At 31.8% G+C, this 57,671-nt stretch carries 50 protein-coding genes and 3 tRNA genes (1 of these 53 running past the window's edge); 28 read left to right on the forward strand and 25 right to left on the reverse strand.

All coding sequences use genetic code 11. The features are described 5' to 3' along the window. The first annotated feature begins 163 nt into the window (after nucleotides 1-163). From thrS to HM985_RS15005, 5 genes are all read left to right on the forward strand, one after another. Complete coding sequence (thrS, locus tag HM985_RS14985) at nucleotides 164-2,104, forward strand: threonine--tRNA ligase (protein WP_179377035.1); 1,941 nt, start codon at nucleotides 164-166, stop codon at nucleotides 2,102-2,104. A gap of 34 nt (nucleotides 2,105-2,138) precedes the next feature. Continuing rightward, complete coding sequence (gene infC / locus HM985_RS14990; protein WP_179377146.1) at nucleotides 2,139-2,687, forward strand: translation initiation factor IF-3; 549 nt, start codon at nucleotides 2,139-2,141, stop codon at nucleotides 2,685-2,687. A gap of 119 nt (nucleotides 2,688-2,806) precedes the next feature. Next, complete coding sequence (gene rpmI / locus HM985_RS14995) at nucleotides 2,807-3,004, forward strand: 50S ribosomal protein L35 (protein WP_179377036.1); 198 nt, start codon at nucleotides 2,807-2,809, stop codon at nucleotides 3,002-3,004. A 102-nt stretch (nucleotides 3,005-3,106) separates the two neighbouring features. Next, nucleotides 3,107-3,451 carry a 50S ribosomal protein L20 gene (gene rplT, locus HM985_RS15000; RefSeq protein WP_179377037.1) on the forward strand — a complete coding sequence of 115 codons (345 nt, stop codon included), beginning with the start codon at nucleotides 3,107-3,109 and terminating at the stop codon, nucleotides 3,449-3,451. 104 nt (nucleotides 3,452-3,555) lie between these two features. Continuing rightward, on the forward strand, nucleotides 3,556-4,353 hold the full coding sequence (locus tag HM985_RS15005) for an HAD family hydrolase (RefSeq protein ID WP_179377038.1): 798 nt from the start codon (nucleotides 3,556-3,558) through the stop codon (nucleotides 4,351-4,353). Here the strand turns inward: HM985_RS15005 and HM985_RS15010 are convergent. The 10 genes from HM985_RS15010 to tgt form a co-directional block, all read right to left on the reverse strand. Further along, on the reverse strand, nucleotides 4,333-4,755 hold the full coding sequence (locus tag HM985_RS15010; RefSeq protein WP_179377039.1) for a secondary thiamine-phosphate synthase enzyme YjbQ: 423 nt from the start codon (nucleotides 4,753-4,755) through the stop codon (nucleotides 4,333-4,335). The two genes, HM985_RS15005 and HM985_RS15010, sit on opposite strands and share 21 nt — an antisense overlap. A gap of 1,240 nt (nucleotides 4,756-5,995) precedes the next feature. Continuing rightward, complete coding sequence (locus HM985_RS15015; RefSeq protein WP_179377040.1) at nucleotides 5,996-6,664, reverse strand: LytR/AlgR family response regulator transcription factor; 669 nt, start codon at nucleotides 6,662-6,664, stop codon at nucleotides 5,996-5,998. Then, nucleotides 6,657-8,357 (reverse strand): tetratricopeptide repeat-containing sensor histidine kinase, encoded by a 1,701-nt coding sequence (locus tag HM985_RS15020; RefSeq protein WP_179377041.1) that lies wholly within the window; start codon nucleotides 8,355-8,357, stop codon nucleotides 6,657-6,659. Before HM985_RS15020 ends, HM985_RS15015 begins: the two co-directional genes overlap by 8 nt. Nucleotide 8,358: 1 nt before the next feature. Next, nucleotides 8,359-9,543, reverse strand: a complete 1,185-nt coding sequence (locus HM985_RS15025) for an asparagine synthetase B (RefSeq protein ID WP_394351851.1) — start codon at nucleotides 9,541-9,543, stop codon at nucleotides 8,359-8,361. 220 nt (nucleotides 9,544-9,763) lie between these two features. After that, a complete protein-coding gene (locus HM985_RS15030; protein WP_179377042.1) occupies nucleotides 9,764-10,798 on the reverse strand; it encodes an AI-2E family transporter in 1,035 nt (344 codons plus the stop codon). A gap of 71 nt (nucleotides 10,799-10,869) precedes the next feature. Continuing rightward, a complete protein-coding gene (dnaB, locus tag HM985_RS15035) occupies nucleotides 10,870-12,402 on the reverse strand; it encodes a replicative DNA helicase (protein WP_179377043.1) in 1,533 nt (510 codons plus the stop codon). Nucleotides 12,403-12,571: 169 nt separating this feature from the next. Then, entirely contained in the window at nucleotides 12,572-13,525 is a 954-nt protein-coding gene (locus HM985_RS15040) for an acetyl-CoA carboxylase carboxyltransferase subunit alpha (RefSeq protein WP_179377044.1), read from the reverse strand. Between the two features lie 59 nt (nucleotides 13,526-13,584). Continuing rightward, nucleotides 13,585-14,493, reverse strand: coding sequence for a DMT family transporter (locus HM985_RS15045; RefSeq protein ID WP_179377045.1), 909 nt, complete (start codon nucleotides 14,491-14,493; stop codon nucleotides 13,585-13,587). After that, complete coding sequence (locus tag HM985_RS15050; protein ID WP_246285044.1) at nucleotides 14,480-15,502, reverse strand: LptF/LptG family permease; 1,023 nt, start codon at nucleotides 15,500-15,502, stop codon at nucleotides 14,480-14,482. The genes HM985_RS15045 and HM985_RS15050 overlap by 14 nt, the downstream gene beginning before the upstream one ends. Before the next feature lie 104 nt (nucleotides 15,503-15,606). Further along, nucleotides 15,607-16,737 (reverse strand): tRNA guanosine(34) transglycosylase Tgt, encoded by a 1,131-nt coding sequence (tgt, locus tag HM985_RS15055; RefSeq protein WP_179377047.1) that lies wholly within the window; start codon nucleotides 16,735-16,737, stop codon nucleotides 15,607-15,609. Between the two features lie 250 nt (nucleotides 16,738-16,987). Between tgt and HM985_RS15060 the strand changes: the two genes are divergently transcribed. The 3 genes from HM985_RS15060 to HM985_RS15070 all read left to right on the forward strand — a co-directional run bounded on the left by HM985_RS15060 (nucleotide 16,988) and on the right by HM985_RS15070 (nucleotide 19,570). Further along, nucleotides 16,988-17,833 carry a transketolase gene (locus HM985_RS15060; protein ID WP_179316800.1) on the forward strand — a complete coding sequence of 282 codons (846 nt, stop codon included), beginning with the start codon at nucleotides 16,988-16,990 and terminating at the stop codon, nucleotides 17,831-17,833. 125 nt (nucleotides 17,834-17,958) lie between these two features. Beyond that, nucleotides 17,959-18,912, forward strand: a complete 954-nt coding sequence (locus HM985_RS15065; protein ID WP_179316802.1) for a transketolase family protein — start codon at nucleotides 17,959-17,961, stop codon at nucleotides 18,910-18,912. A gap of 58 nt (nucleotides 18,913-18,970) precedes the next feature. Continuing rightward, complete coding sequence (locus tag HM985_RS15070) at nucleotides 18,971-19,570, forward strand: outer membrane beta-barrel protein (protein ID WP_179377048.1); 600 nt, start codon at nucleotides 18,971-18,973, stop codon at nucleotides 19,568-19,570. A 77-nt stretch (nucleotides 19,571-19,647) separates the two neighbouring features. Here the strand turns inward: HM985_RS15070 and HM985_RS15075 are convergent, their stop codons facing one another. Beyond that, nucleotides 19,648-20,700: an FKBP-type peptidyl-prolyl cis-trans isomerase gene (locus HM985_RS15075; protein WP_179377049.1), complete on the reverse strand. Its 1,053-nt coding sequence runs from the start codon at nucleotides 20,698-20,700 to the stop codon at nucleotides 19,648-19,650. 135 nt (nucleotides 20,701-20,835) lie between these two features. Here HM985_RS15075 and HM985_RS15080 point away from each other — a divergent pair, with 135 nt between their 5' ends. The 3 genes from HM985_RS15080 to HM985_RS15090 all read left to right on the forward strand — a co-directional run bounded on the left by HM985_RS15080 (nucleotide 20,836) and on the right by HM985_RS15090 (nucleotide 22,360). Further along, nucleotides 20,836-21,210 carry an RNA-binding S4 domain-containing protein gene (locus tag HM985_RS15080; protein ID WP_179377050.1) on the forward strand — a complete coding sequence of 125 codons (375 nt, stop codon included), beginning with the start codon at nucleotides 20,836-20,838 and terminating at the stop codon, nucleotides 21,208-21,210. Between the two features lie 68 nt (nucleotides 21,211-21,278). Further along, nucleotides 21,279-21,857 carry a methyltransferase domain-containing protein gene (locus HM985_RS15085; RefSeq protein ID WP_394351850.1) on the forward strand — a complete coding sequence of 193 codons (579 nt, stop codon included), beginning with the start codon at nucleotides 21,279-21,281 and terminating at the stop codon, nucleotides 21,855-21,857. After that, nucleotides 21,857-22,360 (forward strand): phosphoribosyltransferase family protein, encoded by a 504-nt coding sequence (locus tag HM985_RS15090; protein ID WP_179377052.1) that lies wholly within the window; start codon nucleotides 21,857-21,859, stop codon nucleotides 22,358-22,360. Before HM985_RS15085 ends, HM985_RS15090 begins: the two co-directional genes overlap by 1 nt. Here the strand turns inward: HM985_RS15090 and HM985_RS15095 are convergent. After that, complete coding sequence (locus tag HM985_RS15095) at nucleotides 22,352-22,873, reverse strand: shikimate kinase (protein ID WP_179377053.1); 522 nt, start codon at nucleotides 22,871-22,873, stop codon at nucleotides 22,352-22,354. The genes HM985_RS15090 and HM985_RS15095 overlap by 9 nt on opposite strands. Nucleotides 22,874-23,000: 127 nt before the next feature. Between HM985_RS15095 and HM985_RS15100 the strand changes: the two genes are divergently transcribed. The 7 genes from HM985_RS15100 (at nucleotide 23,001) to HM985_RS15130 (ending at nucleotide 27,326) form a co-directional block, all read left to right on the forward strand. Beyond that, a tRNA-Lys gene (locus tag HM985_RS15100) sits at nucleotides 23,001-23,073 on the forward strand. Between the two features lie 149 nt (nucleotides 23,074-23,222). Then, nucleotides 23,223-23,295 (forward strand) — tRNA-Lys (locus HM985_RS15105). 60 nt (nucleotides 23,296-23,355) lie between these two features. Beyond that, nucleotides 23,356-23,439, forward strand: a tRNA-Leu gene (locus HM985_RS15110). A gap of 198 nt (nucleotides 23,440-23,637) precedes the next feature. Further along, nucleotides 23,638-24,537 carry a MerR family transcriptional regulator gene (locus HM985_RS15115; RefSeq protein ID WP_179377054.1) on the forward strand — a complete coding sequence of 300 codons (900 nt, stop codon included), beginning with the start codon at nucleotides 23,638-23,640 and terminating at the stop codon, nucleotides 24,535-24,537. A gap of 1 nt (nucleotide 24,538) precedes the next feature. Beyond that, nucleotides 24,539-25,999 (forward strand): phytoene desaturase family protein, encoded by a 1,461-nt coding sequence (locus HM985_RS15120; protein WP_179377055.1) that lies wholly within the window; start codon nucleotides 24,539-24,541, stop codon nucleotides 25,997-25,999. Between the two features lie 22 nt (nucleotides 26,000-26,021). After that, nucleotides 26,022-26,861 (forward strand): phytoene/squalene synthase family protein, encoded by an 840-nt coding sequence (locus tag HM985_RS15125; protein WP_179377056.1) that lies wholly within the window; start codon nucleotides 26,022-26,024, stop codon nucleotides 26,859-26,861. An 18-nt stretch (nucleotides 26,862-26,879) separates the two neighbouring features. Next, nucleotides 26,880-27,326 carry a sterol desaturase family protein gene (locus HM985_RS15130; protein WP_179377057.1) on the forward strand — a complete coding sequence of 149 codons (447 nt, stop codon included), beginning with the start codon at nucleotides 26,880-26,882 and terminating at the stop codon, nucleotides 27,324-27,326. Nucleotides 27,327-27,335: 9 nt separating this feature from the next. Here HM985_RS15130 and HM985_RS15135 read toward each other — a convergent pair whose 3' ends face one another. The 7 genes from HM985_RS15135 to HM985_RS15165 all read right to left on the reverse strand — a co-directional run bounded on the left by HM985_RS15135 (nucleotide 27,336) and on the right by HM985_RS15165 (nucleotide 39,081). Then, on the reverse strand, nucleotides 27,336-27,905 hold the full coding sequence (locus tag HM985_RS15135; RefSeq protein WP_179377058.1) for a TlpA family protein disulfide reductase: 570 nt from the start codon (nucleotides 27,903-27,905) through the stop codon (nucleotides 27,336-27,338). 355 nt (nucleotides 27,906-28,260) lie between these two features. Further along, nucleotides 28,261-30,528 (reverse strand): aconitate hydratase, encoded by a 2,268-nt coding sequence (locus HM985_RS15140; RefSeq protein WP_179377059.1) that lies wholly within the window; start codon nucleotides 30,526-30,528, stop codon nucleotides 28,261-28,263. A gap of 213 nt (nucleotides 30,529-30,741) precedes the next feature. Beyond that, nucleotides 30,742-33,516 carry a bifunctional aconitate hydratase 2/2-methylisocitrate dehydratase gene (locus HM985_RS15145; protein ID WP_179377060.1) on the reverse strand — a complete coding sequence of 925 codons (2,775 nt, stop codon included), beginning with the start codon at nucleotides 33,514-33,516 and terminating at the stop codon, nucleotides 30,742-30,744. 397 nt (nucleotides 33,517-33,913) lie between these two features. After that, the gene (locus tag HM985_RS15150) at nucleotides 33,914-34,867 is read right to left on the reverse strand and encodes an AAA family ATPase (protein ID WP_179377061.1); all 954 of its coding nucleotides are present in this window, start codon (nucleotides 34,865-34,867) and stop codon (nucleotides 33,914-33,916) included. Nucleotides 34,868-34,873: 6 nt separating this feature from the next. Beyond that, on the reverse strand, nucleotides 34,874-36,328 hold the full coding sequence (locus tag HM985_RS15155; RefSeq protein WP_179377062.1) for a peptidylprolyl isomerase: 1,455 nt from the start codon (nucleotides 36,326-36,328) through the stop codon (nucleotides 34,874-34,876). Beyond that, nucleotides 36,276-37,127 carry a peptidyl-prolyl cis-trans isomerase gene (locus HM985_RS15160; protein WP_179377063.1) on the reverse strand — a complete coding sequence of 284 codons (852 nt, stop codon included), beginning with the start codon at nucleotides 37,125-37,127 and terminating at the stop codon, nucleotides 36,276-36,278. Before HM985_RS15160 ends, HM985_RS15155 begins: the two co-directional genes overlap by 53 nt. Nucleotides 37,128-37,137: 10 nt before the next feature. Further along, a complete protein-coding gene (locus HM985_RS15165; RefSeq protein WP_179377064.1) occupies nucleotides 37,138-39,081 on the reverse strand; it encodes a peptidylprolyl isomerase in 1,944 nt (647 codons plus the stop codon). A 259-nt stretch (nucleotides 39,082-39,340) separates the two neighbouring features. Between HM985_RS15165 and HM985_RS15170 the strand changes: the two genes are divergently transcribed. Together HM985_RS15170 and HM985_RS15175 are read left to right on the forward strand one after the other, a co-directional pair. After that, a complete protein-coding gene (locus HM985_RS15170; protein ID WP_179377065.1) occupies nucleotides 39,341-39,799 on the forward strand; it encodes an SRPBCC family protein in 459 nt (152 codons plus the stop codon). A gap of 15 nt (nucleotides 39,800-39,814) precedes the next feature. Continuing rightward, nucleotides 39,815-40,054: a hypothetical protein gene (locus HM985_RS15175; protein WP_179377066.1), complete on the forward strand. Its 240-nt coding sequence runs from the start codon at nucleotides 39,815-39,817 to the stop codon at nucleotides 40,052-40,054. Between the two features lie 49 nt (nucleotides 40,055-40,103). On the opposite strand, the gene HM985_RS15180 is transcribed toward HM985_RS15175, so the two are convergent. Genes HM985_RS15180 through HM985_RS15190 form a run of 3 tightly spaced genes read right to left on the reverse strand, consistent with a single transcriptional unit; the run spans nucleotide 40,104 to nucleotide 44,131 of the window. Beyond that, the gene (locus tag HM985_RS15180; protein WP_246285041.1) at nucleotides 40,104-41,255 is read right to left on the reverse strand and encodes a lycopene cyclase family protein; all 1,152 of its coding nucleotides are present in this window, start codon (nucleotides 41,253-41,255) and stop codon (nucleotides 40,104-40,106) included. 12 nt (nucleotides 41,256-41,267) lie between these two features. Further along, complete coding sequence (locus HM985_RS15185) at nucleotides 41,268-42,152, reverse strand: patatin-like phospholipase family protein (RefSeq protein WP_173587002.1); 885 nt, start codon at nucleotides 42,150-42,152, stop codon at nucleotides 41,268-41,270. Then, a complete protein-coding gene (locus HM985_RS15190; protein WP_179377068.1) occupies nucleotides 42,152-44,131 on the reverse strand; it encodes a M1 family metallopeptidase in 1,980 nt (659 codons plus the stop codon). Before HM985_RS15190 ends, HM985_RS15185 begins: the two co-directional genes overlap by 1 nt. Before the next feature lie 349 nt (nucleotides 44,132-44,480). Between HM985_RS15190 and HM985_RS15195 the strand changes: the two genes are divergently transcribed. The 6 genes from HM985_RS15195 (at nucleotide 44,481) to recG (ending at nucleotide 52,162) form a co-directional block, all read left to right on the forward strand. After that, nucleotides 44,481-45,083, forward strand: a complete 603-nt coding sequence (locus HM985_RS15195; RefSeq protein ID WP_179377069.1) for an acyltransferase — start codon at nucleotides 44,481-44,483, stop codon at nucleotides 45,081-45,083. Between the two features lie 93 nt (nucleotides 45,084-45,176). Next, nucleotides 45,177-45,425 carry an acyl carrier protein gene (locus HM985_RS15200; protein WP_179377070.1) on the forward strand — a complete coding sequence of 83 codons (249 nt, stop codon included), beginning with the start codon at nucleotides 45,177-45,179 and terminating at the stop codon, nucleotides 45,423-45,425. Nucleotides 45,426-45,450: 25 nt separating this feature from the next. After that, nucleotides 45,451-47,448 carry an asparagine synthase (glutamine-hydrolyzing) gene (gene asnB, locus HM985_RS15205; RefSeq protein WP_179377071.1) on the forward strand — a complete coding sequence of 666 codons (1,998 nt, stop codon included), beginning with the start codon at nucleotides 45,451-45,453 and terminating at the stop codon, nucleotides 47,446-47,448. A gap of 2 nt (nucleotides 47,449-47,450) precedes the next feature. Further along, complete coding sequence (gene nadE, locus HM985_RS15210) at nucleotides 47,451-48,431, forward strand: NAD(+) synthase (protein ID WP_179377072.1); 981 nt, start codon at nucleotides 47,451-47,453, stop codon at nucleotides 48,429-48,431. An 11-nt stretch (nucleotides 48,432-48,442) separates the two neighbouring features. Continuing rightward, nucleotides 48,443-49,903, forward strand: coding sequence for a class I adenylate-forming enzyme family protein (locus tag HM985_RS15215; RefSeq protein ID WP_179377073.1), 1,461 nt, complete (start codon nucleotides 48,443-48,445; stop codon nucleotides 49,901-49,903). A gap of 156 nt (nucleotides 49,904-50,059) precedes the next feature. After that, nucleotides 50,060-52,162 (forward strand): ATP-dependent DNA helicase RecG, encoded by a 2,103-nt coding sequence (gene recG / locus HM985_RS15220; protein ID WP_179377074.1) that lies wholly within the window; start codon nucleotides 50,060-50,062, stop codon nucleotides 52,160-52,162. A gap of 103 nt (nucleotides 52,163-52,265) precedes the next feature. Here recG and HM985_RS15225 read toward each other — a convergent pair whose 3' ends face one another. Continuing rightward, nucleotides 52,266-52,898, reverse strand: coding sequence for an SDR family oxidoreductase (locus HM985_RS15225; protein WP_179377075.1), 633 nt, complete (start codon nucleotides 52,896-52,898; stop codon nucleotides 52,266-52,268). Nucleotides 52,899-52,919: 21 nt separating this feature from the next. Next, nucleotides 52,920-53,075, reverse strand: a complete 156-nt coding sequence (locus HM985_RS15230; protein ID WP_179377076.1) for a YqaE/Pmp3 family membrane protein — start codon at nucleotides 53,073-53,075, stop codon at nucleotides 52,920-52,922. 186 nt (nucleotides 53,076-53,261) lie between these two features. Here HM985_RS15230 and HM985_RS15235 point away from each other — a divergent pair, with 186 nt between their 5' ends. Continuing rightward, nucleotides 53,262-53,972 (forward strand): membrane or secreted protein, encoded by a 711-nt coding sequence (locus HM985_RS15235; RefSeq protein ID WP_179377077.1) that lies wholly within the window; start codon nucleotides 53,262-53,264, stop codon nucleotides 53,970-53,972. 17 nt (nucleotides 53,973-53,989) lie between these two features. On the opposite strand, the gene HM985_RS15240 is transcribed toward HM985_RS15235, so the two are convergent. Beyond that, nucleotides 53,990-55,234: a peroxiredoxin family protein gene (locus HM985_RS15240; protein WP_179377078.1), complete on the reverse strand. Its 1,245-nt coding sequence runs from the start codon at nucleotides 55,232-55,234 to the stop codon at nucleotides 53,990-53,992. Between the two features lie 306 nt (nucleotides 55,235-55,540). Between HM985_RS15240 and pheT the strand changes: the two genes are divergently transcribed. Next, on the forward strand, nucleotides 55,541-57,671 hold the 5' portion of the coding sequence (gene pheT / locus HM985_RS15245; protein ID WP_179377079.1) for a phenylalanine--tRNA ligase subunit beta. 296 nt of this gene lie beyond the right edge of the window; only the first 2,131 of its 2,427 coding nucleotides appear in the window; it begins with the start codon at nucleotides 55,541-55,543; the stop codon falls past the right edge of the window.

A 57,671-nucleotide genomic window follows, 5' to 3' on the forward strand; every position in this document is an offset into this window, starting at 1 on the left:
ATGCATCTTCTAAAAAAAGATATAGCGGATGACGCGACGTTTTTGCTCCTTAATAGCAAAAGCGAAATGCCTAGAAATAACTTATGATATATTTATAGAAACTTCACTTTGTCTATTCCTTATATAGGTATATCTTTGTGGGCTAAAATTTATACTATATATAATGATACAAATTACTCTACCAGATGGTTCCGTTAGGTCTTTCGAAAAAGATGTGACTCCTTATGAAGTGGCTGTAGACATTAGTGCAGGATTTGCCCGTAATGTTATTTCAGCAAAATTCAATGACACCGTTATTGAAACCACCACTCCATTAACCACAGATGGTAGTCTTACTTTATATACTTTTAAGGATGATGCTGGTAAAAAAGCATTTTGGCATTCTTCTGCCCATGTTTTAGCACAAGCATTAGAAGAACTTTATCCTGGCGTGAAGCTATGGGTTGGTCCTGCTATTGATAATGGTTTTTATTATGATGTTGATTTAGGTGAAGGAACTATATCTGAAAAGGACTTTAAAGCTATTGAAACTAAAATGATCGAAATAGCTAGAGGTAAGCACGATTTTAAAATGCGTGATGTTTCTAAGGCAGATGCTCTGGCTTATTATAAAGGTAAGAACGACTACAAGGTTGATTTAATTGAAAACTTAGAAGATGGCACTATTAGTTTCTGTGATCATTCTACTTTTTCGGACTTATGCCGTGGTGGACATATACCTAATACAGGTATTATAAAAGCTGTTAAGATTTTGAGTGTTGCTGGTGCTTATTATAAAGGTGACGAAAACAACAAGCAATTAACAAGGGTTTATGGAATTTCGTTTCCTAAACAAAAAGAATTGACTGAATACCTTCTTCTTTTAGAAGAAGCTAAGAAAAGGGATCATAGAAAATTAGGTAAAGAGCTTGAGCTTTTTGCTTTTTCTAAAAAAGTAGGTCAAGGTTTACCATTATGGTTACCTAAAGGAGCGGCTTTAAGAGAGCGTTTAGAAAACTTTTTAAAAGCTGCACAAAAGAAAGCTGGTTACGAAATGGTGGTTACACCACATATTGGGCAAAAAGAGCTTTATGAAACTTCTGGGCATTATGCAAAATATGGCGCAGATAGTTTTCAGCCTATTACAACTCCTTCTGAAGGGGAAGAATTTTTATTAAAACCAATGAATTGCCCACATCACTGTGAGATATACAACGTTAAACCTTTTTCTTACAAGGAATTACCAAAACGTTATGCAGAATTTGGTACGGTTTATAGATATGAACAAAGTGGTGAATTACATGGTTTAACAAGAGTTAGAGGTTTTACACAAGATGATGCTCATATTTTCTGTACTCCAGATCAACTTGATAGTGAATTTAAAGCTGTTATAGATTTAGTTCTTTATGTTTTTGGATCTCTAGGATTTGAAGATTTTACTGCACAGGTTTCTTTAAGAGATCCTGAAAACCCAGATAAGTATATTGGAAGTGATGAAAACTGGGAAAAAGCTGAAAAAGCAATTTTAAATGCTGCCATAGATAAAAAATTAAATTATGTTGTAGAAACAGGTGAAGCTGCTTTTTACGGACCTAAGTTAGATTTTATGGTAAAAGATGCTTTAGGTAGACAATGGCAATTGGGAACCATACAGGTTGATTACAACTTACCTGAGCGTTTTGATTTGACTTATAAAGGAAGTGACAATGAAATGCATAGACCAGTAATGATTCACCGTGCTCCTTTTGGAAGTATGGAACGTTTTATTGCTATTTTATTAGAACATACGGGCGGAGATTTCCCACTATGGCTGATGCCAGAGCAAGTTATTATTATATCAATAAGTGAGAAATTTGAGAAATACGCCGAAAAAGTTTTAAATGTGCTAGAAAATGACGAAATTCGCGCCCTCACAGATAACAGAAATGAAACTGTAGGTAAGAAAATTCGAGAAGCTGAATTACAAAAGTTTCCGTATATGATCATTGTCGGTGAGCAAGAAGAAAAGGATAATACAATAACAGTGCGCCAAAGAGGAGGTGAAGACCTTGGCACAATTACTGTAGAAGCCTTTGCAACATTAATAAAAGATAACATTAATAAAAGTTTAAAAACTTTTAAGTAATATAAGTTTAATTTAAAATACAGAAGCCATAGCAATACGTAGAAACAGAAAGAATTTTACAAGACGTGTATCTCAAGAGGATAAACACCGTATAAATTCTAAGATCAGATCTGAGGAAGTTAGATTAGTCGGAGATAATGTTGAAATAGGGGTTTACCCCGTTAAACAGGCATTATCGTTTGCCGATGAACAAGGTTTAGATCTCGTAGAGATTTCACCAAATGCGACTCCTCCTGTTTGTAAAGTTATGGATTATAAAAAATTCCTTTACGAACAGAAAAAACGAGAAAAAACGTTAAAATCTAAAGCAACTAAAGTTGTTGTTAAAGAAATTCGTTTTGGTCCTCAAACAGATGACCACGATTATGAGTTCAAGAAGAAACATGCCGAAAAATTCTTAAAAGATGGGGCGAAGTTAAAAGCCTTTGTTTTCTTTAAAGGACGATCTATTGTTTTTAAAGAGCAAGGACAAATTTTATTATTAAAATTAGCCCAAGATCTTGAAGAATATGGAAAGGTGGAACAACTACCTAAGCTCGAAGGTAAGCGAATGATTATGTTTATCGCGCCAAAGAAAAAATAGCTTTAGCTATAGGTCACTATTTTATTAAAATAGTTGATATTAAAAAGAAAAGATACTCTTGCCTTTGGCATAGGGTGTATAAAAATAATAAGCGAAACGAAATTAAAAAAGAGGACAAAATGCCTAAAATGAAAACTAAATCGAGTGCTAAGAAACGTTTCAAACTAACTGGCACTGGTAAAATTAAAAGAAAGCATGCTTTTAAGAGTCATATCTTGACAAAAAAATCTAAAAAGCGTAAGCTTGCGTTAACTCATGATACATTAGTACATAAGGCTGACGAGAAGAATGTTAAAATAATGTTACGTTTAAAGTAATATTTTTTAACCGGTTACAATAAATTATAAACCCTGGAGTTAGGCAAAACAATTTAGCAAGTGTCATAATAGACCGCCTACTACAAAACAAAATTAAAAGAAATGCCAAGATCAGTAAATTCAGTAGCAAAAAGAGCCAGAAGAAAAAAGGTTCTTAAGCAAGCAAAAGGTTACTTTGGAAGACGTAAAAACGTTTGGACAGTAGCTAAAAATGCGGTTGACAAAGCGATGCAATATTCGTACAGAGACCGTAGAGTAAAAAAGAGAACATTCCGTTCGTTATGGATTATGCGTATTAACGCAGGTGCAAGACAGCATGGAATGAGCTATTCAAAATTTATGGGAAGATTAAAAACTAACAATATCGACTTGAACCGTAAAGTTCTTGCTGATTTAGCAATGAATCACCCACAAGCTTTTGAAGCTATAATTAACAAAGTTAAGTAAGGCTTTTAGCCAAATTAATAACATCATTTCGCTTATAAAATCCGATTCATTAATTTGAATCGGATTTTTTATTTCAATATATTTAAATTATAAATTAAGATAATATGAAAAACGTTAAAATGGTTGTCACAGATATGGATGGCACTTTATTAAATTCTAATCACGAGGTTAGCGAACGATTTTTTAAAATCTTTAAGACATTACAACAACAAAATATACGTTTTGTTGCAGCTAGTGGAAGACCTTACTATAGCATCATTGAAAAGCTAGAATCTATAAAAACCGATATTACTATTGTTGCTGAAAACGGAGGTTTAATTATTGAAAATGAAAACGTTCTACTAGCTAATGCTCTAGATTCTAAATTACTATTACAACTCTATGAATTAGTAACTAAAATAGATAACGCCTACCCTATTTTCTGTACGCAAAATCAAGCTTATATTTTAAGAGCTTCTGATGATATGGTTGAGATTTTTGCTGAATATTATTCGAATTACATCATTATTGATTCTTTTGAAGAGATCAAGGATAAAGTTATTAAAATAGCTTTATATCATACCATTAATTCTGAAGCACATATTTTTCCTTTGGTAAAACATTTAAAACCTGAATTGAGTGTTGTAGTTTCTGGGAATCATTGGGTAGATATATCTGAAGCTATTACTAATAAAGGAAACGCCATAACCTTATTACAAAAAACTTATAATATTAAGCCTGAAGAGACAATGGCTTTTGGTGATTATAATAATGATTTAGAACTTTTAAAATGTTCAAAATATAGCTATGCCATGGAAAATGCACACCCTGACGTAAAAGTAGTCGCTAATTATGAAACTTTATCTAATAATAATTTTGGAGTTGAAGTTATTTTAGAACAATTAATTGCCAAAAACGGTTAAAACCAATTGTCTTCCCGAAGCATTGTTTCTATGCTCGCAAAGATAAATACCTTGCCATACTCCTAAATTAAGCTTACCGTTTGTAATAGGTATTAGAACCGAACTCCCCATTAACGATGCCTTAATATGTGCTGGCATATCATCTGGCCCTTCAAAAGTATGTTGGTAATAAGATTGGTTTTCTGGAACCATTTTATTTACATGGCTTTCAAAATCTAATCTTACTGTTGGATCTGCATTTTCATTTATAGTTAAACTGGCAGATGTATGTTTAATAAAAACTTGCAGTTGACCAATATGCATCTCATTAATTTCAGGTATTACTTTTAAAACTTCTGATGTAATTATGTGAAACCCTCTAGTGAATGCTTTTAATTTTATCTCTTTTTGAAAGAATTTCATTTTAATTAATTGATTCTACTTATGTAAAAATAATCATTTTTGAATTCATTTTTTAATATCACTAAAAAAAGGTCGCATAGATTGCGACCTTTTATTTAATGATTAAAAACCCTACTTCTTAATCACCCTTTTCGAAATTTCCCCAAACCTCGAGTATTTTTAACGATACATTCAAAATCACATTCTGAAGACACCATTTTTAAATATTTTTTATGAAACTCTATTTTAAATTATCAATAATTTTCTATATCTTATTTATAATATAGCATGCATATAAAATAGAATATTACTGTATTCTACAACTTAGAATATGTAGTTAAAGATAAAAATTATTCATTTAAAATAACCGGTTTTATCTTCAAAAATTATTAGCTAATAAATTTACATTTTAATTCATTAGTTAAAAATATGATGGTTTGAAATACGCTATTTTGTATGTCAATGACTTAGTTATATTATTTTAGTTACTCTATTAGATACTTTTATAGTAAAACAATAGCCCTGTAATAAAAAAAAAAATTATAGCCTGTTTCAAGGTTTCACTTTGATTCACTCTTATTTTTAATAAATAGATTCATTCTTCATATTTACTTCAATCTATAACAAAACGAATGCTCGTAATCACTTTATTAATGAGTAATCTTCCATTTAAATCAGACATAATAAATTCTAAATTTGAAGAGTTTAACAAAATTATTGAAACTCGATTGTTTATTCAATTTAGATATATAAAAATGTTGTTGAGCTATTATAAAAGCTCTTAAATTATACAATGGTGAAGCTAAAAAACTCTTTAAATAAAACTCTACTATTGTTCTAAACCAAGTCATTCAAATATGTTGCTAATTGTTTAATGTAATTGTATTTTAAGCTGTAGAAACGGAAGTAAACCCCTCACTCTAATCTATATTTAAAAAGTATAATAATTAGTAGCTCTTCTACGTTACATTTGAATAGTACCAAAATTTGTGTAACAAGAATAATTACCCACAATAACACTGCAGTTAACAATTGTTTCTGGATCTACTCAAGCTTATAATGTTATTGTGCTTTTTTTATAAAGTAGGTTATCATTGCCTTACGTTAATATACTCTATCAGTGATAAGATCAAGATCAAAATGCTTGCCAGCCCTTAAACATTTATTAGTTGTGTTATCGAAATTAAACTTTCTTCTATCCTATAATTAACAGGTGAAGGATCTGAAAAAATTGCATAAAAAAATTCTAGCTGTAGAAATATTATCTAAAGTTAAAAGCATAAGTTCTAGATAATGGAATCTCTAAATTATTTATAAAAACAGATGTTGAAGAAATACGTTCTACTTTAGTTCTGTTAACCATATACGAACGATGCGTTTTTATAAATGTATCTGATGATAATTGTTCCGCTAATGTATTTAATGATTGTCTAGTAGTATACTTCTTAGTTTCTGTATGAATATCTATGTAATTTCCGTCTGCAACGATGTAAACAATGTCATCAAACTGTAAATTAACTGTATCATGACCATCTTTAATTTGAAGTGTGCTTGCTTGCTTTTTTATAAATGCTAAATTTATTGATGCTAATACATCTAAACGTTTAATCGGTTTAGTTAAATAGGCTTCTGGATTAGTTTTCAAGGCTTTATTCATTAAAGAAGCATCATATTGTCCTGTTAAAAAAATTAAAGTGGCATTGTCATTTTTTATTTTGGATAGCTCTATTCCTGAATTTTCCCCATCCAAATTAATATCCATTAAAATTATATCTGGTAAGAAATGAGACATTTCAACTTTAGCAGATTCTTTATCATGTACTAATCTTAGATTAGTAAATAATTCTTCTTCCAAAATCTCAAATATATGTTCAGCTATTAGAATTTCATCTTCAACAATAAGAATTTTTATGTTTTTAATATTACTCATTACTCATTTGTTTTTCAAATGAAAATAAGAAACCATTTTGGGTATCAATCTTATATTCAATCTTTAATTGTCTGCACAGTTTGTCAATTAATTTTAATCTTAATTGTTTTCCTATAGCTGTCGTTCCATTATCTGAATATCTAAAATAGAGCATATTTGCTTGTTGTTTTAAATTAAAATTAATTTCTCTATTTTCTTTAGAAACAAAAGCATGTTTTATAGAATTAATGAATAATTCAGTCAATAATAACCCAAAATACATGGCATTATTTGTAGAAATACTAATAGGTTCTACAATAAAATTTATTTTTATATCATGCTCTTTAAAAACTTCTAAAAAACTAATTTTAACATCTTTTAAATAATTTGAAATATTTATTTTTTGTTTGTCTTTATTTTTATACAAATGTTTATGAAGTGTTGAAATAGCTTCTACTTTAGACAAAATATTTTTAAGCTGAAGGTTTTTACTATCTGGTGTTTTCTTTAATTGGTCTGAAATAAGAATTATGACTAATTGCAAATTATTATTTATGCGATGATTAGCTTCACTTAATAAAAATTCATTTTGTTGTGATAAGAATTTGAGTTGTCTATTATCTTCTTTAGTTCTTTTAAAAAAAAACGCAGTTAATAAAGCAATTATACTTGCACTAAAAAACAAACTAACACTTATATATAAACGTGTTTTATTGGTAGATAATTCCTTATCCTTGTTTGCTATTTCTAATTTATTTATATGTAGCTGGTTTTCTTTTTCAGCTAGTTTATATTTCTCCTCAAGTTCAAAAAGGAATTTATTGTGCTCTAGTTTATAATATTTATCTGTGAGCTTTAATCTAATTTTTAAATATTGATAAGCCTTGGTTCTATTACCCAGTTTTTCATAAATATTTCTAATATTATCTGTAAACAGAATTTCACCATAAAAAAGCTCATTATCTTTTGCATAGTTTAAAGCATGTAAAGCCTCTTCCAAAGCTTTATCATATTGCTTGTCCTTTATTAAGATTCGTGTAAAATTAATATATGCATCTACTTTATTATGGACCAGATTATTACATTCTGCATAAGAAATAAGGTCTTCTAAAGTACTGATAGCTTTCTTAAAGTTCTTTTTTTCTTCATAAACACCAGAAATCTCTAGAGTAGAATAAAAAATACCGTTTCTATCATCTAATAGTTTTGATAGCTTAAGTGCTTTCTTCCCATAAAAAAGTGTAGAATCTGGATTATAAAAATATTCTGTAAATAAAGCTGCTTTTCTACTGTAATAGTTTACTAAATATTTATTATCAATTGCATAAGATCTTAATAATACACTTGCATTTTCTAAGTGTTTAACGGCTTCAGCAAAAAGTGCTCTTTTTCTATAAAACTCAGCCATTTTAACATTATAGTAAAACTCTAAATCCTTATTTTGAGTATGGTTTATTACTATTAAAGCTTTTGCATAATAATTATTAGCCTTATCATAATTAAGTTTTAGTTTATAAATTTCAGCTAAACCAATAAGTAATTGAATTTCTTGAGTTTTACTTTCCTTTTTTGTTAAATACGTTTCGTAATAAGTAAGTGCTCCATCCAATTTATTATTGTCAATTAATTTTTGGCCAAATTCTATGATGGAATTGCTTTGAGAAAAAGATAATTGGAATAAAAATAAGAAGATTGTAAGTGTAAAATACTTCATATTAGGTTTTCTGCTTCTTCTTTTTAGCTGCAGGAAATAATACATTATTTAAAATTAATCGATAGCCTGGAGAAGTAGGATGTAAATCTAATTCTGTTTTAGGATCTCCTACTCTGTGTGTATAATCTTCGGGATCGTGACCTCCATAAAAAGTAAAAAATCCTTTACCTTTAATACCATGTATATATTTAGCTTCTCCATTTGTTCTGTTCTCCCCCATTACTAAAACATTAGATTTTATTTGATCTCTATTAAATGAAGTTGTTTGCCCCATAAACCCCTTAACTAATGCTGTGTGATTTTGAGTTAACATCGTTGGAATAGGATCCCATTTCGCAGAATAATCCATTAAAGAAAAATAATCTGTCAATTTAGGTATTTGGCGTTTTGTGGTCATGTCTATAGATGAAAACTCATAAACATTAGGACTACGTTCTAGCACATAATCTTTAAAAGCAAAAGTTTTAGAGAAATCTATTTTATTTTGATAACCAGGGTCACTTCCGTCACCATCAAACATGGGTTCACAAATATCAACGCCTTCTGCAGAGAGTGCGATATCAAAACTATCTGTTGCTGAACACATAGCAAACATAAAACCACCTCCAACAACGTAATCTCTAATTTTTAGAGACACAGCAGATTTCTCTTCAGATACTTTACTATAGCCCAATTTTTCGGCTAAAGCTTCAGCGTTTTTCTTATCCTCAATATACCATGCAGCCGAACGATAACTTTTATAAAATTTACCAAATTGACCTGTAAAATCTTCGTGATGCAGATGTAACCAATCATAAAGAAGTAGCTCATCATTTAAAACCTCCTCGTCATAAATAGTTTCATAAGGAATTTCTGCATAAGTCAAAACCATGGTTACAGCATCATCCCAAGGTTTTGTTCCGCTTGGCGTATAAACTGCTATTTTTGGTGCTTTTTCTAAAACAATTGCATCTTGATTTACGGCAGGACTGGCAATTTCTTCTAAAATTTGTGCTGCTTTTGAATCTGATATAACTTCAAAAGAAACTCCCCTTATCTGACATTCTCGTTGAATAATTTCTGCATCTGGCAATAAAAAAGAGCCGCCTCTATAATTTAATAACCATTTTACTTTTAACTCTCGATCTAATGTCCAGTAAGTTATACCATATGCTTTTAAGTGATTCTCTTGAGTTTCTGCATCCATAGGAATAAGAATATAAGATGCATAAGTCTCCATACTTAAAAACAATGCGAAACAAAGTATTATAATTTTTTTCAAGTCTATATATTAAGAACTAAAGATAATTAATTTTTAGTCTAGACCATCTGAATTTACCATTCTTTTAATATCAAAACAGACAGGAAGTATGATAGTTAAAGCTTAAATCACTGTATTAAAAATTTTTAATGAAGCTATTACAATTCTAATTGATTGTACTTTGTTTACCCGAAAGTAAACTAGCAATAACTTTAGTTCCTTCAAACTGTTCTAAAATAATTTTTATAAAAACAGTTATAGGAATTGCCATTATTAAGCCAGGAATTCCCCAAAGAAATCCCCAAAACATCAACATAACTAAAACGGCTATAATATTAATAGAAAATGATTTCCCCATGAAAACAGGTTCTAATATTGCACCAAAAGTGACTTGAACTAAAGAGATGGCAAGTATAAAAAAGAATAAAGTACTTGTTGGGTCTAGCTCTACAAAAGCAAAAATAGATAGCATAATTACCGAAATAAAAGAACCTACCATTTGTACAAAATTAATGGCAAAGGCAAATAATCCCCAAAAGATAGGAAAGCTTACATCGAAAAACACACACATTAAACCTGTGAAAACCCCTGTTAATGCACTTACTAAGACTTTTACTTTTATAAATTTAATAAGATCTTTTTCAATCTTCATAAAGGTTTTCACAGAAGTATGTTTTCTTTTTAGAAGCGTATTGTTAAGTAACTTATGCATATTAATAGATTCTGCTAACCAAAGCACTACAAAGAAAACCGTCATTAACAAGCCCGTTAAAAACGCGTTTAAAAATCCAAGTGTAGATCCTAAATTTTCTTTCTGAAAAAACTGCCCTAAAAGACCATGTTCTTGTTCTACAACAATGCCAAAATTATCTAATAAATAAACTTTAAGATCAGCCATTTTAACTTCGGCTTTCATCAAAAACTCTGTATTATTGGCTAATATTTGCTTACTAGATAGCTGAACTAATTCTATACCTAATTTAAGACCAAGTGCTACTAATAGCAGTACAATAATAATACTCACTACTCTTGGCACATTTCTACGTCCTAGCCATCTCATTAATGGTAAAAACAATAGGGCGATAAACATTGAAAAAAACAATGGTATAAATATAAAAGACAAGATCTTAAGTAAATAAAATACTAAAGGAACCGTAATGATTAACAACAAAATATTTGTTGTACGTCTTTCTTCTAACATGTTGCAAATTTGGTTTTAACTACAAAATTCAAAGATAAGTTAAATACAGTTTTGATTTCTATAAAATGTTCTTAAAAAGGAACTCCATCATCATCGGGTCCGCCAAAGGCATCAGATGCAGAAGGAAACTTATCTGGTGTAAACGCATTATCACTTGGTGTTTCATTCATTTTAGAATGAAATTCTCCAAAAGGTGTATCAAAATCATCTAGATTCTCAAACTTACCTAAGTGACCAACAAACTTCAGTCTAATATTTTCTAAACCACCATTTCTATGTTTTGCGACGATAAATTCACCTTGACCTGCGGTTGGTGAGCGTTCTTCATCATCCCATTCATCAATTTTATAATATTCTGGTCTGTAAATAAATGATACAATATCGGCATCTTGCTCAATTGCACCAGATTCACGTAAATCGGATAGTAATGGACGTTTACTTCCTCCACGTGTTTCTACAGCACGCGATAATTGAGATAATGCAATTACTGGTACACTTAATTCTTTTGCTAAAGCTTTAAGGTTACGAGAAATCATCGATATTTCTTGTTCACGATTTCCTCCTTTCTGACTCCCTCCAGCAGTCATTAACTGCAAATAATCAATCATGATCATTTTAATACCGTATTGCGAAGCCAAACGACGTGCCTTTGCTCTTAAATCGAAAATTGAAAGCGATGGTGTATCATCAATAAATAAAGGTGCATTTTCTAAGGCTTTTACCTTAACATTTAATTGCTCCCACTCGTGTTTTTCAAGTTTACCTGTTCTTAGTTTTTCTGAAGACAAGGTTGTTTCACTCGAAATAAGACGTGTAATTAACTGTACTGAAGACATCTCCAGAGAAAAGAAAGCTACGGGAATATTACTGTCTACAGCCATGTTTCTTGCCATGGTAAGTGTAATTGCTGTTTTTCCCATACCAGGACGTGCAGCTACAATAATTAAATCACTGGGTTGCCATCCTGAAGTTAATTCATCTAGTTTATTAAAACCGGTAGGAATACCACTCATTCCTTCCTTATTAGACATCTCCTCGATTTTCTTTTTGGCTTGAATTACCAAACTCTGAGCAGATTCTGTTGATTTCTTAACATTACCTTGGGTGACTTCGTATAATTTAGCTTCAGCTGTATCTAAAAGGTCGAAAACATCTTTAGTTTCATCATAAGCTTCTTCTATAATTTCGTTTGAAATTTTAATTAAACTTCTTTGAATAAATTTTTGAAGAATAATACGTGCATGGAATTCAATATGTGCAGAAGAAGAGACACGTTGTGTTAAAGAAATAAGGTAAAAATCACCACCTGCAGCTTCTAATTTCTGATCTTTTTTTAATTGACTAGAAACGGTTAATAAGTCAATTGGCTCACTGTTTTCGAACAACTTAAAAATAGCTTCGAAAATATGTTTGTGTGCCTCTTTATAAAATGCATCTGGACTTAAAATATCAATTACTTCATCTACACCCTTTTTATCAATCATCATTGCACCAAGAACAACCTCTTCTAAATCAGTTGCTTGTGGTGGTATCTTTCCTTTTTCTAAATTGATAATAGTGCTTTTATCAACTTTATAGCCTTGTACTGGATTGGGTTGTTTCATAAGTAACAAAAGTAGTTAAATAGTATTGAGCAAATGATAATAATCGTTTTTCGATTTCAACAAACCGTCAACAATCTAACTGTTAATAACTCGAATTAATTGTTAATAGCGCCAAAAAAAACCGAAGCTTAAAACTTCAGTTTTTTTTTATTCCTTAAAGCGAATAGGATTACTCTTTATAGACACCCATTTCATCATATTTTGCCATACGCTGACTTACTAAATCTGTTGCTGATAATTGCTTCAACTCTTCATAAGACTTAACAATAGCATTTTTTACAGAAGTAAATGTCTTTGCTCTATCGGTATGTGCACCACCTAAAGGTTCTTTTATAATAGAATCTACAAGTTTCATGCGCTTCATATCTTTAGCGGTTAACTTTAAAGCTTCTGCCGCTTGTTCTTTATATTCCCAGCTTCTCCATAGAATTGAAGAACAAGATTCTGGTGATATTACAGAATACCAAGTATTCTCCAACATCATTACACGGTCACCTACTCCAATACCTAATGCACCACCTGAAGCTCCTTCTCCAATAATTATAGTGATAATTGGGACTTTAAGACGCGCCATTTCTAAGATGTTTCTAGCAATAGCTTCACCTTGGCCACGTTCTTCTGCTTCTAAACCTGGGTATGCACCTGGTGTATCTATTAAAGTAACAACTGGAATACCAAATTTCTCTGCAGATTTCATAAGACGTAATGCCTTACGGTAACCTTCTGGATTAGACATTCCGAAATTACGATATTGTCTTGTTTTAGTATTAAACCCTTTTTGTTGACCGATAAACATATAAGATTGATCTCCGATCTTACCTAAACCACCAATCATAGCCTTGTCATCCTTTACATTTCTATCTCCATGTAGCTCTAACCAAGTATCACCACAAAGGGCTTTAATATGATCTAAAGTATATGGTCTATTAGGATGACGTGATAATTGAACACGTTGCCAAGCAGATAAGTTTTTATAAATATCTTTTTTAGTTTCGGCTAGTTTTATTTCAATCTGCTTACAGGTCTCAGTAACATCTACCTCACTTTCTTTACCTATAATCTCACATTTATCTAGCTGCTCCTCTAATTCTTTTATGGGTAATTCAAACTCTAAGTATTCCATACAATTTGAAGTTAGTTTTTGTCTTTAGTTAGTATTTTAAGAGTGCAAATATAAAAACTTTAATCGGGAATACTATCTGTTTTACGTGTTCGTCTTTTATAGTTCTTAAAAATGGCATCAAATAAAACCGTAACCAAAACAAGTATAGCACCTAAATAAAATTGTGGTGACATTTTTTCGGTATCCGGAAATAGGAATAACGCAATGGCAATTCCATAAACAGGTTCTAGATTATAACTTAAAATAACCGTAAAAGGACTTATAAAACGCATCACTTCTACAGAACCTATGAAAGCATAAGCTGTACAGATTGAAGCTAAAATAAATAAGTAAACCCAATCTGAATTAGAAAGTGTAAAGAACTCTGTGCTAAATGTTTTACCTGATAAAAGAATAAATACCGTTAAAAAAAGAACTCCACTAAAAAATTCGTAGAATGAAATTACGGTAGCGCTATGTTTTTCTATAAAACGACCGTTTATAACCGCAAATAAAGTTGAAAGCAGCGCAGAAAATAATCCTAATATAATACCATTAATATATTCCATCTCCCCACTCGTAATTAAGAAAACCCCTAGAATTACTATGACTCCAAAAATAATCTCGTACCCTAATATGCGACGTTTAAAAAAAATAGGCTCAATAAAGGAGGCAAAAAAAGCACCTGAAGAAAACATAGCTAAAGCAATAGATACATTGGCCTGATTAATGGCTTCAAAAAAGGTTATCCAATGCAAGGCTATAATGATTCCTGCTGCAGAAAATTGCAAAAACGTATTTCTGGAAATTTTAATATTGAAGCGTCTAATTTTAAGGTAAACAAACATTAAGATTCCAGCCATAACCATTCTAAACCATACGAGTTCTATGGCACCAATTGTGATCAATTCGCCAAGAATAGCTGTAAATCCTGCTATTAAAACAAGAAGATGTAAGTGTAAATAGTGTTTTATTTTAGCGTTTGGCATTTTGAAGCATATATATGGCTAAAATACCAAATACTAGATTAGGAAACCATACCGCAATTATAGGATCGAAATTAGATTGCTCTGCCATGACACCAAATACCTTATCAAAGAACACATAGATCATTACAATAGCAATACCAAAGGCTAGATTAACCCCCATACCTCCACGTCGCTTCACAGAAGATACTGCTACCGCGATAATAGTAAGGATAAAAATAGAAACAGGTAAACTCCATTTTTTTAATTTAACAACCTGATAACGTCCAATATTAGGTGAACCTCGTCGCTTTTCTGCTGCAATAAATTTAAGAAGCTCTCCATATGATTTTGTTTCGGCAGCATACTCAACTGGCGTTAAATCTTCGAGCTCAAACGGAAATTTTACTAATTTCTGTTTCTCCTTCTCTACGGTTTCAATACCATCAGTAAAAGAACGTTTTAAGTATGTTGTAAGCTTATAAGCCGTGTCTTTTTCGATATAGCGGATTCTATCTGCAAAAATTTTATATTTCAACTCATTGCCTTCAAAGTGCTCATAGGTAAAATTAATACCCGACTTATTTTTAGGTATAAAATTACTTACATAGATATAATCATTATCATTAATTTGCTGATAAACATCTCGCGTTTGCTGAACGGATTTATTCTTTTTTAAATACTTAAATTTAAACTCATTAAATCCCTGACTCGCAATTGGGGCTAAATACATCCCTAAGAACATAGCAAACATGGCTACAATTGTGGCTCCTATCATATATGGTCTTAGAAACCTTGAGAAAGACACGCCTGAACTTAAAAAAGCTACAATTTCGGTGTTGTTGGCTAGTTTTGAAGTAAACCAAATAACAGATAAAAATAAAAATAATGGAAATAACAAGGTTGCAAAATAAACCGTGAAATTTAAATAGTAAAATGCTATTTCACCGAAAGGAACATTATTCTCTAACATCTTACCTACTTTCTCTGCTAAATCTACTGTTATTCCTATAGGAACGAACAGTAATAACATCATTAGAAATGTAAATAAATACCGTTTAATTATATACCAATCAAGTATTTTCAATTTAGAGTTGCGTTATTAAGTTGCTATTATATTTAATATCTGTGAAGGTTTTACAACCTATTATCCATTTGTTTTACCATCTTGTCCTTCCATGCTCTAAAATCTCCTGCAATAATATGTTTTCTAGCTTCTCTTGTTAACCAAAGATAAAAACCAAGATTATGAATTGTTGCTATTTGCTTTCCTAATAATTCATTTACTGTAAATAAATGTCTTAAATAAGCTTTACTATATTCAGTATCTACAAATGTTATGCCCATTTCATCAATTGGCGAAAAATCATCAGCCCATTTTAGGTTCTTTATATTTATAGATCCATAAGCTGTAAATAACATTCCGTTTCTAGCGTTACGCGTAGGCATCACACAATCAAACATATCTACACCTAATGCAATATTTTCTAATATATTTATTGGTGTACCAACGCCCATTAAATAACGAGGTTTATCTTCTGGCAATATACTACAAACCACATCAGTCATAGCATACATTTCTTCTGCTGGCTCACCAACAGAAAGTCCTCCAATAGCATTTCCTGCTGCACCTGCATTAGCAATATACTCAGCAGATTGTTCTCTTAAATCTTTATAGCAACTTCCTTGAACAATAGGAAAAAACGTTTGATCGTAATCGTAAGATAATGGCGTCTTTTTTAGGTGAGTTAGACAACGCTCTAACCAACGATGCGTCATTTTCATTGAACGCTTTGCGTAATTGTAATCACAAGGGTATGGTGTACACTCATCAAAAGCCATAATGATATCAGCCCCAATTTTACGTTGTACCTCCATTACATTCTCGGGGGTAAACACGTGGTAACTTCCGTCAATATGTGATTTAAACTTCACACCTTCTTCCTTGATTTTTCGGTTAGAAGACAAAGAATACACTTGGTAACCACCAGAATCGGTTAAAATATTACGATCCCAATTCATAAATTTATGCAACCCTCCAGCTTGTTCTAAGATTGGAGTTTGTGGTCTTAAATATAAATGATAAGTATTTCCAAGTATAATATCTGGATTAATATCATTTTTTAATTCGCGTTGATGCACTCCTTTTACAGAACCAACCGTACCAACAGGCATAAAAATAGGGGTTTCTATTGTACCGTGGTCTGTTGTTATTGATCCGGCTCTTGCCTTAGATTGTTTATCTTGTGCTACTCTTTGAAATTTCATGTATTGTAAAGTCAGACGGCAAATATAAATAACTCTGCAAGATTCCTTCTTAAATTAGTTTTAAAAAATATCCTTATCATTATTTAGCTACAGCTTTTCTATTTTTTATTAAAGTATTGACTCCTTTAAAACTGAAATATGTAAATATTGTTAGCAAATCTTTTAATTCGTTAATAAGTGCCTAGATTCAATCTTTGATAAAGTCCCTTTAAAAAGTTATTTTTGCATCACAAAACTTAAGCAACATAACATGCCAAACATTAAAGAATTAAACGATTTAACAACACAAGTTCGTAGAGATATCATACGAATGGTGCACAAGGTCAACTCAGGTCATCCAGGTGGATCATTAGGTTGTGCCGAATTTTTTGTTTCACTATACAACGAGTTATTAGAAACCAAAGAAGGTTTTGATATGGACGGTATTGGGGAAGATTTATTTTTTCTATCCAACGGACACATCTCTCCTGTATATTACAGTGTTTTAGCAAGAGCTGGTTATTTCCCTATAGAAGAGCTTAACACTTTTAGACTTATCAATTCGCGTTTACAAGGTCACCCAACAACACACGAAGGTTTACCAGGTATCCGAATTGCATCTGGTTCTTTAGGTCAAGGAATGTCTGTTGCCATTGGAGCAGCTCAAGCAAAAAAACTAAACAATGACGATCATTTAGTATATAGCCTTCATGGAGATGGTGAATTACAAGAAGGTCAAAATTGGGAAGCGATTATGTATGCTTCAGCTAAAAAAGTAGATAATCTTATTTCTACAGTTGATTTAAATAAGCAACAAATTGATGGTTCTACTGACGATGTGTTACCTATGGGAAGCATTAGAGCTAAATTTGAAGCTTTTGGATGGACTGTTTTAGATATTGAAGAAGGTAATAATGTTGAAGCTGTCATTAAAGGAATGAAAGAAGCTAAATCGTTAACAGGAAAAGGAAAACCAGTTTGTGTATTGTTACACACTGTAATGGGTAATGGTATTGACTTTATGATGCATACACACGCATGGCATGGTAAAGCGCCAAACGATGAGCAACTTGAAAAAGGTTTAGCTCAAAATCCTGAAACATTAGGAGATTACTAAATAAAGTCTAATTAAACATATATACCTACTTAGGTAGGCATTATTATGACCCGAGCATGCTAAAGTAATTATTTAACAAGAAAATAATTACTAGTATATAGCATGCGACAGTAAAAACACTACATATGAAAACATATACATACACAGAAAAAAAAGATACTAGAAGCGGATTTGGAGCAGGTTTAGCTGAATTAGGAAGAACAAATCCTAATGTAGTTGCACTTTGTGCTGATTTAATTGGATCCTTAAAAATGGACGAATTCATTAAAGAGAATCCTGAGCGTTTTTTCCAAATCGGAATCGCAGAAGCTAATATGATGGGGATTGCTGCAGGTTTAACAATTGGTGGAAAAATTCCTTTTACAGGAACTTTTGCTAACTTCTCTACAGGAAGAGTTTATGACCAAATACGTCAATCTATCGCTTACTCTGGTAAAAACGTAAAAGTTTGTGCATCGCATGCCGGAATCACTTTAGGTGAAGATGGAGCAACGCATCAAATTTTAGAAGATATCGGATTAATGAAAATGTTGCCAGGAATGGTCGTTATTAATCCTTGTGATTACAACCAAACAAAAGCAGCTACTTTAGCTATTGCAGACTATGATGGCCCTGTTTATTTAAGATTTGGTCGTCCTGCTGTCCCTGTTTTTACTCCTGCTGATCAGAAGTTCGAAATTGGGAAAGCTGTAAAATTCACAGAAGGTACAGATGTAACTATTGTTGCTACTGGTCATTTAGTTTGGGAAGCCTTAGAAGCATCAAAAGCATTAAATGAAGCTGGTATTTCTGCTGAAGTTATCAATATTCACACTATTAAACCTTTAGATGATAAAGCAATTTTAGACTCTGTTGCTAAAACAGGATGTATTGTAACTGCTGAAGAGCATAATTACATGGGTGGTCTTGGAGAAAGTGTTGCTAGAGTTTTAGCTGAACACAACCCAACGCCTCAAGAGTTTGTTGCTACAAAAGATACTTTTGGAGAATCTGGTACTCCTGCTCAATTAATGGAGAAATACGGATTAAATAGTGAAGCAATTCAGAATGCGGTTAAAAAAGTATTGAAAAGGAAATAATTTTCTTCTGGCACCGTTTTTGAAAGTAAGTATTTTAATCTTAAAAAAAACGAACATTATGAATAATTTAAAAAAATCAATTGTTGCCAGTGCATTTTTTGCTCTTGTTGGATTTACAGCAACAGCACAGAATGGAAATTCTTTCGGAATTAAAGGAGGTTTAAATTATAGCGCTAACGGTGACTATTTTGAATCTGCCAGCCAAGCTAGAAAATCTGATCGCAATATCGGTTATCATATTGGTGTTTTCGGAAAAATAGGAAATCAGCTTTATTTAAAGCCTGAGCTGATGTATACTGCTACTAAGAGTGATTACAACAGCGATGAGTTTTCTATGAAAAAAATTGATTTACCTGTTTTAATCGGTGTTCAAATAATAGGCCCACTTAGTGTTTTTGCAGGACCTTCATTTCAATACATTTTAGATACCGATTTTGAAGGTATTTCTGTTGATGATTTTGAAGAAGATTTCTCTGTAGGATTAAATTTTGGATTTGCACTTAGTTTCAATAACATCGGAATAGATCTAAGATATGAAAGAGGTTTTAATCATAACGAAGCTACCTTTATTAATAATAACTTAGAAACAACTAATTTTCTAAATAGAATTGACACTAGGCCAGATCAATTAATTTTAAGTCTGTCACTAGCTCTTTAAGAAGTAAGAAAGATTTTTAAACAAAAAAAGCCACTCAAATTGAGTGGCTTTTTTATCGCTACTTATTTAATGAAAATTTATTCATTATAATTTATAGTAATATCTGCATCTAAATAATCTGGAGTTCCATTATCATTAGTATCGATTAAAGTTACCGTATTAATCGTTATAACACCATTAGTTGTTACCCTTGATCTTTCAAATTCGTTAGATGCAAGCGTTGGCTCTACCTCTCCAACATTAGTATCTACAGTATACGTAGTTGGTAGTAATTCATTAATCGTTAAAACACCATCGCCGTCATCATCTGCATCAACAAAGTTTGGTGCTAAATCTTCATCTGTATCATCATTAGTTACTTCTAAATCATTATCTAAATCTTCTATATACGAAGGTACACCATCGTTATCATGATCTCTAATACCAAACTGTACTAATTCAAACTTAAACATTAAGTTATCATAAGACGATCCTGTATTTATTCCTGAAAAATAAGCTAACCCTGAAGGTACAAACATGACTCCTAAACCAGGATTAACATGATTAACATTCCCGTTTTCATCAACGCTAAAGCCTAAGGAAGCATTAAACGTTGGCATTATAAGTTGCCAAGCTTTAATAACACCACCTGAAGTACCATCAAATTGTAAATCAAAAAATGCTGGAATTACACTTGAATCAAAATCATCTTCTTCACCTCCTAAAGCATCATTTATTGAAGTCCCCTCATATCTGACACTTATAGCATCTGTGAAGTAAGGAGAGCCACCGTCTCCTTGATACAAGTTTAATACATAGTAAGTGTAATTAGCCTCTAAATATGTAGTAGTTAACGTTTCTACTGCATCCATCAATAATGTAGAACCTTCTGGTACAGTTTCTCCATCTGCTAATTCTTCTATTATAATATCTGTGTATTTATAATCAGATCCTGTTTCAAAAAAGCTAGAATTATAATAGTGAGATACCAAATATGTTACTATAGAATCATTATCTTTTTCTTGTTGTTCAGTCCTATCTTCCTCAATAAAAGATCCATCATCATCTCCATCATCATCACTCTTACAAGAAATAACAATTGTTATTAAAGCCATTAATAAAAGACCAAATTTTAAAGTTTTAATTTTCATATAAGTTTATATTACCTGATTTTAAACTACTGCTGTTTATACAGGATGTTCATTATTCCTTAATTTTAACGCGCAAGATACAATAATATAATATTTTTGCACTAATAGATTAACGTAGTTTTTATTAAAATAGATATGCGAATTGATAAATATTTATGGTGTGTACGCTATTACAAAACAAGAAGTATTGCCACTAAAGCCTGTAAAAAAGGACAAGTAAAAGTCAACGGTGCTGCAGTAAAACCTTCTAGAGAGGTTTTTCCAACTGATAAAATTGAACTTAGAAAAGATCAAGTTCTTTATCAACTCACAGTTAATGATTTACCTCCTAATCGAGTTGGTGCAAAACTTGTTGATTTGTACCGTGTTGATACCACTCCTAAATCTGCTTTTGAGGCTCAAGAACTTTTAAAGTACAGTAAAGATTATTATAGAAAAAAAGGAGCAGGACGACCAACAAAGAAGGACAGACGAGATATTGATGACTTTCGTGATGATGACGAAGAGTAATATTAAATAGTTTCTCTCTAAAAGACTAAGTGGCTTATTTTAAATAATATGCTTTAAATATGGATACTTTGAATAATAATTACTGGGCAGATCTCTATATAAAACACAAAACAGGTTGGGATATTGGATATATCTCTACGCCTCTAAGATTGTATATTGATCAAATAAAAAATAAGAATTTAAAAGTTTTAATACCAGGTGCAGGAAACAGTTATGAAGCAGAATATTTATGGAATAACGGTTTTAAAAACATTTATATTTTAGATTTTGTAGAACAAGCTTTAAAAAATTTTACAAACCGTGTTCCTGACTTCCCTAAAGATCAACTTATAAACTCAGATTTTTTTAAGTTAAATGATCGGTTTGATCTGATACTAGAACAAACATTTTTTTGTGCATTACAACCAAAATTTAGACATAAATATGCTAAACAAATGGACCAATTATTAAGATCTAATGGTAAACTTGTTGGCTTATTCTTTAATTTTGAATTAACTACAGATGGCCCGCCTTTTGGAGGTTCCTTAATAGAATATCAATTATTATTTAAACAAGTTTTTAAAATTAAAATATTAGAACCTGCAATTAATTCTATAAAAGAAAGGCAAGGTACAGAACTCTTTTTTATCTTTGAAAAAAAGAGTTAATGGCACTTACAAAAAATACGATTCTAAGTCACAAAGAGATTGAGCATAAAATAAAACGTATAGCTTATCAAATTTACGAGAGCAATGTTGATGAAACAGAACTAATTATTGCGGGTATTGACAGTAATGGTTATTTACTAGCTAAAAAAATAAAAGCGAATTTAGATAAGATATCTAATATAGAATCTACCTTATGTAAGGTAAATATCAATAAACCAGAACCTACAGCACCTATAAAAACCTCTATACCTGCAGAAGATTATACAAATAAATCTTTAGTTCTTGTAGATGATGTCTTAAACTCAGGAAGCACATTAATATATGGTATTAAACACTTTTTAGATGTTCCTTTAAAACAGTTTAAAACTGCAGTATTAGTGAATCGTAATCACAAGAAATATCCTGTAAAAGCCGATTTTAAAGGAATTTCACTTTCTACATCCTTATACGAGCATGTGCATGTTAACTTATCAAAACAACCTTATGAGGCTTATTTAGATTAATTGCGATTGTAATTCTTCTAAAATTTCACTTTGTAGTTTATGATCTGTATTAATGACATGATGAGCCAGGCTGTAGTATTGAGAACGCTCAAACAAATGTTTACCAATAAACTCTGTTAAATCTTCTTTTGAAGCCATGTGACTAATTAAAGGGCGTTTTTCTTTTTCTGTAAATAAGCGATCTACTAAAAGAGGAATAGAAAGTTTCAAATAAAAACTTACTACTTTCGAGTTATTTATTAACAACTCCATATTATTGCTGTAACAAGGCGTGCCCCCACCTAAAGCTAAAACGATATTTTCAGAAGTGCCAATAATATCTTTTAAATACGCTGTTTCTTTTTTCCTAAAATAAATCTCCCCTTTGGTTTTAAATATTTCTCCTACTGAAGCTGTTTCTTTATCCGAAATATAATCATCTAGATCTAAAAAACTGTATTTTAAGGCCGTAGCCAATTCTTTACCAAGAGTAGATTTTCCTGATCCCATATAACCTAATAAAACGATAATCATAATGCTTATAAATTGATTATTAAACTGATAGCTTTTAACACAACAAAAAAACGAAAAAAAATTAAAAAAAGTGTTGTTAACTTCAATAAACATTATATATTTGCACCCTCGTTAGAAAAAACGAAAAGACCAGTTAGCTCAGTTGGCAGAGCATCTCCCTTTTAAGGAGAGGGTCCTGGGTTCGAGCCCCAGACTGGTCACTAAAATTGTTAAGCGTGATGCTTAGCTTTTTTTATGAATAAATTGCCAACAAAAAAATAGACATTTAAAAAAAATTAAATTTTTATAGATTCTATTCTTTGTATTTAGATAAAGGTGTTATATTTGCACCCCGTTATAAAAACATAACGACCAGTTAGCTCAGTTGGCAGAGCATCTCCCTTTTAAGGAGAGGGTCCTGGGTTCGAGCCCCAGACTGGTCACAGAAAAAAGTTAAGCATTAATGCTTAACTTTTTTTATATATTTACTTCATATTTATTTTGCGCACGTGGCGGAATTGGTAGACGCGCCAGCTTGAGGGGTTGGTGGACATTAGTCCGTGGAAGTTCGAATCTTCTCGTGCGCACAATTTACTTTATCACACTCTTATTTCTTACTTTATCAGACCCTCTTCTTTCTTACTTCACTCCACCTTCTTTCTTAGTTTTTATAAGTTGATCCTAAATTCGTTTTCTTTTTCTTACAATTTTTTCTATATTTTTTGTTAATTATAGCCTTCTTATCAGTATAAAGACTACTTTTGTTTAACTATTTTACAAAAAAAATGAACAACATTAAGAACAGATTCAGCATAAAGGATCTTGAAAATCTTACAGGTATTAAAGCTCACACTATTAGAATATGGGAAAAAAGATATAATCTACTTGAGCCTAAACGTACAGAAACCAATATTAGGTATTATGACTTGGCTAGTTTTCAAAAATTACTTAATGTAAAGTACCTTAATAGCAATGGCTATAAAATATCTAAAATAGCGACCATTGAACCTCAAGAAATACCCCAATTAGTTAGAGAACTTGCCACCAAAACTAATTTAGACAGCCATGCTATAAATGCATTTAAATTAGCTATGATTAATTTTGATCAAGCATTATTTTATAAAACATACGAAACGCTACTAACAGAAAAGTCTTTTGAGAATATTTTTTATAACATCTTTATACCATTACTTACAGAAATTGGGCTACTGTGGCAGACAGATACTATAACGCCAGCTCACGAGCATTTTATATCCATATTAATTCGTCAGAAAATTTTAATAAATACAGAAAAAGTACAATCTAAACAATCACATCATCCCGTTAAGACTTTTGTACTTTATTTACCCGACAACGAAATACACGACCTTGGTTTAACTTTTATTAATCACGAAGTAATAAGTAATGGACACAGATCTATATTTCTAGGGCAGAGCGTTCCTTTAGAGAGTTTAATAGAGCTTAAAAATTATTATGACGATATTACATTCATATCCTATTTCACTATAAAGCCAGAAAAAGAAAATTTATTAACTTACATTGATCAATTTAACGAACTCTTACTAAAGGATTCAACTTCAAATTTCTGGATTTTAGGTAATAGAGTTAATGATTTAGATACAGAAGAATTACCAAACAATGTAATTACATATAAAACGATTAAATCTCTAACCGACGCACTATAAAATGAGTAAAACAATTTCCATAATAGGTTCTGGTTTTTCAGCACTATCTGCTTCTTGCTATTTAGCAAAAGCCGGATACAACGTTTCTATATACGAAAAGAATGATTCAGTTGGCGGTAGAGCAAGACAAATAACAAAAGACGGTTTCACTTTTGATATTGGTCCAAGTTGGTATTGGATGCCTGATATATTCGATAAATTTTTTAACGATTTTGGTAAAAAAACAAGCGATTATTATCATCTCGATAAATTAAGTCCTGCGTATAAGATTTTCTTTTCTGATGATGTTATTACTATCGGGGATCATATGGATCAAATCTGTAAAGAATTTGAACGTATAGAAAAAGGAAGTTCAGTTCCCTTGCGAAACTTTATAACTAAAGCTCAAGACAACTATAATATTGCCATAAACAAAATTGTATTAAAACCAGGTCTATCACCCTTAGAACTTGTGACTACAGATACAGTTACTCGCTTAGATCAATTTTATAAAACCATCAGTTCTGAAGTTCGTAAAAATTTTAAGAATCCTAAATTAATTTCAACATTAGAATTCCCTGTATTGTTCTTAGGAGCAAAACCTAATCAAACGCCCTCATTTTATAGTTTTATGAATTTTGCTGATTTTGGCTTAGGAACTTGGCACCCTAAAGGTGGTATGTACGAAATTGTGAAAGCAATGAAAAGTTTAGCTGAAAGTTTAGGAGTCACCATTCACACTAATAGTAATGTTGAAAAAATTAGTGTAGAAAATAAAAAAGCAAAGAGTATTATTGTTAATGGAAAAACAATAACTTGTGATGTGATTTTAAGTGGAGCAGACTATCACCATTCAGAAACACTTTTAGATAAAAACTACAGACAATACAGTGATGCATATTGGGATAGTCGCACCTTTGCACCTTCTTCTCTACTCTTTTACGTAGGTATTAATAAGAAATTAGAAAATGTAGAGCATCATAATTTATTTTTTGATACTGATTTCGAAAATCATGCAGAAGAGATTTATGATGATCCAAAATGGCCTAAAAATCCATTATTTTATGTTAACTTTCCTTCTATTACCGATAAAAGTATGGCACCTGAAGGTTGCGAAACAGGATTTTTTCTTATTCCAATTGCACCAGGACTAGAAGATACAACTGAATTACGTGAAAAATATTTTAAATTGATTATTGATCGATTTGAAAAAAAAACAGGACAAAATTTAAATAAACACATACTTTTTAAAGAATCTTACTGTGTTAATGATTTTATAGATGATTACAATTCTTATAAAGGAAATGCTTACGGAATGGCCAACACATTAATGCAAACCGCTTTTTTAAGGCCAAAATTAAAAAGTAAAAAAGTAGACAGTCTCTATTTTACAGGACAACTTACTGTGCCTGGACCAGGAGTACCACCCGCTTTAATTTCAGGAAAGCTTGTTGCTGAACTGATTCAAAAAAATGAAGTTTAACAACTAAGAAAAAATTACACCTATGAAATTAATTTTTGACAGAGTTTCTAAAGAATGTAGTAAGGCAGTTACCAACGCTTATAGTACTTCTTTTTCTATGGCTACTAAAATGTTATCGGAAAGCATCAGACAAGATATATATAACATTTATGGCTTTGTACGTTTTGCTGATGAGATAGTCGACTCTTTTCATGATTATGATAAAGAAAAGCTCTTTACTATGTTTGAAAACGATTTAGAAGCTGCCCTAGAAAATAGAATTAGCTTAAACCCTATTTTAAATTCCTTTCAAGAAACCTATCATAACTACGGAATTGATAAACATTTTGTTGATGCGTTTATGAATAGTATGCGTTTAGATTTACATAAAAAGGACTATTTAACGGATGAAGAATATAAAAAATACATCTACGGTTCTGCAGATGTTGTTGGTCTAATGTGCCTTAAAGTTTTTGTAAAAGGAAACCATGCTCAATTTGATGAATTAAAGGATTCTGCAATGAGCTTAGGGTCTGCTTTTCAGAAAGTGAATTTCTTGCGTGATTTAAAAGCTGACTTTGAAGATTTAAGTAGAACTTATTTTCCAAATACCGATTTAACGCAACTCGATGAAGCTTCTAAGAAAGCTATTATTAATGAAATTGAGGAAGATTTTGCTAAAGGATTAGAAGGTATAAAACACTTACCTTTAGAAGCTAAATTTGGTGTATTTATGGCATACCGCTATTATAGTAAATTATTAGAGAAACTTAAAAAAACTCCTGCTTTACAAATAAAATCAACTAGAATTAGGGTTCCTAATTATAGAAAAGTAGAATTACTCACTAGAAGCTATGTTAAATATCAGCTTAACTTACTTTAAATTTATTTAGACAGTATTATGCAAACATTTTTTTGGATACTTATCTTTTTCGGAACATTCTCTATCATGGAATTTAACGCATGGTTTACGCATAAATATGTTATGCATGGTTTTCTATGGAAGTTACATAAAGATCACCATCAAAAAGATCACGACAGTTGGTTTGAACGTAATGATGCTTTCTTTATTTTCTATGCTATTGTTAGCATCACTTGTTTTTACCTTTGGAGTTACGAAGCTATATGGTACACACTTCCTATTGGTTTAGGCATATTAGTTTATGGAATGGCTTATTTTATTGTTCATGACATCTTTATTCATCAACGCTTTAAATTACTCAGAAATATTGACAATAAGTATGCAAGAGGTTTAAGACGTGCACATAAAATGCATCATAAGCACACAGGGAAGCATAAAGGTGAAAACTTCGGAATGCTCGTCGTTCCTTTTAAGTATTTTAAATAAGTTTTTATTTTATTCCGAAAGTAAATCGTCTAGCTGTTTTCTAACCGCATTACTATTCCAGTTAACTGCACCAGACTCATCTACGACGATTGCTCCACTTTTATCTATAATGAATGTTCTCGGTATAGAACTAGCCACGAGTGCTTCAGGCGGCTTAGAAATAGGTTGAAAAACTTCAAAACTAAACTCTTTTTTAGTTTTAAACTTCTGTACAGTTTCAAATTCATCATTGGTTACAAATAGAAAAACAACTTCTGTATTATAGTCGTTATATAATTCTTGAAGACTTGGCATTTCTGCAATACAAGGCGGACACCAAGTAGCCCAAAAATTAATGAGCACAACCTTTCCTTTTGTATCCTTCAAATTTAATCTTACATTATTCTCTGATACTAATTCCCAATTGACATCACTTACATTTACTCGTTCTCCTTTAGCTATAAGAGAAGACTGATTGATATAACTAAGTCCTTTATGTAGCCATATTTGAATAGGCTCTCTAGTTTGAGGTATAAAAAACAGCAGAAGAATTACAATAAAAATAATATTAGAAATTCTACCTTTTTTCGATTTCGTCATAATTCATCGTTTATAAAAAAAATGAAGCACATTAATCTTTTACGATAATGTCCTTCAAATTTAATAACAAAAGTCTAGATAACTTAGACTTTAATTTCTATGTTATAGTTACTTTAATGAATAAATTTACATATGGATAATTAAAGACATCATGAACGTCACTTAAAAATTTTGCTACATTATTTTGACCCATTACGGTATGCGTAATTAGTTGATTAGTCACCATATATTACTATTACAGACTCCTCGTTTAGTCTATATATTTAAATATAAAGCTAGTACTTGATTTCTTTTTATGATAAAAAAAAACTCCTGTTTCTCAGGAGTTTTTAATATTTAAAAAAGAGATTTAATTTTATGCATTTTGCTTTTTTATTAAATTTAAAGCAGAACCTTCGTTATACCACTCAATTTGAGCTTGATTATAAGTGTGATTTAAAGCGATCAGATCTTTACTTCCGTCTGCGTGAACAACCTCTATATGTAATTGTTTGTCTTCTGCAAATTCATTTAAATCTGTAAAGTTAAACGTATCATCCTCTTGTATTAAATTGTAATTAGCTTCGTTATCAAACGTTAGACCTAACATTCCTTGTTTTTTCAAATTTGTTTCATGAATACGGGCAAATGATTTCACAATAACCGCTGCAACACCTAAGTGTCTTGGTTCCATAGCCGCATGCTCTCTAGAAGAACCTTCACCATAATTATGATCACCAACAACTACGGTTTTTATTCCTGCTGCTTTATAAGCTCTTGCGGTATCTGGAACACCACCAAAATCACCTGTTAATTGATTTTTTACAAAATTAGTTTTCTTTCCAAATGCATTTACAGCACCAATTAAACAGTTATTAGAAATATTATCTAAATGCCCTCTAAATCGTAACCATGGTCCTGCCATAGAAATATGATCCGTTGTACATTTCCCAAAAGCTTTAATCAATAATTTAGCTCCAGTAATAGAACCACCTAATGGTGTAAAAGGCTCTAATAATTGAATACGTTCTGAAGTTGGATCTACTGAAACTTCAACATGACTTCCATCTTCTACTGGTTTTAAATAACCATTCTCTTTAACTTCAAAACCTTTTGGTGGTAACTCCCATCCTGTTGGCTCTTCGAACATTACTTCTTCTCCATTCTCGTTTATTAATTTATCCGTTAATGGATTAAAATCTAAACGACCCGCAATAGCAATTGCTGCTGTTAATTCTGGTGAAGCTACAAAAGCATGTGTATTTGGATTTCCGTCAGCACGTTTCGCAAAGTTTCTATTAAATGAATGCACAATACTATTTTTTGGTGCATTTTTAGGGTCATTATATCTAGCCCATTGCCCAATACAAGGACCACAAGCATTGGTAAATATCTTAGCATCTAATTTTTCGAATACTTGAAGAATACCATCTCTATCTGCCGTATAGCGTACCTGTTCAGAACCTGGATTAATTCCTAATTCTGATTTCATTTTCAAACCTTTATCTAAAGCTTGTTGTGCAATAGACGAGGCTCTCGATAAATCTTCATAAGATGAATTTGTACAAGACCCAATTAAACCCCATTCTACTTGAAGCGGCCATTCATTTGCCGTCGCTTTTTCTGTCATTGCACTACCAACTTCTGTTGATAAATCTGGAGTAAAAGGTCCATTTAATAATGGTCCTAATTCTGAAAGATTAATTTCAATAACTTGATCAAAATATTGTTCTGGATCAGCATATACTTCTGCATCACCCGTTAAGTATTCCCTAATTTTATTCGCTTCATCAGCTACATCTGCTCTATCAGTAGAACGCAAATAACGCTCCATTGAATCATCGTAACCAAAAGTTGAAGTTGTTGCCCCAATCTCAGCTCCCATATTACAAATGGTACCTTTACCTGTACATGACATAGAAGTAGCGCCTGGTCCAAAATATTCTACAATAGCACCTGTCCCCCCTTTTACAGTAAGAATTTCAGCTACTTTTAAAATAACATCTTTTGGTGCTGTCCAACCTGAAAGTTTTCCGGTTAGCTTAACTCCTATAAGCTTTGGAAACTTAAGTTCCCAAGCCATTCCCGCCATAACATCTACTGCATCAGCACCACCTACACCAATGGCTACCATTCCTAATCCACCTGCATTTACGGTATGAGAATCGGTACCAATCATCATTCCACCAGGAAATGCATAATTTTCTAAAACTACTTGGTGAATAATACCTGCTCCGGGTTTCCAAAACCCAATACCATATTTATTTGAGACGGACTCTAAAAAGTTAAATACCTCACTACTTGATTGATTTGCATGTTTTAAATCTGTAGCAGCACCATCCTTTGCTTGAATTAAGTGATCACAGTGCACCGTTGTTGGTACAGCTACTTTAGGTTTACCTGCTTGCATAAATTGTAACAAAGCCATTTGTGCAGTTGCATCTTGACAAGCTACACGGTCTGGAGCAAAATCTACATAATCCTTTCCTCGCGTAAAAGCCTTGTCGGTTTTACCCTCCCACAAATGTGAATAGAGTATTTTTTCTGAAAGCGTCAATGGTTTTCCAACAATTTCTCTAGCCGCATCAACATGTTCTGTCATGTTAGCATAGACCTTTTTAATCATATCAATATCAAATGCCATAGTATATCAGTTTTTAATTAATTTTACTAATATACAAAATGAAATATGACTTTAAAAGCGTTCATAACATATAAAAATGATAGTGGAATAAGTGTTCTCTATACTACAATTAATACATATTGAAAATACTTTTTTAAAACAAAGAAAAATTAAGACAAAAAAAAAGCCTGAATCTTGGATTCAGGCTTTTAATTATATAAAATAAAATTTTAATTATCTCACTAACTGTTTTGTAGAAGGCTTGAACTTCGTTAAAACAATACCATCAACGGCTGCTTCATATTCAGCTAAAGTTGGTGTTCTTCCCAAAATAGTAGATAAAACTACAACTGGTGTCGATGATAATAAAGATTCCCCTTTTTTCTCACCAGAATCTTTTACAACTCTTCCTTGGAATAAACGTGTCGATGTTGCCATAACCGTATCACCAGGTGCTGCTTTTTCTTGGTTACCCATACATAAATTACAACCTGGACGCTCTAAGTATAACATATTTTCATATCCTGTACGAGCCTCTCCTTTAGGCGCATTGTCATCGAACTCAAAACCTGAATATCTCACTAAAACTTCCCAATCTCCTTCTGCTTTTAACTCATCGACAATATTATATGTAGGAGGTGCAACTATTAAAGGTGCTTTAAACTCTACTTTTCCATATTGAGCTTCAACATTTTTCAACATTTGAGCTAATATTTTCATATCTCCTTTGTGCACCATACAAGATCCTACAAAACCTAAATCTACTTTTTTAGTTCCTCCGTAATAAGATAATGGTCTAATGTTATCGTGTGTGTAACGTTTAGAGACATCTTCGTTATTTACATCTGGATCAGCAATCATTGGTTCAACAATTTGATCTAAATCAATAATAACTTCTGCATGATATTTTGCGTTAGCATCTGGTCTTAAAGAAGGTTTCATACCCGTTTTAAGCTCTATAATTCTAGTTTCTGCTTTATTAACCAGACCTTGAAGTACTTGTTTAGCATTATCCATTCCTTTTTCAATCATGATTTGGATACGACCTTTCGCAATCTCTAAAGATTCAATTAAGGTATCATCCTCAGAAATACAAATAGATGCTTTTGCTTTCATTTCTGCAGTCCAATCTGTAAACGTAAACGCTTCATCTGCAGTTAATGTTCCGATATGAACTTCAATTACACGGCCTTGAAATACGTTTTCGCCTCCAAACTGCTTTAACATTTGTTGCTGTGTTGCGTGAACCACATCACGGAAATCCATATAAGATTTCATTTGTCCTTTAAAGGTTACTTTAACTGATTCTGGTATTGGCATTGAAGCCTCACCTGTAGCCAATGCTAAGGCAACAGTACCTGAATCTGCTCCAAAAGCAACACCTTTAGACATACGTGTATGAGAATCTCCACCAATAATGATGTCCCAATCACCTACCGTAATATCATTAAGTACTTTATGAATAACATCTGTCATTGGGAAATATTTCCCTTTAGGATCACGACCAGTAATTAAACCAAAGTCGTTCATAAAACTCATTAATCTTGGAATGTTTGCTTTAGACTTATCATCCCAAACTGAAGCTGTATGACAACCCGATTGGTAAGCACCATCTACAATTGGAGAAATAACTGTCGCAGCCATCATCTCTAATTCTTGAGACGTCATTAAGCCTGTAGTATCTTGTGAACCTACAATATTTACTTCTGCACGAACGTAAGAACCAGCATGTAAAGTTGCTCCTGAAGTTCCTACTGCATTTTTATTGAATATTTTTTCTACAGCTGTTAAGCCTTGTCCTTCAATAGTTATTTCTTTTGAAGTTGCATATACTTGAGGTGCCTCAACCCCTAAAGCTTTTGCAGCAAATGTTTGTAGTTTTTTACCGAAAACAACAGCATAAGAACCACCTGCTTTCATAAATTCCATCTTCTGTGGTGTAAATGCTGCAGAAATATCTTTTAACTCTGTATCGCCGTTATATAATTTTTTCTCTTTTGTATTGATTGTAAGAATTGTACCTGTTGCTACAGAGTACGTTTCTTTTAATATAGGCTCACCATCTTTATCTCTTACTGTATTTCCCTCAGCATCTTTTTGTTGCACCCAGTTTTTAAGATCCAAACCAATACCTCCTGTTACACCAACTGTTGTTAAAAAAATTGGGGCAATACCATTAGTACCAGCAATTACTGGAGCAAAATTAATAAATGGTACATATTTACTAAAAGGAACACCTGTCCATAATGCTACATTATTTACACCAGACATTCTAGAAGACCCAACTCCCATGGTACCTTTTTCAGCGATTAGCATCACACGCTTATCAGGATGTTGCTCTTTTAAAGCTAACAATTCGTTTTGCATGTCTTTGTTATGCTCAAACATACATTGCCCATGTAACTCACGGTCTGATCTTGAATGTGCATCACCACCTGGAGATAATAAATCTGTAGAAATATCACCAACACCTGCGATGTAAGTTACGACTTCAATTTTTTCATCAATCTCTGGTAACTTAGTAAAGAATTCTGCTTCTGCATAACTCTTAATAATATCTGTTGCAATGGCGTTTCCTGCTTTAAAAGCATCTTCTAAACGGTCTGTATCTGCTTCATATAAGAATACTTGAGTTTTTAACACTTTAGCAGCTTCTTCTGCGATAATAGCATCATCACCTAAAGCTAAATCTAATAATACTTTTACTGAAGGTCCACCCTTCATATGAGATAACTGTTCAAAAGCAAAAGTTGGAGTAATCTCTTTTACAACAGATTCACCTAAAATGATTTCCTTTAAAAACTTAGCTTTAACACTAGCAGCAGCTGTGGTTCCTGGTAAAACATTATAAATAAAGAAATCAAGAGAACCTTCTCTGTATTCATTATTTACGTCTTTAATTTGCTCAATAATTTGGCTAAGTAATTCAGCACCATCAATTGGTTGCGGATGAAGTCCTTGCAATTTGCGTTCTTCAATCTGCTTTAGGTAATCTGTATAAATGTTCATATTATATATTATAGAGTTCTTTAAAATATTTTTTTATTTTTTTATAAAACGACACAAATTTACACATTTTAAAAATATGTAACATTATTGTGTATTATTTTAAGCAAACGTTATCGATAATTCATTTTACATTCAAAAATAAGCCTATAAAACTATATTACAATACATTAACAATAAAATCAATGAATTGAACTATTTAGAATAAATATGAATTATAATTATGTCTAAAAAACCAATAAATATTATACAAATTAGTCTTAATTGCCTCTTAACAAACCCTACAGTAATCAGCGATAAAATAACAGAAATAGATATTAATTATACCTCTAAGAATTGAGCATATAAAATTAAGAAAAGATTAATATTACCTAATCTTTATAGGAATGGTAGACCTATTTTAAAATAAACTTTGAATAATTTTCTCATCAGAAACACCTTCAGCTTCTGCTTTATAATTTTTAATAATTCTATGCCTAAGAATACCTGTTGCAACTGCTTGTACATTTTCTATATCTGGAGAAAACTTACCTGTTGTTGCTGCATGAGTTTTAGCGGCTAAAATTAAATTTTGAGAGGCCCTAGGTCCGGCACCCCAATCTACAAACTCTTTTACAATAGCTGCAGCAGAACTTTCTTTCGGTCTTGTTTTTGCGACTAAAGAAACTGCGTATTCAATTACATTATCTGCAACAGGAATACGACGAATTACATTTTGAAAATCTATGATTTCTTGTGCTGTAAATAATGAATTGACCGTTTTTTTAACATCCGTAGTTGTTGCTTTTACTACATCTACTTCTTCCTGAAACGATGGGTATTCTAAATTAATAGCAAACATAAAACGGTCTAATTGAGCTTCTGGTAAAGGATAAGTTCCCTCTTGCTCAATTGGGTTTTGTGTGGCTAAAACAAAATAAGGTAAATCTAATTTATATTGGTGACCTGCAACAGTTACCGAACGCTCTTGCATAGCTTCTAATAAAGCTGCTTGTGTTTTAGGAGGTGTTCTATTTATCTCATCTGCTAAAACAATATTGGAGAAGATTGGTCCTTTTATAAATTTAAATTGTCTGCTTTCATCTAAAATTTCGCTACCTAAAATATCACTAGGCATTAAATCTGGCGTAAACTGAATACGCTTAAAATTTAATCCTAAAGCTTGAGCGATTGTGTTAACCATTAATGTTTTTGCTAAACCAGGCACACCTACTAAAAGTGAATGACCACCAGAGAAAATAGAAATTAAAATTTGATCAACAACTTCATCTTGACCAATTATAATTTTAGCAACCTCTTGTTTTAGCGCAGCATATTTTTTAACAAAATTTTCAATTAAGTTAACATCAGACATATATTCTTATTTTTTTAGCCAGTTACTTTGAAAATCACAATCTCTATACTCTCCATTAACTTTAATGTAGGTATCAACGATAGTTTCTTTCTGCCATTTAGCAATAGCTTGTACCTGCTTATCTTGTAGTGCTAGATTTTTAATTTTAATATAATCTTTCGCGAAATCTGCTTCATGATCATCAATACGGTCTGTAACAGTTAAAATCTTAAACTTGATTCTATTTACACGATCTTCATCTTGAAGAACTTCACTAATCTCTCCATCTTTTAAGTCTTGAATTTGAGAATAAAGTTCTGGCTCCATTCTTGTTAATTCAAAATTAAAATCTTGAGTTGTAGGATTCACCAATTGTCCACCCTCATATTTAGTTTCTTTTTCGTCACTAAACTCTCTTGCAGCAGCAGTAAACGTTAATGAACCATCAACAATCTTAGTTCTTACTTCGTCAATTTGATCTTTAGCTTTCTGAATCGCTTCTTGAGTCAATTCTGGTCTTAATAAAATATGTCTAACATCATACTCTTGACCTCTAATTTTTTCTAACAACACAATATGGTAACCAAAATCTGTTTCAAATGGTTCAGAAATTTCGCCTTCTTGCATAGAGAAAACAACATCTCTAAATTCTTTAACCATTCTTGGTTGTTTTCTGTTCATGGTAGGTAATTTACCACCATCACTTTTAGATCCGTCTTCTGAATAAAATATCGCTTTCGTTACAAAACTAGAACCATTATCTTCAATATCTTTTTTAAACTCTTTAAGTTTATCAATAGCTGCTTGCTTAGATTCTTCCGTTACTTCTGGGATAATTACAATTTGTGCCAATTTTAATTCAGTACCAAATGTAGGTCGTTCGTCTTTTGGAATATCATTAAAAAAGGTACGAACTTCTTCTGGTGTCACTTCAATATCACCTGTTATTTTAGCTTGCATTTCTTGAGCGAGATATCTGTTTTTATTTATCTCATTCATCTCTTCACGTAATGCTTCTTCTGAATCTTTTTTATAAAATTCTAACAACCCTTGCATATCGCCTTTTGTTTGCGCTAAAATACCTTGAATTTGCTGTTCTGTATTTTGGCTAATGAATAATTCATTCACTAAAACACTATCTTGAATAGCTTGGTGTGCATAGAGCTTACTCTCTAGCAGGCTCCCAAAAAGTTTACATCGTGTTAATTCTTTTAAATCGGCTCCTTGTGCTTTTAATTGTGCAATCTCTCTGTCTAAGTCTGATTCTAAAATAATAAAATCTCCGACAACTGCAGCAACACCATCAGCCTTGATTCGTGTTTTATTTACAACACTATCTTTTGGCTGTTCTACAAGAGGGGTTTCATCATCAATAATTTCTTGAGCATTGATAATGTTAAATGAAATAAAGCAAACCAAAAAGGCTGCTTTAATTGTAAATTTGGTATTTATTGTTTTTAATAGCATCTGTTGTAATATCATTTTCGAGTTGCTTGATGAGCTCTAATTTCCTCTTGTTTATAACAATTTTATTAATCGACGAATTTACATAATCTAACGGTGCATAATCGTTTTGCAAACGTACGTCATTTACTAGCATCAAATATAGGTTTAATGAATCTTTGAGCTGTAAGAAATTTGTTTTTTTTAACAGTTCATTTTTATTAGTATTATTTATAATAGGAATTTTCTCTACAACACGACTTAACTTTACCCAAAGCGAATCGTTTAATGAGTAAGATTTAAACTGCACAGAGATAGAATCTAAATAGATTTTATCCTTTTCTTTGAAGCGTTTAAAACGTTTTTCAATAGTATCTAAATTAATAGGATTTAATGGTAAACTAATATATCTAAACTGTATAAGATCATCATTTAATTTGAAAGATTCTTTATTTGCTTCGTAAAACAACTCAGCTGTTTCTCTGGGCACAACAGAATCAATACTTTTTTTAACTAAACCTTCTAAGTATGCTTTTGTATATAAGTCGTTTTTATATTGTTCTACTAATTTTGAAAAATCAGATTGCTTTTCTTCTGAAAGATTTACCATGGCACCATCCATCAATAGTAAACGATTTGCCCAACGATCTATGTAAGCATTAGCCATTAAAGTACTGTCTTCTTTAGAAGTTCCTTTTGGCACTACATCTTTAAGGTCTTCTTTATAGAGAAAACTTTCATTAACTCTAGCAATTGGATTTAAATCGCTTGACGGTTTGATAAAATCGCAGCTTGAAAAAAGAAGACAAAGAATGCCTATGTTTAAAAAATATTTCAAATAATGTAAATTAATTTCCGATTTCAGCCTTAATAGCATTAAGTGTTGCTTGGTTAACGTCTATTTTAAAACGTTCGTATAAATCATTGATCCAATTTTCTTCAATCTCTGTTTGGTAATCGCTGATCACATTACCTTTTGCTTCTTCTAATGTTTTTTGTCCAGCTGGTAAAATATTTAAAACATTGATAACATGAAAAGCTTCGTGATTTTCATAAACATCTGAAACCCCTGTTTTAGGTTTAAAACCTGAAGGTAAAATAGAATCGTCTGTACTATAGGTTCCTTTTGTAAAGATAACGTTTTGCTTATCTTCTGTATTTAACTTTTCACTGATTACTTCTTCCGATTTTCCTTTCTTCATTAGTTTTCGGATTTTCTTCATTTGAGATTGATCTGCCGAAGATGCAATAAGGACATCTACTCTATCCTTCCATTGGTAATTAGATTTGTTATTATTGTAAAATGTTTCTAAGCCTATAGAATCTTTAGAAGCCTTGTTCCAAACCTCTTTTTCCATTAAATCGAATAACAAAAGTCCATCTCTATATTCTTTTAAGATATTGGCATACTCTTTATTTTCTACTTCTAAATTGTCTTCTCTATATTTAAGTATCGATTTTTCGAAAAAACTATCGAATTCCTTATCTATAATTATCGCAAAATCTATATTTCTAGCATTATAAATACGTTGCACTGTTTCTAAATGTTGTGCAAAGTCTCCATACGTAAATACTGTATCATTAATTGTAAATAAAGTTTCTTCACCTTTAAAATCTTTTGGTACGGCCCAAGAACGATTATAGAAGTCTTTATTTAATAGAGATACAAAATAAGCTTTAGATTTATCATTATAAGTAATCTCATATTGATTCTTAAGCTTTGCGATCATTGCTTCGTTAATTAACTTTGATCTAGAATCTCTTTTAACTTTAGATTCAAATGACGCTTTTAATTCTTCAAATGGTGCCACCTCCTCAAGCTGTAATCTTTTTACAATATGCCAACCATATGCTGACTTAAAAGGTTTAGTAACATCACCATCATTTTTTAATCCAAAGGCTGCTGCTTCAAATTCAGCTGAACTTAACTGACCACTTTTAAAAGGCGATAATTTCCCTCCATTTTGAGCAGAGCTTTTATCCTCTGAAAATTGTTTTGCTAAAGACTCAAAACTTTCACCCTGATTTAGCTTTTTATAAATCGTGTTTATTCTTGCTTCTGGGTCTAAAAGTGAATCTTTAGGATTAAAATTCACCATAATATGTTCTGCTGTTAAAGTACCTTTACTCGGTTTTCTATCATTGATTTTTACAACGTGATAACCAAATTGAGTTCTAAAAGGCATTGAAATTTCACCAACTTTAGTATTATAGGCTGCCGTTTCAAAATCATAAACCATTTTAAAAGCAGAAAAAGATCCTAGATCTTCAAGAAAAATAGTTTTTCCGTTATGCATTTCTGCTTTAACTTTCTCATAACCTTCTTTTAAAGCCCGATTACGCAAAGCTAAAACTTCATTATATGCATTAATTGTATCTTTAGCTGTTGCCTCTAAACGCACTAAAATATGGGATGCATTAAGATCTATATTACTACGATTGTATGCCTCTCTTACCAAAGCATCTGTAGCTTCGTTATCCGAAATGTAATTTTTAATGAGTTGTTTTTTATATCTCGAAAATTCACGTTGATAACTTACGTCTTCATCTAAGTTTAAACGTTTGGCCTCTTTTAATTTTAATTGGTATTCTGTAAATAATTTTAGATAGCCATCAATGTCCTTTTGACTTTCATCTTGAACTAAATCTAAGTTTTTATTATAGACCCTTATAAATTCCGAAGCCATAATAGGTTCATCGTCTACAGTAAGAAGTACTGCGTCATTTTCTTGAGAAAATGAAAAATTCAGTGCAAAAACCACTAAAAACAAGCATTTAAATTTTAGACTCATAATTTATTCTTCAATATATATTATTTGTAATGTGTATTCGCCTTTAAAACTTAGCAAAAATAACATAAATAGCGTATTTAACAAGCCTATTAAATAGCATTAGTTTCAACAGTTATCCGCTAGTTACGGTGTAAAAATCAATCATGAATAACATTTCACAATAATTTATAATGATTTTAACAATTAAAATGATAAAATCAACGATTAGTTAAAAGTATAACCTAGATTTTTTTATACATTTATCCAAACATCCCTCTAAATGAAGCACACTACCGAACTATTAATTGATAAACCCATATTAGAAGTTATAAAGAAATTAAATTCTATTGACAATTTAAAACATTGGCAAAATGGTTTAGTGAGCACAAGTCATATTTCTGGAACTCCTAATGAATTAGGTGCTAAACTAAAATTAAATTATACTTTTGGAAAACGCAAAATGGAAATTATAGAAACAGTGACAAAACAAGATTTTCCAAGGGAATATCATGCTACTTATACAACTAAAGGGATCCGGAATATTCAGGAAAATTATTTTAAAGCTATAGAGGATAATATGACGCAATGGGTTTCTAAAAACGAATTTCAGCCAACCAATTTTAAAATGAGTATGTTCTTACTCTTATTGCCTAGTTCCTTTAAAAAACAAACTATAACTTACATGACCAATTTTAAACATTTTGTTGAAAAAGGCACGTCTGTTTACAACTCTAAATAAAAAGAAATTATAAAAATGCGAAAACTAAAATTAATATGGGATTTTAAAGGACCTGCCGGACAAAAAACAGCAGAACACCACCTTATTCATTTGAAAGAATATATTGAAATAAACAAACTAAATATTACAATTACTGGCGTTGAAACTATAAGCGACATGCATAGCTTAGCTTTTTTAGTCGTAGATGAATCTGAAATGAAACCAATACGAGATAGCCTGAAACCACACAGAGGACAAGTTTATCAAGAGTCTTAGTTTGTGAGATGGTGAGATGGTTAATTTATTTTTTTTAATAAACTAATCTCTATACTTTCCTTATAAAGCGCTTAACAAATGCTTGAATAAAGCGTTTTGGCGGTACTGAAAGAATAATTTTTAGATCTTCTAAAAGTGTTGACTCTTCATCTAAAAACTTAAATATCGTTTTAACATTTGTTTTCCTAAACATTGAAGAGAATATAGTAGCGCCTTCACCATTATGATTTGCTAAAACATCTAAGAAAATTAAATCGTAAAATCGAAACTTTGTAGACTTCTGAAACTTTGATAGATCTTCATTCTTCTTTAAAAAACTAATAACCTCTTTAGTCTTTTTAGACGTATTCTGAAATGTATAACCGGTACTTGCTTTGGTCCAACCTCCAGCTGTTCCAACATTCAGAATGTGCTGAGAATTTAAGCTATTAAAATCAAAAGAAGTCATGGGTATATTTCCCTGCTCCTTTTCAATAATTTCATAATCTAAAATATTCCTCTGTTTTAAATAAGAGTGAATCCCATCTTCATATTCAGAAAACGCTAGCAAATCTTTAGAAAACAGAGTATATTCAAATAATGCTGTTTGCTTATCTATAGCCAATACATACATAAAACGTGTATTTCCATTTTGAGGCACGGTAAAATCCATAAAAGTTGCCATGGAATCATCAAACGCCTCTGTCTTTGTTTTCACAAACCAACCTACAAAATGCTGATGAATTAAAGGATATTTAGGATGTGCTACATAAACCTCTGAGTTAGGTAAACTATTAAATAGCTTAGACCCAAAATAGGTTTCATTATTAGCAATAACCTCAACTCCCGTATTCGATTCTTGAAAATGATCTACTACGCCTTCAACAAAGGTAAAATTAGAATTAGAATTTATACGCGTCCAAAGTAAATTATAGAAAGGTTCGCTTCTCACCATTTTATAAACATAAGGTCTAATTGAAATGTTTTTTGAAAATGAATCACTTCCAAAGTAAACATTACTCCATGTTTTGGTTAAAAGTTCATCCCACTCTCCTAGTCCTTTTTCCCAGAAGCACCACGTTCTATCGTTACCTTTATGCTTCTCTTTATCAATAATTAAAATTGACTTATCATCAAAAAAAATATCTTGAGACATCCGATACGCCAGCAATAAGCCCGAAGCTCCTGCTCCTAATATGATATAATCGTATTTTGATTTCATGTATGACCTCAATTACTCTTCATGACGACTTTCTGCATAATCATAACCTTCATGCCACCATCTCTCCATCAATCTTTTACTAAAAATTAGTGAGTTTTCAGTAAGACTTGTTGGTGTATAGTACAAATTAAGTTTTACATTTTTGTTTCTGGCTGCGAGCTTGCCAATCATAATATCATTTCGTTCTACCTGATTCAGTAGATGTCCGAATAAACTAATCATAAGTGAAAAGGGGTTTTTACCCAAAACTTTCTGTTTCCCTAAAGTTTCTGCCTCTAAAACAATAGCATCAATTTCAGTGGCTCCTCTTAAAATAGCTTCGCGAATAGGTATTACACTTCCTAAACCACCATCTGCATATTCATAACCATCAACTTTTGCGAGAGACATAAATGGTACATAGTTACAAGAAATCCATATCCAATTACAAAATTCTTCGTAAGTACATTCTTGTATAGACTTATACTCAGTACGGTTCATAGATAAATTAGCAACCGTTACCACAACATCGTGCTTTTCTTTTCTAATCTTTAAATACTCCTCATAAGTTACATGCTTTTTAATATGTCTTTTCAATGCTTTACTTTCTCCAAAAGTTCGTCTTCTTCTAATAAACTGCCATATTGAATTTACAAAATCTATTGAAACATATTCTCTATCCCCTTTTTTACGCTGAATGAAAGGACTAACACTAAAAATATCTTGCTGTTGTACATTAGTAAAAATATCATAAAGCTTCCCGATTTCATTTACAGCTAAATGCGGCACCAAAAGACTTCCTGTTGAAGTTCCTAAAAACATATCATATTCACGCTTCTCACGTTCCATAAGGTATTGTGCAACACCACCTGCAAATGCTCCTTTACTTCCTCCTCCAGATATTACTAATGCTCGCATTACTTTTTATTTTCTTCTAACTTGTTAGATAATTCTTTAGCAAACTTAACCATTCTCCAGTTATAATGTGATTTTGCTTTCTCTAAGTTTGCTTCACATTCTTCATTGCAAGATTTCATTAAATACAAATACTGAAATGCATTCATTCTTAAATCTACATTATATGCTTCTCCTGTATAATCTACCAACTCATTAAATAACTTTTGTTTATCGTCTGTTTGATAATATGCCGTGTTTAAATTTAAAACAATCCATAATAAACGCACATTCTTATCACTAAAACCCGAAATACCTCGTGTTTTAGCCAAATATTTAGAACGCTCTAATGGAAAATTATTCCAAAGGTTATATAAGGCTTTCTCTATAGTGATGTACGATTGATCATCGAGTAACGATTCGTAATCCGTCTTCAGATTTTCTGGAATTTTAGTAACGTATTGAGAAATAGCCTGACGCACTTTTATACCATTTTTAAAAGTACCTAGGGTCACTAAGTCTGGAACTTGACTAATTACTTTTGCTTTTGCTTCATCTGAAACATAATACTTTAAATAATCGGCACACTTAGATGTTTTAGCTTCACAATCTACCATAGCATATTCATTAATAAATTCTGATTCCTTCCTTAAAACCTCATAAGCCTTCTCGTAAGGAAAAGATTTATTTTTAATCCAATAATTAACAAAACTCGTTAATGACTTACCGTAAAGGCGCTCTACTTCTTTAATAAAATCTGAAGTTTCAACATTTCCAAATTGATGCTTCTCTAGATAATTTTTAACCGCTTGCTTAAAAACACGATCACCTACAACACCTCTTAAAATATGTAAAACCCATGCCCCACGTTGATAAAAAGTTAAACTACTAGCTTTAGTGTCTAACAAAGATGTTCCTTCTCCCGAAAGCTCTTGATGACTTAGATCTATTATGGATTCTAAAAGTTTAAAGTTGAAATAATTCTCACCAAAAATATCGCGTTCCGCTAAAAGCGCATAATAGGTTGCAAATCCTTCTTGTAACCAATGATGCTCACTCGATTTTGCCGTAACTAAATCTCCAAACCATTGATGTGCCAATTCGTGCGCATTAACATTCACATAGTTTTTATCATTAAAACCAATAGAATCTACCACGTAAGCATCTGAAAAAATGGTAAGACTTGTGTTTTCCATACCTGCGTATAAAAAATCATGAACAGGTATTTGCTTGTAATTCTGCCACGGAAAAGCAAATCCTATTTCTTCTTCTAAGAAATCGAACATTTGTTTTGAATAACGGTAAGTGGGCTCCACTTTTAAAGAATCTTCAGGATAATAGTAATACTCTAAAGGAATACCACTTTTAGATGTCTTTGTTTCTTTATTGTATTTACCATAAACCAAAGCTAATAGATAACTTGGCATTGGCTTCTTCATCTTATAAGATGTTTTAACGCTTCCGTTTGGCAATTCAATACGCTCCGTTATAGCTCCGTTTGATAAAAGTTTATATTCAGAATCTCCTACTAAACTTAAATTGAAAATAATTTTATCATTAACATCATCTATACTAGGAAACCAATTACTTGTATATTTCCCTTGACCTTGCGTCCAAACCTGTGGTGCATTTTCACGCTCTAAAAAATACATTGCTTTTTTAGGCTTTGCCGAATAGTTAAAACGAACCACATAAGATTCATTTTTTTTAAATGGGTAGTTAAAATAGATTTTATTATCAATATTTGAATATGATAGCGCACCAAAAACAGCATCACTTTTAGCTATTTCAACTGTATTGAATTTCATATTTACAGCATCTAAAAAAATAGAATCTGTAGCTTTCAAAATCTTAAAATTATAAGATACACTGCCTTCAACCAAAGTAGAATCTGGTACAATATTTAATGTAGCGGTTGCCTTAATAAAATTAACATAACTGGTTTGTTGCGCAAACGACAGGCTACACACACACACACAAATGACCGTAAAAAAAATCTTCATAAACTAAAAATAAATAACAATTAATACCAAATTACGATTTTCTACCACTCATACGTAAGAAGTTTAACAAAAAACCCAAATATACAAATCAATAGAACGCAACAAAACCAAGAATCTCAACTATAATAATGTTCAAATAGATCTAATACCTAAACTAACAATGACAACGCCAAAAACAAACTCTTTTACCTCTCAATCAAAACCCATTATAAGACCAAGTAACAATTTAATAAATCACTCATTTATTCACCAAGAAACATTCACATATCTATTTATTTGTATATATTTAGCGTTACTAATTTCGCTTTAAACATTTATATATCATCACATTAATAAAAATGATTTTACAATGACTGCAAACCCATTTGAAATTGGTTATTACCATGACAATGAATTAAAAGCACTTGGTTTTAAATCTATTGGGACAAATATTAAAATCGCTAAGAATTGTTTAATTTTTGGTATTCATAACATTTCAATTGGTAACAATGTTATTATTGATTCATTTTGCTCACTTATAGCACCAGAAAACGGTTATTTAAATATTGGCTCTTACGTTCATATTGCATCATACTGCCACCTACTTGCATCAGATGGTATTGAACTTGACGATTTTAGTGGATTATCTCAAGGTGTAAAAATATACAGTAAAACCGATGATTATTCAGGTAACTCATTAACAAACCCAACAGTACCGAACGCTTACAAGTCTATGAAAAAAGGAAAAGTTACACTCGGCGAACATACCATTATTGGAGCAGAATGCGTAATACTCCCAAACGTAACTATAGGAGAAGGCACATCTGTTGGCGCTTTATCTCTTGTAAGCTCAAACCTAAGTTCATGGACAATCTATTGCGGAAATCCTTTAAAAAAACTCACGCAAAGATCTAAAGGTATCTTAACTAAAAAACAAGAATTTCTAGATGAATTAGACCATAACAAAACTTAGTTCAATTGAATTAAATACTATTTATACAAAACCAAAACGTTCAGATTCCATCGTAAAATATGAACAAATTCAAGAATAATAACATTTTCTATAATGCATACCGAAACAGATATAAAAACTAAAATAAAAAATTACATTATCGAATCGACTTTTGATGATGTTGAAAAAATAAAAGATGATACGCTTATTTTTGAAGAAGGCATCCTAGATTCCATGGGTTTATTATTTTTAATTGAATTTTTGCAAGAAGAATTTAACTTAACCACTACCGATGAAGAACTTGTAGTTGAAAATTTTCAATCCATTAATAGTATGATAACCTTTGTTGAGAGCAAAATGTAAATTCTAACCTTTTATTCTTTTAACTATGTGTGGAATAGCTGGTTTTTTCAATTTCAACCAAAATACCGAAAATAAAATCACTACGCTTAGGCATATGCTTACAAGAATTAAGCATAGAGGACCTGATGAAAGCGGCATTTATCTATCTAAAAATATTGGACTTGGCAGTGTACGACTTAGCATTGTCGATTTAGCAACAGGTACAATGCCACTCTCTAATTCTAATAAATCACTATGGATTGTATTTAATGGTGAAATATTTAACCATATTGAACTAAGAGAAGAACTATTAGCAAAAAACTACACGTTTAAAACCAATAGCGACACTGAAGTTATTATTCATTTATATGAAGAATACGGACCAGAATTTCTTAATAAATTAAATGGTCAATTTGCTATTGCTATTTGGAACAAAACTAAGCAAGAATTATTTTTAGCCAGAGATCGTGTAGGTATCAGACCTTTGTTTTACACTACTGTTGGCGACTCTTTTATTTTTGCTTCTGAAATTAAGTCTTTTTTAGAATTTCCAGAATTTAGCCCTAAAATATCAGCAAAAGCATTGTGTGAGTATTTTACATTTTGGACATCACTATCTTCAAATACAGCATTTGAAAATGTTTTAGAAGTACCTCCTGGAAGTTACATGATGATTAATACCATTTCTAAAACCATAAAAAGTTATTGGGAATTACCAATCAAAAAAACAAATGAATACGAATTTCATACCGTTAAAGAAGCAGCTGAAGAATTTGAATCTATTTTTACAGATGCCATAAAATTGAGATTACGAGCAGATGTACCAGTTGCTGCATATTTAAGCGGAGGATTAGATTCTAGCATTACAACTGCTTTTATAAAGAAAGTAACACCAGATAGTCTTCGAACATTTTCTATTGGTTTTACAGAAAAGGATTTTGACGAATCTTCGTTTCAAAACACAGCACAAGGATATTTTAAAACACAACATTCTAGCATTACCTGCAGCCCAAAAGATATCGCTACAAACTTTAAGGATGTTGTCTGGCATTCCGAAGCACCATTATTACGCACAGCATCAACCCCAATGAGTATGCTAGCCAAAAGTGTGCGTGATCATAATATAAAAGTTGTTATTACAGGAGAAGGTGCCGACGAACTTTTTGGTGGTTACAACATTTTTAAAGAAACCAAAATAAAGCATTTTTGGGCAAAGGATCCACAATCTAAATACCGTCCTTTATTACTAAAAAAACTCTATCCATATATCCCACAGATAAGCAAAGCCAATAACACAGTATTAAAACTATTTTTTGGTTATAAATTAACCGAAACAGCTTCACCTATTTATTCTCACTTATTGAGGTGGCATAATACATCACGAATTAATAATTGTTTTTCTAAAGATTATAAAGAAGCTACGAAGGATTACAGTCCAATTGCAGAACTTGAAAAGCAATTAGAAACCAAGCTTAAAGATTGCGATTACCTTACCAAAGCACAATGGATAGAATTAAATTTATTTATGTCTAAATACCTTTTATCATCGCAAGGAGACAGAATGGCAATGGCAAACTCTATTGAAGGGCGCTACCCTTTTCTAGACCATAGAATTATTGAGTTTTGCATGAAATTAAACCCTGATTTAAAACTTAATGGGTTAAATGAAAAGTATTTATTAAAAAAAGTGATGAAAAGTAAATTACCAGAATCGATATTAAATAGACCAAAACAAGCTTATAGAGCACCAATACAAAGTGCTTTTTTTCACGAAGAATCACCACCATACCTAAGCAAAATGCTTTCAGAAGAAAAAATTACAGAATTTGGTGTTTTTAACTCAAAGCATGTCAATAAGCTCAAAAATAAAATGGTATTAAATAAACAAATTTCTGAAATAGACAATATGGCTATCACAGCCGTGTTATCAACTCAAATATTGTACGATCTATTCATTAACAAGTCTATACCAAAATTATTAGCAAACGATCTTGTAATATTAACCAAAACAATAATAGACGAATCTGACATCAAAACGAATTAATTATGAGTACTATACGTAAGCCATTTTCTAAAGATATTTTACACATTGAAAACATAGAATCTGTTTGTAATGAAATAATAGAAAAATTAAAAAATGATGTCACTCGAAAACTACAACGAAGAGGTGCTGTTATTGGCATTAGTGGAGGTATTGATTCTTCGGTATGCATGGCATTATCTGCAAAAGCTTTCGGTTCAAATAAAGTCACAGCAATTATGCTACCAGAACAAGATTCTAGCAACGACAGTTTGCTTTTAGCAGAAAAATTAGCTTCTAAATTCAACATTACAGAAACCATCCTTGAAGATATTACAAAAGCTTTAGAAGGTTTTGAGTGCTACAAAAGAAGAGATGACGCCATCGGAAGTGTAATCAACAATTTTGATCCTACAACTGATAAAGCTAAAATTGAGATTAAGCAAGACGCAGCATCAAATCTTCCACCCGTGTTTTCGGTTACTGTAATAAAGCCAAACGGAGACGTAAATAGTAAGTTATTACCCGTAAAAGAATACCTTCAAATTGTGGCTTCTACAAATTTTAAACAACGCAGTAGAATGAGCATGCTATATTACCATGCAGAGCGATTGCATTATGCTGTTATTGGCACGCCAAACAAGCACGAAGTAGAACAAGGCTTTTTTGTAAAGCATGGAGATGGAGGGGCTGACGTGATGCCTATAGCGCACTTATACAAAACACAAGTTTACCAATTAGCAAATTATTTAGGTGTCCCGCAAGAAATCATTGATCGCACACCTACAACCGATACTTACACAGCAGAACAAACGCAAGAAGATTTCTTTTATCAAATGCCTTTTGAGCAAATGGATTTAATTTGGTATGGATGGGAAAATGAGTATTCTATAGATGAGGTCGCAAGGGTGATGGGTAAAACTTCAGACGATATTCAAAATATTTACAAAAACTTTGAACGTAAAAGAAAGACTACTGAATATTTAAGAATGCGACCTATTTTTTAAAATCTTTCACCATGAATGTTTTCGACTATTTATTTCATACTTCCAAAAATATTGAAAAGGATTTTTTGCTTGGCTCAAAAGAAACTATTTCATTTAAAAAATTATATCATAATAGTCTGAAAATTGCTTCATATTTAAAAGAAAGTGTTGGTAAAAATCAAAATATTATATTAATTAGCCCTAACTCTGCCTTTTTCCTAACAGCTTATTTAGGAATTCTAAAATCAGGAAATATATGCATACCATTAAATTTCACCACTGAACAGCGCAGTTTAGACTACATAATAAATACAACCGAAAGTGTCAATGCTTTTATCTCTAAACCCCAAAAACGCAAATTACAATTCAATTCAAATATTCATTTAATTGACGAAGAAGAATCACTTTCAATTATAGAACAACAAGATAATATTGCTATAAATTCTAATTTCGATAAAAATCGTATTGCCGAAATCATTTTCACCTCAGGATCTACAGGAGAACCCAAAGGAGTTATGATTAGCCATCAGAACATAATAGCAAATACAGATTCGATTGTTCAATATTTAAAATTAACATCAAAAGACACCATGTGCGTGGTGCTCCCTTTCTTCTATTGTTACGGCTTATCCTTATTTCATACCCATCTCAAAGTAGGTGGATCTCTTGTTTTAAACAATAATTTTATTTTCTTAGGCACTGTTATAAACGATTTAAAAACCCACAAGTGTACCGGGTTGGCTGGAGTACCAAGTCATTTTCAAATCTTATTAAAAAAGTCACAAACTTTTAAAACCGAAACCTTTCCTGATTTAAGATACCTAACACAAGCAGGTGGAAAATTACACACTGTTTTTATTAAAGAACTTACTGAAGCATTTCCTGATAAAGAAATTTATATAATGTATGGACAGACGGAAGCCACAGCCCGTTTATCCTATTTACCACCCGAGTTCACCAGTACAAAAACGAGCTCAATCGGAAAAGCCATTCCTAATGTCGAATTAAAAATTATAAACAGCAAAAATGAAGTCTCTAAAATAGATGAAGAAGGCGAACTACTAGCACGTGGCAAAAATGTAATGTTAGGGTATTTTAAAGACGAAGAAAGCACTAACCAAGTCATTAAAAACGGTTGGCTGCACACAGGTGATTTAGCTAAAATTGACAAGGATGGTTTTATATATATTATAGGAAGGAAAAAGGAAATTATAAAAATTGCTGGCAAAAGAGTAAGTCCAAAAGAAATTGAAGAAGTAATACTTTCTATCCCCAATATTATAGATTGCACTATTACTAGTTTTGATGACGATCTTTTAGGAGAAGCCATACAAGCCACTGTTATTCTCAACAAATCAATCCATGAAGACAAAATGCGAAAGCACATACTAGAAATTTGCTCAAAACAGCTGTCGCTTTATAAAATTCCTAAAAAAGTTATTTTTAAAGAAGCAATGGAAACGAGTGTTACAGGAAAAAAAAAGATTAAATAAGTTTTTTAGCTTCATACTAATTTACAAATAGTAATACTGAATGATAATTATGAGAGTTTTGCAAAAAAAATACTTCTTGTTGTCATTAATAAATTAACACAAAACTTATGAATTCATGAATCTACGATTTCACAAGAATTAAGTAAATTCGCAGTTATGAGTGTTAATTTACAAACCCCTATAGATTATCTTAAAGGCGTTGGTCCCAATCGTGCGGATTTGTTACGCTCAGAATTAGGCATACAAACTTATCAAGATTTAATTAATCTTTTTCCTAATCGTTATATTGATCGCACACGTTATTATAAAATCAATGAACTGCAACGAAATAATGCCGAAGTTCAGATTATAGGAAAAATCACAGGTTTTAAAGAAGTGGCACAAAAACGAGGTAAACGTCTCGTTGCTGATTTTAGAGACGATACAGGAACTATGGAACTTGTTTGGTTTAGAAGCCAGAAATGGATCCGAGAGAACCTTAAAATAGGGCAAACTTATGTTCTTTTCGGTAAGACCAATTGGTTTAGTGGAAAATTTAGCATGCCACACCCAGAAATTGAATTACAAACAGAGCACGAAGGTAATTTACGCTCTGCCATGCAAGCCATTTACCCATCAACCGAAAAACTCTCAAACAAAGGCGTAACAAATCGTGTGGTTACCAAAATTATGCAACAATTATTTTTGGAAACTAACGGACGTTTTATTGAAACTTTACCAGATTCGGTAATGTCAGAACTAAAACTTATTTCGAAACCAGATGCCCTTTTTAATATTCATTTTCCAAAGACTCCAGAGCTTTTAGCAAAAGCACAATTCAGGTTAAAATTTGAAGAATTATTTTACATTCAACTGCAATTAATTATTAAAAATCTGATTCATAAATCTAAAATAAAAGGCTTCACTTTTGATAAAGTTGGCACTTATTTTAACACCTTTTACAAAGCACATTTACCTTTTGAATTAACCAATGCACAGAAGCGTGTTTTAAAAGAAATTAGATTTGATTTAGGCACTAATGCACAAATGAATCGGCTTTTACAAGGTGATGTAGGTTCTGGAAAGACCATAGTTGCGTTTATGTCAATGTTAATGGGACTTGACAATGATTTTCAATGTTGCTTAATGGCTCCAACTGCTATTTTGTCAGCCCAACACTACGAAGGATTAAGTGAGCTATGCAAACCTCTAAATATCAGTATTTCACTATTAACAGGTTCAACTAAAACTTCAGAAAGAAAAATTATTCATCAGAATCTAGAAAATGGCGATTTACAGATCTTAATTGGTACACATGCTTTACTTGAAGACAAGGTGAAATTTAAAAATTTGGGACTCGCAATTATTGATGAACAACACCGATTTGGAGTTGCACAGCGAAGTAAATTATGGCGTAAAAACACACTTCCCCCAAATGTTCTTGTGATGACTGCAACACCAATTCCGAGAACTTTAGCAATGTCTGTTTACGGGGATTTAGATATATCTATTATTGACGAATTACCAGCAGGAAGAAAACCTATAAAAACAGTGCATCGTTTTGACAATAATAGATTGAAAGTTTTCAAATTCATGAAAGATGAAATCGCCCTAGGAAGACAAATTTATATTGTCTATCCTTTAATTCAAGAAAGTGAAAATATGGATTATAAGGATTTAATGGATGGCTACGAAAGTGTCTCTAGAGAGTTTCCGATGCCAGATTATCAAATTTCAATTGTTCATGGCAAAATGAAACCTGCAGATAAAGACTATGAGATGCAACGTTTTGTGAAAGGTGAAACTCAAATCATGGTAGCAACCACTGTAATTGAAGTTGGCGTTAATGTCCCAAATGCTTCCGTAATGATTATTGAGAGCTCTGAGCGTTTTGGTTTATCACAACTACACCAGTTACGTGGTCGGGTTGGTCGTGGAGCCGAACAAAGCTATTGTATTTTAATGACCAGCCACAAACTTAGTCAAGATAGTAAAACGAGACTTGAAACAATGGTACGAACCAGTGATGGTTTTGAAATTGCTGAAGTCGATTTAAAATTACGTGGTCCTGGAGATATTATGGGTACACAACAAAGTGGTATTTTAAATCTAAGAATTGCAGATATTGTAAAGGATAACGACATCCTTCAGGAAGCAAGACACTATGCTAAAAACATTTTAAAACAAGACCAAAGTTTAGCTTTACCCGAACACCAAGTGATTCTCCATACTTACAGACAAATGAGTAAGTACCGAAATATCTGGAATTACATAAGCTAAATAAAGCATTTATGTAAAATAGATTATAACACTAAAAAAGAGATACTTTACAAAGTATCCCTTCCATTAAATTCATCTTTTCGATAGATGTTTATTTTTTGTTTTAATGAGACAAACTACTTATCGCTTCCTCAATAATAGTATCACCCTCTAAAATTTCAAAAGTAGTATTATAGGGTGCATCATCATTTAATACACTTACCAAAGTTCTAGCAACATCAGCTCTACTGATCTCACCTTGTTTGTTAAATTTCTTACTCAATTCTATTAGACCTTTACCTTCATTATTATTTAAAGTCCCTGGTCTTACTATTGAATATTTAAGTCCACTCTCCTTGAGATGCTCATCAGCGTTTTGCTTTGCTTTTAGATAATCTTGTAATTCTTCTGAAGCTTCCGGATTATCAGCCCCCATTGAGCTTAACATTACAAATCGATTTACATTAGCCATTTTTGAGACCGCTATTAAGCGCTTTGCTCCTTCCTGGTCTACTTCCAATACGTTTTTTCCACCAGAGCCAGCTGCAAATATAACCTTATCAACACCTTTTATAGCACCCGTAAGATCCTCAGTTAAATCTGCTAATACTGTTTTTACACCATCATCCTCAAATTGTTTTTGTTGTTCTTTTTTCCTCACCATTGCAATGGGATTAAAATACTGTGAAGATTTCAGTAAATTAACAACTTGTTTTCCTGTGGTACCGTTGGCACCAGCTACTAATATATTTTCCATTCTTTTCTTTTTTTATTTCTCCTATTTACTATTTACATAAAGTGCATAAATAACCCCTGGCAGCCATCCTACAATTGTCAGTACAATACTAATTAAGAATTCTGTTCCTAATCCGTGTTTTAAAAACACGGCCAATGGTGGTAATATAATTGATAAGGCTATAGTGAGTAATGACATAGTTTTTGTTTTTTGGTTCTCTACAAAATTAAACCTAACACCTCGAACAACTTGACTTGTTTGATATCTATGTTAGCGCATATTAAAAATAGAATAGGCTACATCTAACATTCAAGTTGAATAAAAAATATCTTAATTTCTAAGTTGAAATAATATTCCGTATATTATATTTTTAAATATAGAGCAATGAAAAAAATATTTGGACTCTTAATCGTTTTATGCCTTTCAGTCAACATTTATGCACAAAATATAGTTGGTGCTTGGGAGAATTTTTCAATTTCTGAAAGCGGAGAAAAACATAAAAGCGTCAAAATTTTTACAGATCATTATCAAGTACTAACAACTTATAATGCCACAACAGGTGCTTTTATCTACTCAAAAGGTGGCTTATGGACATTAGAAAAAGATACTATAACTGAAATTATAGAATTTGACACCAAAAATTCTAACTTGGTTGGAACTGAGATTAGCTATAAAATAAATATTACAGATAATGCAATTAAAATTATTGACAAAAATATAAAAATCAATAAAATAGATGATGGTACCCCTGGGGAATTACAGGGAGCTTGGCTAATGTCTGGCAGGATTAAAGATGGAAAAACCCAATCACGGGATATTGACACCCCAAGAAAAACCATGAAAATACTGTCTGGCACGCGTTTTCAATGGATTGCTTACAACACGGAGACAAAACAATTTATGGGAACTGGAGGCGGAACATACACTACCCTAAATGGTGAATACACAGAAAATATTGAATTCTTCTCTAAAGACGATTCTAAAACAGGGCGTAGTTTAAACTTTAACTATGAGTTTATTGATGGCAACTGGCATCACACAGGCTATTCTAGCAAAGGAGACCCTATTCATGAAATATGGAGCATTACAAAATAATTTAAAAGCAGACTACTCTATTCGGCTAACAATTGAGCAACAAACCCTTCAAATTCATCTTTAAATTCTACATATTTTTCACCTGTTGCAGGGCCATTAAATCCTGTATGAATCTTTCTTACTTTACCTTTCTTATCTATATAGATTGATGTTGGGTAAGATAGTACATGATTTAACATCGGTAATTTCTCTTGTGCCTTCTTTTTATCTGAACTCCCATATTGTGCCAATAGAATTGGATAATCAATACCTAGTCTATCTATTAATCGATCTATATTATTAAAAGCAAACTCTTTTGTTTTAGCATACTCAAATGCTAATCCTACAAACTCAATACCTTCGTTCTTATTATTCTTATAAAATTCGGCATAATATTTACTTTCATCTAAACAATTAGGACACCAACTCCCCATAATCTGTACAATTACAACTTTATCTTTAAAACGATCATCACTTAAAGATATCGCCTCACCTGATGCATTGGGAAATGTAAAATCAATACTATCATACCCTTCTTTTAAAAAAGTTAGATTATCAGCCTCTTCTAATTCATATGTTTCATTTCGCTTTGCTATAAAAGACTCTTTCCAATGATTACCAGAATAAAACACTCCTTCTAAAGTAGAGTCTGTTACTGTTGCTATGAATAAAAATGCATGTGAGCCATCAAAAGCAGAAAGTTTCATTTCGTCTCCATCCATAACGCCTTCTAAAAAACGATAATCACCAGTAGTTGTTCTAAAAGTTCCTGTTACAACACCCCTATCTTGCTTAAAAATACCTTTAGCGATATAAGAATCATCTCCTTTACCTGGACTAAAAACAGTTTCCCAAACACCTGAAACATTTTCTAATGGTTTTTCTGAAACTTCAAATCTTTTTTCAGCTCCCAATTTAGCCGAGAATGTAACTGATCGCTCTAAACTTTCAATAATAAAATTCCCTTTAAGCATATCTCCTTCAAGCTTAGCTTTAATATAACCTTCAAAAACTGGTAATTTTATAACAACAGAATCATTTCTATATTCAATCTCATCAACATTTATAACTTCCTCTGCATTAAACACTTTTAAGAATCTAGCTGACTCAACTTCAAAATTAAAAGGTAGCAATTCACCATCTTTCACTTCTAAAACAGCTCTATACATTCCGTTTTTCAAGATGTTTTTTACTTTAGACTCTGCATCTAAACCATTAGATTTTGTTTTATCTTTACAAGACACTAGTGTTAAAACTACTAAACAGATAATGATAGATCGCATAAATATTTTAAGATTTTAGAGTGATTAAGAATACCTTTATTTTTCAAGTAAGCAACGTTGCTAAAATACTTATAAATGACTACCTCTACAATTCGCAAGGTCAATAAATAATATTAATCAGAAATAAAAGCTATTTATACAACTTAGTGTTCACTATTATTAAATCATAAAACTCAATTAACGAGCACTTTTAATAGAACTCTGACATCATTAAAAAATTATCTTCATATTTAAATAATTTTTTAGAAAGGATATTTCGTAACGCAACAACTATTATTATCTTTGTAGCCTGATTAAAATCAACATATGAAGATTTCATACAACTGGCTAAAGCAGTTTATAAAGACCGATTGGAACGCTGAAAAAACAGGCGAATTATTAACTGATCTGGGATTAGAAATAGAAGGTATTGACACCTACGAGTCTGTAAAAGGCGGTTTAAAAGGTATTGTTGTCGGCGAAGTTTTAACTTGCGAACAACACCCTAACGCTGACAGATTAAAGATAACTACGGTTAATATCGATGGAGAAAACCCAATACAGATTGTTTGTGGTGCCCCTAATGTCGCTGCTGGACAAAAAGTTCCTGTGGCAACAATTGGTACTACATTATATACTGCCGAAGGTGAAGCTTGGACCATTAAAAAAGGTAAAATTAGAGGAGAAGAAAGTCATGGAATGATTTGCGCTGAAGACGAATTAGGTCTAGGTGAATCTCACGATGGCATCATGGTTTTAGATCCTAATGTAAAAGTAGGAACACTTGCTGCAGATCTTTTTAAGGTTGAAAGTGATGAGATTTTCGAAATTGGATTAACACCAAACCGTGCGGATGCCATGAGTCATTATGGTGTTGCTAGAGATTTAAAAGCCGGATTATTACAAAAAGAAGTTTCATTAGAACTTATAACTCCTTCTGTTAGTTCTTATCATGTTGATGCTAGAGCTTTTAAAGTCGATGTTCATGTTCACGATTACGAAAAAGCACCACGTTACTGTGGTGTAACTATTTCAGGTATAAAAGTTAAAGCTTCACCTGCTTGGTTGCAACATCGTTTAAAATCTATTGGCTTATCTCCTATTAATAACGTTGTAGATATTACAAACTATGTCTTACACGAATTAGGACAGCCTTTACATGCTTTTGACGGAGATCGAATCTCAGGAAGTAAAATTGAAGTTAAAACGTGCGAAGCAGGAACTAAATTTACAACTTTAGATGGTGTTGAACGTGAATTACACGAAGATGATTTAATGATCTGTGACGACAGAAAACCAATGTGTATTGCAGGTGTTTTTGGCGGCATTGATTCTGGCGTAACAGAACATACATCTCGTATTTTCTTAGAAAGCGCATATTTTAATCCCGTCAGTGTTCGTAAAACAGCTAAGCGTCATGGTTTAAATACCGATTCTTCATTTAGATTTGAAAGAGGAATTGATCCTAACCTTACTGAATATGCTTTAAAACGCGCTGCTTTATTAATTACTGAAATTGCAGGTGGTGAAATTACAAGTGATATATTAGACACATACCCAAAAAAAATAAAAGACTTTGAGGTAAGATTAAGTTTTGACCATGCACAGAAATTAATTGGAGAACGTATTCCTGAAGAAACTATAAAAAGTATCTTAACCTCTTTAGATATAAAAGTAAACAACGTTACTGAAGCCGGCTTAGGATTAACCGTACCGGCATTTAGAAACGATGTACAACGTGAAGCCGATATTATTGAAGAAATCCTTAGAGTTTATGGATACAATAATATTGCTACAACCACAAAATTGAATGCTTCAATTTCTAATTCATCTCGTTTTGAAGATTACAAACTTCAAAATGTTATTGGAAATCAATTAGCATCACAGGGCTTTTTTGAAATTATGGCCAATTCACTAACAACGCCTAAATACATAGAGCTAAGTGAAGATTTAGATGAGGCACATAATATTAAAATGCTTAATCCTTTAAGTAATGATCTTGAAGTGATGCGTCAATCCTTGTTATTTTCAGGATTAGAAGCTGTAGCACATAACATTAATAGAAAACGTGAAGACTTAAAGCTTTTTGAATTTGGTAAAACATACCATCAGTTTTCAGAAGAACGAGAAGAACACAAGCATTTATCAATATTTGTAACAGGAAATAAAACAGAAGCACGTTGGAATACTGCAGCAACACCGAGTGATTTCTTTTATTTAAAAGGAACTATTGAAGTAATTTTAGAGCGCTTAGGCATTACGCGCTTAAAATCTGCACCAACAGATTCAGATGTATTAAGTGAAGGCATGACGCTTTCATTAGGAAAAACTAAACTTGTAACTTTCGGGTTGGTTAAAAAATCAGTATTAAAACACTTCGGTATTTCTCAGAATGTGTTGTTTGCTGATTTTAATTGGGATAATGTTATAGAGGTTGCTAAACATAATAAAGTGAAGT

This window comes from Winogradskyella wichelsiae, assembly GCF_013403925.1.
Taxonomy (GTDB): domain Bacteria; phylum Bacteroidota; class Bacteroidia; order Flavobacteriales; family Flavobacteriaceae; genus Winogradskyella; species Winogradskyella wichelsiae.

Excerpts from the sequence above, each read along its gene's own strand:
- thrS (WP_179377035.1), top strand. The coding sequence starts at position 164 with ATGATACAAATTACTCTACCAGATGGTTCCGTTAGGTCTTTCGAAAAA.
- rpmI (WP_179377036.1), top strand. The coding sequence starts at position 2,807 with ATGCCTAAAATGAAAACTAAATCGAGTGCTAAGAAACGTTTCAAACTA.
- rplT (WP_179377037.1), top strand. The coding sequence starts at position 3,107 with ATGCCAAGATCAGTAAATTCAGTAGCAAAAAGAGCCAGAAGAAAAAAG.
- HM985_RS15005 (WP_179377038.1), top strand. The coding sequence starts at position 3,556 with ATGAAAAACGTTAAAATGGTTGTCACAGATATGGATGGCACTTTATTA.
- HM985_RS15010 (WP_179377039.1), bottom strand. The coding sequence starts at position 4,755 with ATGAAATTCTTTCAAAAAGAGATAAAATTAAAAGCATTCACTAGAGGG.
- HM985_RS15015 (WP_179377040.1), bottom strand. The coding sequence starts at position 6,664 with ATGAGTAATATTAAAAACATAAAAATTCTTATTGTTGAAGATGAAATT.
- HM985_RS15020 (WP_179377041.1), bottom strand. The coding sequence starts at position 8,357 with ATGAAGTATTTTACACTTACAATCTTCTTATTTTTATTCCAATTATCT.
- HM985_RS15025 (WP_394351851.1), bottom strand. The coding sequence starts at position 9,543 with ATGGATGCAGAAACTCAAGAGAATCACTTAAAAGCATATGGTATAACT.
- HM985_RS15030 (WP_179377042.1), bottom strand. The coding sequence starts at position 10,798 with ATGTTAGAAGAAAGACGTACAACAAATATTTTGTTGTTAATCATTACG.
- dnaB (WP_179377043.1), bottom strand. The coding sequence starts at position 12,402 with ATGAAACAACCCAATCCAGTACAAGGCTATAAAGTTGATAAAAGCACT.
- HM985_RS15040 (WP_179377044.1), bottom strand. The coding sequence starts at position 13,525 with ATGGAATACTTAGAGTTTGAATTACCCATAAAAGAATTAGAGGAGCAG.
- HM985_RS15045 (WP_179377045.1), bottom strand. The coding sequence starts at position 14,493 with ATGCCAAACGCTAAAATAAAACACTATTTACACTTACATCTTCTTGTT.
- HM985_RS15050 (WP_246285044.1), bottom strand. The coding sequence starts at position 15,502 with ATGTTATTACTGTTCGTTCCTATAGGAATAACAGTAGATTTAGCAGAG.
- tgt (WP_179377047.1), bottom strand. The coding sequence starts at position 16,737 with ATGAAATTTCAAAGAGTAGCACAAGATAAACAATCTAAGGCAAGAGCC.
- HM985_RS15060 (WP_179316800.1), top strand. The coding sequence starts at position 16,988 with ATGCCAAACATTAAAGAATTAAACGATTTAACAACACAAGTTCGTAGA.
- HM985_RS15065 (WP_179316802.1), top strand. The coding sequence starts at position 17,959 with ATGAAAACATATACATACACAGAAAAAAAAGATACTAGAAGCGGATTT.
- HM985_RS15070 (WP_179377048.1), top strand. The coding sequence starts at position 18,971 with ATGAATAATTTAAAAAAATCAATTGTTGCCAGTGCATTTTTTGCTCTT.
- HM985_RS15075 (WP_179377049.1), bottom strand. The coding sequence starts at position 20,700 with ATGAAAATTAAAACTTTAAAATTTGGTCTTTTATTAATGGCTTTAATA.
- HM985_RS15080 (WP_179377050.1), top strand. The coding sequence starts at position 20,836 with ATGCGAATTGATAAATATTTATGGTGTGTACGCTATTACAAAACAAGA.
- HM985_RS15090 (WP_179377052.1), top strand. The coding sequence starts at position 21,857 with ATGGCACTTACAAAAAATACGATTCTAAGTCACAAAGAGATTGAGCAT.
- HM985_RS15095 (WP_179377053.1), bottom strand. The coding sequence starts at position 22,873 with ATGATTATCGTTTTATTAGGTTATATGGGATCAGGAAAATCTACTCTT.
- HM985_RS15115 (WP_179377054.1), top strand. The coding sequence starts at position 23,638 with ATGAACAACATTAAGAACAGATTCAGCATAAAGGATCTTGAAAATCTT.
- HM985_RS15120 (WP_179377055.1), top strand. The coding sequence starts at position 24,539 with ATGAGTAAAACAATTTCCATAATAGGTTCTGGTTTTTCAGCACTATCT.
- HM985_RS15125 (WP_179377056.1), top strand. The coding sequence starts at position 26,022 with ATGAAATTAATTTTTGACAGAGTTTCTAAAGAATGTAGTAAGGCAGTT.
- HM985_RS15130 (WP_179377057.1), top strand. The coding sequence starts at position 26,880 with ATGCAAACATTTTTTTGGATACTTATCTTTTTCGGAACATTCTCTATC.
- HM985_RS15135 (WP_179377058.1), bottom strand. The coding sequence starts at position 27,905 with ATGACGAAATCGAAAAAAGGTAGAATTTCTAATATTATTTTTATTGTA.
- HM985_RS15140 (WP_179377059.1), bottom strand. The coding sequence starts at position 30,528 with ATGGCATTTGATATTGATATGATTAAAAAGGTCTATGCTAACATGACA.
- HM985_RS15145 (WP_179377060.1), bottom strand. The coding sequence starts at position 33,516 with ATGAACATTTATACAGATTACCTAAAGCAGATTGAAGAACGCAAATTG.
- HM985_RS15150 (WP_179377061.1), bottom strand. The coding sequence starts at position 34,867 with ATGTCTGATGTTAACTTAATTGAAAATTTTGTTAAAAAATATGCTGCG.
- HM985_RS15155 (WP_179377062.1), bottom strand. The coding sequence starts at position 36,328 with ATGATATTACAACAGATGCTATTAAAAACAATAAATACCAAATTTACA.
- HM985_RS15165 (WP_179377064.1), bottom strand. The coding sequence starts at position 39,081 with ATGAGTCTAAAATTTAAATGCTTGTTTTTAGTGGTTTTTGCACTGAAT.
- HM985_RS15170 (WP_179377065.1), top strand. The coding sequence starts at position 39,341 with ATGAAGCACACTACCGAACTATTAATTGATAAACCCATATTAGAAGTT.
- HM985_RS15175 (WP_179377066.1), top strand. The coding sequence starts at position 39,815 with ATGCGAAAACTAAAATTAATATGGGATTTTAAAGGACCTGCCGGACAA.
- HM985_RS15180 (WP_246285041.1), bottom strand. The coding sequence starts at position 41,255 with ATGAAATCAAAATACGATTATATCATATTAGGAGCAGGAGCTTCGGGC.
- HM985_RS15185 (WP_173587002.1), bottom strand. The coding sequence starts at position 42,152 with ATGCGAGCATTAGTAATATCTGGAGGAGGAAGTAAAGGAGCATTTGCA.
- HM985_RS15190 (WP_179377068.1), bottom strand. The coding sequence starts at position 44,131 with ATGAAGATTTTTTTTACGGTCATTTGTGTGTGTGTGTGTAGCCTGTCG.
- HM985_RS15195 (WP_179377069.1), top strand. The coding sequence starts at position 44,481 with ATGACTGCAAACCCATTTGAAATTGGTTATTACCATGACAATGAATTA.
- HM985_RS15200 (WP_179377070.1), top strand. The coding sequence starts at position 45,177 with ATGCATACCGAAACAGATATAAAAACTAAAATAAAAAATTACATTATC.
- asnB (WP_179377071.1), top strand. The coding sequence starts at position 45,451 with ATGTGTGGAATAGCTGGTTTTTTCAATTTCAACCAAAATACCGAAAAT.
- nadE (WP_179377072.1), top strand. The coding sequence starts at position 47,451 with ATGAGTACTATACGTAAGCCATTTTCTAAAGATATTTTACACATTGAA.
- HM985_RS15215 (WP_179377073.1), top strand. The coding sequence starts at position 48,443 with ATGAATGTTTTCGACTATTTATTTCATACTTCCAAAAATATTGAAAAG.
- recG (WP_179377074.1), top strand. The coding sequence starts at position 50,060 with ATGAGTGTTAATTTACAAACCCCTATAGATTATCTTAAAGGCGTTGGT.
- HM985_RS15225 (WP_179377075.1), bottom strand. The coding sequence starts at position 52,898 with ATGGAAAATATATTAGTAGCTGGTGCCAACGGTACCACAGGAAAACAA.
- HM985_RS15230 (WP_179377076.1), bottom strand. The coding sequence starts at position 53,075 with ATGTCATTACTCACTATAGCCTTATCAATTATATTACCACCATTGGCC.
- HM985_RS15235 (WP_179377077.1), top strand. The coding sequence starts at position 53,262 with ATGAAAAAAATATTTGGACTCTTAATCGTTTTATGCCTTTCAGTCAAC.
- HM985_RS15240 (WP_179377078.1), bottom strand. The coding sequence starts at position 55,234 with ATGCGATCTATCATTATCTGTTTAGTAGTTTTAACACTAGTGTCTTGT.